Origin of the sequence: Pseudomonas sp. MWU15-20650 (assembly GCF_023242475.1) — a bacterium.
Lineage (GTDB): Bacteria > Pseudomonadota > Gammaproteobacteria > Pseudomonadales > Pseudomonadaceae > Aquipseudomonas.
Window position 1 is genome coordinate 1 of record NZ_JALJFG010000003.1, and the last position, 57,671, is coordinate 57,671.

Annotated in this window: 44 protein-coding genes (1 of these 44 running past the window's edge); 33 read left to right on the plus strand and 11 right to left on the minus strand. The window is 59.8% G+C overall.

All coding sequences use genetic code 11. The annotated features are described in order from the left end of the window. Window positions 1–893: 893 nt before the first annotated feature. The 12 genes from M5B43_RS03470 (at window position 894) to M5B43_RS03525 (ending at window position 17,286) form a co-directional block, all read left to right on the plus strand. Entirely contained in the window at window positions 894–2,210 is a 1,317-nt protein-coding gene (locus M5B43_RS03470) for a nucleotide sugar dehydrogenase (protein WP_248748796.1), read from the plus strand. Window positions 2,211–2,313: 103 nt separating this feature from the next. Continuing rightward, the gene (gene alg8 / locus M5B43_RS03475; protein WP_248748797.1) at window positions 2,314–3,783 is read left to right on the plus strand and encodes a mannuronan synthase; all 1,470 of its coding nucleotides are present in this window, start codon (window positions 2,314–2,316) and stop codon (window positions 3,781–3,783) included. A gap of 36 nt (window positions 3,784–3,819) precedes the next feature. Further along, window positions 3,820–4,986 (plus strand): alginate biosynthesis protein Alg44, encoded by a 1,167-nt coding sequence (locus tag M5B43_RS03480; protein ID WP_248748798.1) that lies wholly within the window; start codon window positions 3,820–3,822, stop codon window positions 4,984–4,986. A 132-nt stretch (window positions 4,987–5,118) separates the two neighbouring features. After that, window positions 5,119–6,498, plus strand: coding sequence for an alginate biosynthesis TPR repeat lipoprotein AlgK (gene algK, locus M5B43_RS03485; RefSeq protein ID WP_248749070.1), 1,380 nt, complete (start codon window positions 5,119–5,121; stop codon window positions 6,496–6,498). Further along, window positions 6,495–7,982 (plus strand): alginate export family protein, encoded by a 1,488-nt coding sequence (locus tag M5B43_RS03490; protein ID WP_248748799.1) that lies wholly within the window; start codon window positions 6,495–6,497, stop codon window positions 7,980–7,982. Before algK ends, M5B43_RS03490 begins: the two co-directional genes overlap by 4 nt. Beyond that, window positions 7,982–9,550 (plus strand): mannuronan 5-epimerase AlgG, encoded by a 1,569-nt coding sequence (gene algG, locus M5B43_RS03495; RefSeq protein WP_248748800.1) that lies wholly within the window; start codon window positions 7,982–7,984, stop codon window positions 9,548–9,550. The genes M5B43_RS03490 and algG overlap by 1 nt, the downstream gene beginning before the upstream one ends. An 11-nt stretch (window positions 9,551–9,561) precedes the next feature. Then, window positions 9,562–11,010: an alginate O-acetyltransferase gene (locus M5B43_RS03500; protein ID WP_248749071.1), complete on the plus strand. Its 1,449-nt coding sequence runs from the start codon at window positions 9,562–9,564 to the stop codon at window positions 11,008–11,010. An 8-nt stretch (window positions 11,011–11,018) separates the two neighbouring features. Further along, complete coding sequence (locus M5B43_RS03505) at window positions 11,019–12,128, plus strand: mannuronate-specific alginate lyase (RefSeq protein WP_248748801.1); 1,110 nt, start codon at window positions 11,019–11,021, stop codon at window positions 12,126–12,128. Between the two features lie 216 nt (window positions 12,129–12,344). Further along, the gene (locus M5B43_RS03510) at window positions 12,345–13,877 is read left to right on the plus strand and encodes an MBOAT family protein (protein WP_248748802.1); all 1,533 of its coding nucleotides are present in this window, start codon (window positions 12,345–12,347) and stop codon (window positions 13,875–13,877) included. 11 nt (window positions 13,878–13,888) lie between these two features. Next, window positions 13,889–15,061, plus strand: coding sequence for an alginate O-acetyltransferase (locus tag M5B43_RS03515; protein WP_248748803.1), 1,173 nt, complete (start codon window positions 13,889–13,891; stop codon window positions 15,059–15,061). A gap of 16 nt (window positions 15,062–15,077) precedes the next feature. Further along, entirely contained in the window at window positions 15,078–15,734 is a 657-nt protein-coding gene (locus M5B43_RS03520) for an alginate O-acetyltransferase AlgF (protein ID WP_248748804.1), read from the plus strand. 100 nt (window positions 15,735–15,834) lie between these two features. Beyond that, on the plus strand, window positions 15,835–17,286 hold the full coding sequence (locus M5B43_RS03525) for a mannose-1-phosphate guanylyltransferase/mannose-6-phosphate isomerase (protein ID WP_248748805.1): 1,452 nt from the start codon (window positions 15,835–15,837) through the stop codon (window positions 17,284–17,286). 102 nt (window positions 17,287–17,388) lie between these two features. On the opposite strand, the gene M5B43_RS03530 is transcribed toward M5B43_RS03525, so the two are convergent. The 3 genes from M5B43_RS03530 to M5B43_RS03540 form a co-directional block, all read right to left on the minus strand. Further along, on the minus strand, window positions 17,389–20,706 hold the full coding sequence (locus M5B43_RS03530) for a hypothetical protein (protein WP_248748806.1): 3,318 nt from the start codon (window positions 20,704–20,706) through the stop codon (window positions 17,389–17,391). Between the two features lie 510 nt (window positions 20,707–21,216). Then, complete coding sequence (locus M5B43_RS03535) at window positions 21,217–21,705, minus strand: hypothetical protein (protein ID WP_248748807.1); 489 nt, start codon at window positions 21,703–21,705, stop codon at window positions 21,217–21,219. Window positions 21,706–22,006: 301 nt separating this feature from the next. Then, entirely contained in the window at window positions 22,007–25,729 is a 3,723-nt protein-coding gene (locus M5B43_RS03540) for a DUF6543 domain-containing protein (protein ID WP_248748808.1), read from the minus strand. 444 nt (window positions 25,730–26,173) lie between these two features. Between M5B43_RS03540 and M5B43_RS03545 the strand changes: the two genes are divergently transcribed. The 4 genes from M5B43_RS03545 (at window position 26,174) to M5B43_RS03560 (ending at window position 29,501) form a co-directional block, all read left to right on the plus strand. Continuing rightward, a complete protein-coding gene (locus M5B43_RS03545; RefSeq protein ID WP_248748809.1) occupies window positions 26,174–26,638 on the plus strand; it encodes a multidrug transporter in 465 nt (154 codons plus the stop codon). Between the two features lie 14 nt (window positions 26,639–26,652). Then, complete coding sequence (locus M5B43_RS03550; RefSeq protein ID WP_248748810.1) at window positions 26,653–27,465, plus strand: SDR family oxidoreductase; 813 nt, start codon at window positions 26,653–26,655, stop codon at window positions 27,463–27,465. Window positions 27,466–27,556: 91 nt separating this feature from the next. Then, entirely contained in the window at window positions 27,557–28,888 is a 1,332-nt protein-coding gene (locus tag M5B43_RS03555; RefSeq protein ID WP_248748811.1) for an AAA family ATPase, read from the plus strand. Next, complete coding sequence (locus M5B43_RS03560; protein ID WP_248748812.1) at window positions 28,881–29,501, plus strand: retron system putative HNH endonuclease; 621 nt, start codon at window positions 28,881–28,883, stop codon at window positions 29,499–29,501. Before M5B43_RS03555 ends, M5B43_RS03560 begins: the two co-directional genes overlap by 8 nt. 2 nt (window positions 29,502–29,503) lie before the next feature. Here M5B43_RS03560 and M5B43_RS03565 read toward each other — a convergent pair whose 3' ends face one another. Then, the gene (locus M5B43_RS03565) at window positions 29,504–30,361 is read right to left on the minus strand and encodes a LysR family transcriptional regulator (protein ID WP_248748813.1); all 858 of its coding nucleotides are present in this window, start codon (window positions 30,359–30,361) and stop codon (window positions 29,504–29,506) included. A gap of 111 nt (window positions 30,362–30,472) precedes the next feature. Between M5B43_RS03565 and M5B43_RS03570 the strand changes: the two genes are divergently transcribed. The 4 genes from M5B43_RS03570 to M5B43_RS03585 all read left to right on the plus strand — a co-directional run bounded on the left by M5B43_RS03570 (window position 30,473) and on the right by M5B43_RS03585 (window position 33,531). Beyond that, window positions 30,473–31,660, plus strand: coding sequence for an MFS transporter (locus M5B43_RS03570; protein ID WP_248748814.1), 1,188 nt, complete (start codon window positions 30,473–30,475; stop codon window positions 31,658–31,660). Next, complete coding sequence (locus M5B43_RS03575) at window positions 31,653–32,054, plus strand: DUF4440 domain-containing protein (RefSeq protein ID WP_248748815.1); 402 nt, start codon at window positions 31,653–31,655, stop codon at window positions 32,052–32,054. The genes M5B43_RS03570 and M5B43_RS03575 overlap by 8 nt, the downstream gene beginning before the upstream one ends. Window positions 32,055–32,159: 105 nt before the next feature. Continuing rightward, window positions 32,160–33,086: an NAD synthetase gene (locus M5B43_RS03580; RefSeq protein WP_248748816.1), complete on the plus strand. Its 927-nt coding sequence runs from the start codon at window positions 32,160–32,162 to the stop codon at window positions 33,084–33,086. Further along, entirely contained in the window at window positions 33,076–33,531 is a 456-nt protein-coding gene (locus tag M5B43_RS03585) for a hypothetical protein (protein ID WP_248748817.1), read from the plus strand. Before M5B43_RS03580 ends, M5B43_RS03585 begins: the two co-directional genes overlap by 11 nt. Window positions 33,532–33,560: 29 nt before the next feature. Here the strand turns inward: M5B43_RS03585 and M5B43_RS03590 are convergent, their stop codons facing one another. The 4 genes from M5B43_RS03590 to M5B43_RS03605 are packed head-to-tail and all read right to left on the minus strand — an operon-like array spanning window position 33,561 to window position 38,321. Beyond that, window positions 33,561–34,421 carry an HlyD family secretion protein gene (locus tag M5B43_RS03590; protein ID WP_248748818.1) on the minus strand — a complete coding sequence of 287 codons (861 nt, stop codon included), beginning with the start codon at window positions 34,419–34,421 and terminating at the stop codon, window positions 33,561–33,563. A 10-nt stretch (window positions 34,422–34,431) separates the two neighbouring features. Beyond that, on the minus strand, window positions 34,432–34,632 hold the full coding sequence (locus M5B43_RS03595; protein WP_032886341.1) for a DUF1656 domain-containing protein: 201 nt from the start codon (window positions 34,630–34,632) through the stop codon (window positions 34,432–34,434). Beyond that, window positions 34,622–36,799: an FUSC family protein gene (locus M5B43_RS03600; protein ID WP_248748819.1), complete on the minus strand. Its 2,178-nt coding sequence runs from the start codon at window positions 36,797–36,799 to the stop codon at window positions 34,622–34,624. Before M5B43_RS03600 ends, M5B43_RS03595 begins: the two co-directional genes overlap by 11 nt. Window positions 36,800–36,809: 10 nt before the next feature. After that, window positions 36,810–38,321, minus strand: a complete 1,512-nt coding sequence (locus tag M5B43_RS03605; RefSeq protein WP_248748820.1) for an efflux transporter outer membrane subunit — start codon at window positions 38,319–38,321, stop codon at window positions 36,810–36,812. 228 nt (window positions 38,322–38,549) lie between these two features. On the opposite strand from M5B43_RS03605, the gene M5B43_RS03610 reads away from it, so the two are divergent. Both M5B43_RS03610 and M5B43_RS03615 read left to right on the plus strand, forming a co-directional pair. Next, on the plus strand, window positions 38,550–40,760 hold the full coding sequence (locus M5B43_RS03610) for a hypothetical protein (protein WP_248748821.1): 2,211 nt from the start codon (window positions 38,550–38,552) through the stop codon (window positions 40,758–40,760). Window positions 40,761–40,857: 97 nt separating this feature from the next. After that, complete coding sequence (locus tag M5B43_RS03615) at window positions 40,858–41,826, plus strand: LysR family transcriptional regulator (protein WP_248748822.1); 969 nt, start codon at window positions 40,858–40,860, stop codon at window positions 41,824–41,826. Between the two features lie 57 nt (window positions 41,827–41,883). Here the strand turns inward: M5B43_RS03615 and M5B43_RS03620 are convergent, their stop codons facing one another. Beyond that, window positions 41,884–42,279, minus strand: a complete 396-nt coding sequence (locus M5B43_RS03620; RefSeq protein WP_248748823.1) for a hypothetical protein — start codon at window positions 42,277–42,279, stop codon at window positions 41,884–41,886. Window positions 42,280–42,489: 210 nt separating this feature from the next. On the opposite strand from M5B43_RS03620, the gene M5B43_RS03625 reads away from it, so the two are divergent. From M5B43_RS03625 to M5B43_RS03640, 4 genes are all read left to right on the plus strand, one after another. Beyond that, window positions 42,490–43,464 (plus strand): D-glycerate dehydrogenase, encoded by a 975-nt coding sequence (locus M5B43_RS03625; RefSeq protein WP_248748824.1) that lies wholly within the window; start codon window positions 42,490–42,492, stop codon window positions 43,462–43,464. A 724-nt stretch (window positions 43,465–44,188) separates the two neighbouring features. Continuing rightward, complete coding sequence (locus M5B43_RS03630; protein ID WP_248748825.1) at window positions 44,189–45,091, plus strand: chemotaxis protein; 903 nt, start codon at window positions 44,189–44,191, stop codon at window positions 45,089–45,091. Window positions 45,092–45,094: 3 nt separating this feature from the next. Then, window positions 45,095–45,577, plus strand: coding sequence for a GNAT family N-acetyltransferase (locus M5B43_RS03635; protein WP_248748826.1), 483 nt, complete (start codon window positions 45,095–45,097; stop codon window positions 45,575–45,577). 107 nt (window positions 45,578–45,684) lie between these two features. Further along, the gene (locus tag M5B43_RS03640) at window positions 45,685–46,428 is read left to right on the plus strand and encodes a YkgJ family cysteine cluster protein (protein ID WP_248748827.1); all 744 of its coding nucleotides are present in this window, start codon (window positions 45,685–45,687) and stop codon (window positions 46,426–46,428) included. Window positions 46,429–46,513: 85 nt separating this feature from the next. Here M5B43_RS03640 and M5B43_RS03645 read toward each other — a convergent pair whose 3' ends face one another. After that, complete coding sequence (locus tag M5B43_RS03645) at window positions 46,514–47,296, minus strand: transporter substrate-binding domain-containing protein (protein WP_248748828.1); 783 nt, start codon at window positions 47,294–47,296, stop codon at window positions 46,514–46,516. A gap of 165 nt (window positions 47,297–47,461) precedes the next feature. After that, the gene (locus M5B43_RS03650; RefSeq protein WP_248748829.1) at window positions 47,462–47,695 is read right to left on the minus strand and encodes a hypothetical protein; all 234 of its coding nucleotides are present in this window, start codon (window positions 47,693–47,695) and stop codon (window positions 47,462–47,464) included. Between the two features lie 214 nt (window positions 47,696–47,909). Between M5B43_RS03650 and M5B43_RS03655 the strand changes: the two genes are divergently transcribed. The 7 genes from M5B43_RS03655 to M5B43_RS03685 all read left to right on the plus strand — a co-directional run. After that, complete coding sequence (locus tag M5B43_RS03655) at window positions 47,910–49,076, plus strand: efflux RND transporter periplasmic adaptor subunit (RefSeq protein ID WP_248748830.1); 1,167 nt, start codon at window positions 47,910–47,912, stop codon at window positions 49,074–49,076. Further along, a complete protein-coding gene (locus tag M5B43_RS03660) occupies window positions 49,073–52,168 on the plus strand; it encodes a multidrug efflux RND transporter permease subunit (protein ID WP_248748831.1) in 3,096 nt (1,031 codons plus the stop codon). The genes M5B43_RS03655 and M5B43_RS03660 overlap by 4 nt, the downstream gene beginning before the upstream one ends. Window positions 52,169–52,176: 8 nt before the next feature. Beyond that, window positions 52,177–52,869, plus strand: coding sequence for a heavy metal response regulator transcription factor (locus M5B43_RS03665; RefSeq protein WP_248748832.1), 693 nt, complete (start codon window positions 52,177–52,179; stop codon window positions 52,867–52,869). Beyond that, complete coding sequence (locus M5B43_RS03670) at window positions 52,859–54,223, plus strand: heavy metal sensor histidine kinase (protein WP_248748833.1); 1,365 nt, start codon at window positions 52,859–52,861, stop codon at window positions 54,221–54,223. Before M5B43_RS03665 ends, M5B43_RS03670 begins: the two co-directional genes overlap by 11 nt. 264 nt (window positions 54,224–54,487) lie before the next feature. Then, window positions 54,488–55,810, plus strand: a complete 1,323-nt coding sequence (locus M5B43_RS03675) for an OprD family porin (RefSeq protein WP_248748834.1) — start codon at window positions 54,488–54,490, stop codon at window positions 55,808–55,810. An 85-nt stretch (window positions 55,811–55,895) separates the two neighbouring features. Then, window positions 55,896–57,392, plus strand: coding sequence for a sensor domain-containing diguanylate cyclase (locus M5B43_RS03680; protein WP_248748835.1), 1,497 nt, complete (start codon window positions 55,896–55,898; stop codon window positions 57,390–57,392). A 63-nt stretch (window positions 57,393–57,455) separates the two neighbouring features. Further along, window positions 57,456–57,671 carry the beginning of a sensor domain-containing diguanylate cyclase gene (locus M5B43_RS03685; protein WP_248748836.1) on the plus strand. 1,281 nt of this gene lie beyond the right edge of the window, so 216 of the gene's 1,497 nt are visible here — the first part of the coding sequence; the start codon lies at window positions 57,456–57,458; its stop codon lies beyond the right edge, outside the window.

A 57,671-nucleotide genomic window follows, 5' to 3' on the forward strand; every position in this document is an offset into this window, starting at 1 on the left:
CGGTGCGACGATTCGACAAGCCCGCTCGCCACAGTGATAGTGACTGGCATTAGGGCTTGCCCCCGATGGTAGTGGATCAGTCAATCCTCCTGTGACTGCCACACCGCCATCGGGAGCAAGCCCCCACATTTTTTTGCTGCATTCCAACGGGGAAAATGCCATTTATTTGGCGTCAAATAACAAGCGGTAACATCTCTAACATTTCTTTCACTCGACATTTCCGATTTTTTTTCGTAGTGGCACCACTTTTTTCAAAAGGTAGTGGCACAAAACTATCCCCGCGCACCAACGCCCTATAACGACTCGCCCAAATAGCAAGTGCTATCAATATAGTACCAGTGCCATCTTTTCTATTATTTCGAAAAATTTCCAGAAACAGGATGAGCGGCTAGGAACTTCACCCGGATGCACTGCTCATACCACCGGTAACGAAATACTCTGTTCCTGTAAGAGATGACTTACCTAACGACCACAGGAAGTAATCAAGTTGTCATAAAGGCACTTTGATTCATTGGTCATATCATCAACTGATTTAACTGAGGATAGTGATAAGGACTCATTGCTACCCCCTACAGGCCAAGGCAGCGCTGACCTGAATGAGCCAGTGTGACAACCCAAGGCATTGATATACAAAGGCTTAAAGCCTGTATCAAGCGCCTGCGGCACTGGCGCCGGAGCCTTCCGCCTAGGGAGCCTGGCTGCATTTCAGGGCAAGCCCCAATAATAAGGCCACGTTGCGCACAACTTGAGTGCAATCGTTAGTCACTCGTTATTCAACATGCCTGCACGCGATAAGTCGGCGTCTATTCGCCCAACTTTCGCGGCATCAATGACGTTTGCAAACATGAACTCCGGCCATCTAATGGCATGATTTAAATATAGAGGTAATTGCGATGCGCATCAGCATATTTGGTTTGGGTTACGTTGGCGCAGTGTGTGCCGGTTGCCTGTCTGCCCGCGGCCACGAAGTGGTCGGCGTAGACATCTCCAAGGAAAAGATCGACCTGATCAATGCCGGCAAATCGCCGATTGTTGAGCCGGGTCTGGGCGAACTGTTGAGCCAAGGCATCGCAACCGGTCGCCTGCGCGGCACGACCAACTTCGCCGAGGCCATTCGCGATACTGACCTGTCGATGATTTGCGTCGGTACGCCGAGCAAGAAAAACGGTGACCTGGAACTCAACTACATCGAATCGGTATGCCGCGAGATCGGGTTCGTCCTGCGCGACAAGTCCACCCGCCACACCATCGTGGTACGCAGCACCGTGCTACCGGGCACGGTGGCCAATGTGGTGATCCCGATTCTCGAAGACTGCTCCGGCAAGAAAGCCGGTGTCGACTTCGGCGTCGCGGTCAACCCGGAGTTCCTGCGCGAATCCACCGCCATCGCCGACTACGACCTGCCACCGATGACCGTCATCGGTGAGTTCGACAAAGCCTCCGGCGATGTCCTGCAGTCGCTGTACGAGGAGCTCGACGCCCCGATCATCCGCAAGGACATCGCCGTTGCCGAGATGATCAAGTACACCTGCAACGTGTGGCACGCCACCAAGGTCACCTTCGCCAACGAGATCGGCAACATCGCCAAGGCCGTCGGCGTCGATGGTCGTGAAGTCATGGAGGTGGTGTGCCAGGACAAGACCCTCAACCTGTCCCAGTACTACATGCGCCCAGGCTTCGCCTTCGGTGGCTCATGCCTGCCCAAGGATGTGCGCGCCCTCACCTACCGTGCCGGTTCCCTGGACGTCGAAGCACCGTTGCTCAACTCACTGATGCGCAGCAACGAGTCCCAGGTGCAGAACGCCTTCGACATCGTCTCCAGCCACGACAAGCGCAAAGTCGCGTTGCTGGGCCTGAGCTTCAAGGCCGGCACCGACGACCTGCGTGAAAGCCCGCTGGTAGAGCTGGCGGAAATGCTGATCGGCAAAGGCTTCGACCTGAGCATCTACGACAGCAACGTCGAGTACGCCCGTGTGCACGGCGCGAACAAGGACTACATCGAAGGCAAGATCCCGCACGTGTCGTCCCTGCTCAACTCGGACTTCGATGCCGTGATCAACAGCTGCGACGTGATCATCCTCGGCAACCGTGACGAGAAGTTCCGTGCCCTGGCGCATAACGCCCCGCACGGCAAGCAAGTGATCGACCTGGTGGGCTTCATGTCCAAGGCCACCAGCGTGTCGGGCCGTACCGAAGGCATTTGTTGGTAAGGAGCAGCGGCTAGTTTCAAGCGGCAAGCGGCAAGTTAGAAGCGCGTGTTTTCGGCTTGTAGCTTGTGGCTTGCCGCCCGACTTCTCTGTGACGGACGCGAATATGCAACGGTTAAACCAAGCGACTGGCTGGCTACTATTTCTGGGGCTTTTAGCGCTTCTAGCTCTGGCTCTGCCAGCCAGCACCTTCGACTCGCAGTCGAAGAATTTTATTTTCCTGATTGGCGCCGTCGGTATCTGGCGCTACTCGATGGGGGCGACGCATTTCTTTCGCGGCATGCTGTTCCTGTACGTGGTCTACCCGCACCTGCGGCGCAAAGTGCGCAAGCTGGGCAAGGCGGCAGACCCGTCCCATGTGTTCCTGATGGTCACCAGTTTCCGTATCGATGCGCTGACCACGGCACAGGTCTACAGCTCGGTGATTCGTGAAGCCATCGAATGCGGCTTCCCGACCACCGTGGTGTGTTCGCTGGTGGAAATGTCCGATGAGCTGCTGGTGAAAAGCCTGTGGGAACGCCTGAACCCGCCGGATCACGTCACGCTCGACTTCGTGCGTATCGCCGGCACCGGCAAGCGCGACGGCCTGGCCTTCGGATTCCGCGCCATCTCCCGCCACCTGCCGGATGACCGTGCCGTGGTTGCCGTGATTGATGGCGACACGGTGTTGGCCGAAGGCGTGGTGCGCAAGACCGTGCCGTGGTTCCAACTGTTCGGCAATGTCGGCGGCCTGACCACCAACGAGTTCTGCGAAGTGCGCGGCGGCTACATCATGAGCGAATGGCACAAGCTGCGCTTCGCCCAGCGTCACATCAACATGTGCTCCATGGCCCTGTCCAAGCGCGTACTGACCATGACCGGGCGCATGTCAGTGTTCCGTGCCAGCGTGGTCACCGACCCGGGCTTTATCGCCGATGTGGAAAGCGACTCGCTGCAACACTGGCGCCTGGGCCGCTTCAAGTTCCTCACCGGTGATGACAAGTCCAGCTGGTTCAGCCTGATGCGCCTGGGCTACGACACCTTCTACGTGCCGGACGCCGCGATCAACACCGTGGAGCACCCACCGGAAAAGAGCTTCATCAAGGCCAGCCGCAAGCTGATGTTCCGCTGGTACGGCAACAACCTGCGCCAGAACTCCCGTGCGCTCGGCCTGGGTGTACAACGCCTGGGCCTGTTCACCAGCGTGGTGCTGTTCGACCAACGCGTGTCGATGTGGACTTCCCTGCTCGGTTTGACCGTAGCCGTGATCGCCACCTTCAAGTACGGCGGCGCGTTCATCCTCGCGTACCTGCTGTGGATCGGTATCACCCGCCTGATTTTGACCCTGCTGCTGTCGTGCTCGGGCCACAAAATCGGTCCGGCCTACCCGGTGATTCTCTATTACAACCAGATCATGGGCGCGCTGGTGAAGATCTACGTGTTCTTCCGCCTTGATCAACAGTCCTGGACCCGCCAGGACACCAAACTGACCCGCGATTTGGCCAGCTTTCAACGTTGGTTCAACACCTGGTCGTCTCGGACCATGACCTTCTCCGCCGGCAGCATTTTTGTCGCCGTGTTGCTGATGATGGTCTGACCCTGCCAAGCCTGAATTAACCTAGGAATTGCATCGATGAATAGCTCCGTAAACGCCAACGTTGTCCACGAATCCGAAGCCCAGCGCCAACATGCACGGGTCAAAATCCCGGCCAAGCTGCGCTTCTTCAACAGCGACCGTACACCGACTGAAGCGCGAGTCATCGACCTGTCCGCCGGCGGCCTGGCCTTCACCGCGACCCAGCCGCTCACCGTGGGCCAAGTGCACAAAGGCCGCCTGCAATTTGTGATCGATAACCTCGGCCTGGCCATGGACGTGGAGCTGCAGATTCGCTCCTACGACCGCCAGACCGGCCGCACCGGCTGCCAGTTCCAGAACCTCGATGCCCAGGATATTTCCACCCTGCGCCACCTGATCACCTCGCACTTGTCCGGCGACATCGTGACCATGGGCGACGTACTGGCGACCCTGCAACGCGACAATTTCACCAAGGCACGCAAGGTCAAGGACGGCGGCAGCGGCATGACGGCGTTCGGTCGCCTGCGAGCAGTGACGTTCAGCGCAGGCATCTTCATTGTCGGTCTTGTCGCGTTCGGCTTTGTCTTCAAGTCGCTGTACGGCATGTACTTCGTCAGCCACGCCCAGGCCGGCCTGGTCAGCGTACCCGGCATGAACGTGACCATGCCCCGCGACGGCACGGTGCAAAGCCTGCTCAAGGGTGATGCGGTTGCCGCCAAAGGCGCGCCACTGGCGACCTTCAGCACCAGCATGCTCGACGTACTCAAAGGCCATCTGGGCGAAGACCAACTGCAACCGGCCAAGGTCGAAGAACTGTTCGGCAAGCAAATGACCGGCACGCTGACCTCGCCGTGCGATTGCGTGGTGGCGCAGCAATTGGTCGCTGACGGCCAATACGCCAGCAAAGGCGATGTGATCTTCCAACTGGTGCCACGCGGCAGCCTGGCCAACGTAGAAGCACGCTTCACCTATCGCCAGTTCGCCGATGTACGCCCCGGCACGCCGGTGAGCTTCCAGGTGGCCGACGAAGAACAGATCCGCACCGGCACCATCGTCAGCAGCACCAGCTTGAACAGCGCCGACCTGTCCTCTGACATCCGTGTGCAAATCAAGCCCGACGCGCCACTGGACAGCACCTACGCCGGCCGCCCGGTGGAGGTCACCAGCGACCGTGGCCCGTCCCTGAACTGGCTGATCGATAAAGCCATGGCTCACGGCCTGTAAGCGGAGGACATGCCAGTGAACTCTATTTCAAGAACAACACAATCCCTGTGGGAGCGGGCTTGCTCGCGATGGGATCAGCGCGGTTTGCCTGATAGACCGAGTCGCCTGCATCGGGAGCAAGCCCCCTCCCACATGGGTACTGTGGCGTTGCTGGCTGTTGCGGTCAGTCTCGCCGGTTGCGCGGGCCTGCCCGACCAACGCCTGGCCAATGAAGCGCTCAAGCGTGGCGATACCGTCACCGCCCAGCAGAATTACCAGCAACTGGCAGACCTGGGCTACAGCGAGGCCCAGGTGGGCCTGGCCGATATCCAGGTAGGCAGCCGCGATCCGGCGCAAATCCAGCAAGCCGAAGCCACTTACCGCGCCGCGGCGGACACTTCGCCGCGCGCCCAGGCACGTCTCGGTCGCCTGCTGGTGGCCAAGCCCGGCGCCACCGAAGCCGAACACCATGAGGCCGAAAGCCTGCTGAAAAAAGCCTTTGCCAATGGCGAAGGCAACACCCTGATCCCGCTGGCGATGCTGTACCTGCAATACCCGCACAGTTTTCCTGACGTGAATGCCCAGCAGCAGATCAGCCAATGGCAGGCCGCCGGTTACCCGGAAGCCGGCCTGGCCCAGGTGCTGCTGTATCGCACCCAGGACACCTACGACCAGCACCTGGATGATGTGGAGCGCATCTGCAAGGCCGCGCTGCACACCACCGACATCTGCTATGTCGAGCTGGCCACGGTCTACCAGAAAAAAGCACAGCCAGAGAAGCAAGCCGAACTGCTCAAGCAGATGCAAGCAGGCTACAGCCGTGGCAGCGTCACTGCACAACGTGTCGACAGTGTGGCCCGCGTGCTCGGCGATGCCACCCTGGGCAAACCCGATGAAAAAACCGCCCAGGCCCTGCTGGAGAACATCGCCCCTGGTTACCCCGCCTCCTGGGTCAGCCTGGCGCAACTGCTCTACGACTTCCCCGAACTGGGCGACGTCGACCAGATGATGAAGTACCTGGACAACGGCCGCGCCGCCGACCAGCCGCGCGCCGAACTGCTCCTGGGCAAGCTCTACTACGAAGGCAAGTGGGTGCCGGCCGACGCCAAGGCCGCCCAAACCCACTTCGAAAAAGCCGTGGGCCGTGAAGTGGCCGCCGATTACTACCTCGGCCAGATCTACCGCCGTGGCTACCTGGGCAAGGTCTACTCGCAAAAAGCCCTCGACCATTTGCTGACCGCTGCGCGCAACGGCCAGAACAGCGCCGACTTCGCTATCGCTCAATTGTTTTCCCAAGGCAAGGGCACCCGGCCCGACCCCCTGAACGCTTATGTCTTCAGCCAGCTGGCCAAAGCCCAGGACACGCCTGAGGCCAATGAACTGGCCACGCAGCTCGAAGCCCCGCTGACACCAGAGCAACGCGCCGAAGGCCAACGCCGGGTGCAACAGGAACTGGCCACCCGCGGCACCCTGGCCCAGAGCACGCTGCAACTGCACGCCCTGCAAGAAGAAGACGGCGAGGAATCCCTATGAAGCTCAACCCATTCGTCAAGGCCGGCATTGGCCTGACCTGCGCCCTGCTGTGGTCGTGCCCGACCCTGGCCGCGCTGACCGAAGCCAAGAACTTCGGCCTGGAAGTGAAAATCACTGGCCAATCCGAGGACGACCGTGACCTGGGCACCAAGCCCGGCGGTGACGTCAACGGCATCGGCCTGGACCTGCGCCCGTGGGTCTATGGCGAAAGCGGCGCGTGGAGCGCCTACGCCATGGGCCAGGCGGTGACATCGAGCGACATCATTGAGACTGACACCCTGCAACAGTCCTCCGATGACGCCACCGAGCAGTCGAGCAACAATGACCGCAAGACCAAGAAGAACTACCTGGCCCTGCGCGAATTCTGGGTCGGCTACAGCGGCTTCACCCCCTACCCGGGCGAAATCCTCAAGTTCGGTCGCCAGCGCCTGCGCAATGACGACGGCCAATGGCGCGACACCAATATCGAAGCGCTGAACTGGACCTTCGACACCACCCTGCTCAAGGCCAATGTCGGCGCCGCCGAACGTTTCAGCGAATACCGCACCGACCTCAAGGAACTGTCGCCCAAGGACAAGGACCGCCAGCACTTCTACGCCGACGCGTCCTACCAATGGACGCCGGGGCAATGGATCGGCCTGCGCGGCCACCACACCCATGACGACGGCAAGCTCGACTACGCCGAACCGGGTGTCGCCAGCGACCCGTTGGACAAGCGCGAAAACGGCGACCTGACCTGGCTGGGCATCGAAGCCAACAGCGACGCCTATAACTGGCGCAACACCAACACCGTCAACTACTGGGCCAGCATCACCGGCATGCGCGGCGACCGCGACAAGGTCAACGCCCTGAACGCCGACGGCACGCGCCCCACCAGCGCCAAGCGCAGCGATGACCTGAGCGGCTGGGCCACCGACATCGGCGTGCGCCTGCGCCTGGACCCGCAGTGGCAAGTCGGCGCGGCCTATTCGCGCGCCAGTGCCGAGTACGAACAGAACGGCCTGCAAAGCAACCGTTCGAACTGGACCGGCACCCAGTCTCGCGTGCATCGCTTCGGTGAAGCGTTTCGCGGCGAAATGAACAACATGCAGTCCATGAGCCTGTTCGGTTCCTGGCAGCTGCGCGAGGACTACGACGCTAGCCTCGTGTACCACAAGTTCTGGCGCGTGGACGGCAACAAGCCGGTGGGCAGCAACGGTATCGACGCGGTACAGAACAACACCGATGACGTCACCGGCGCGATCCTCTCCAGCACCTCCCTGCCCCTTGAAGACGGCAAGAAAGACCTCGGCCAAGAGATGGACCTGGTGGTCACCAAGTACTTCAAGAAAGGCTTGCTGCCTGCGGCGCTGAGCCAGTCGATCGACGAGCCGTCGGCGCTGGTGCGTTTGCGTGCCGGCGTGTTCAAGCCCGGCGATGCCTATGGCAGCCAGGTCGACGCCTACATGCACCGCGCCTTTGTCGATGTGATTTGGCGATTCTGATGGGAGCCTGCGCAATGAATGCTCAAAGCCTGCTCGTCGCGGCCATGCTGCTGGCCAGCGCCACGGCCGTTGCCGATACGACGGCCAAGGCGCCGACCATCGCCAAGGAACTGCAACAGGCCAAGACCTACACCATTTCCAGCCCGCCCACCGCGCCGCTGGAAATGGCCAAGCCGGCCCTGCCGGATCTGACCGGCTACACCGCTGCGGCGATGGAAAAAAAGATCGTGCGCAGCCAACCGGGCAAAGTCAGCATCCGCCGCATGATGCAGGAAGACGCGCTCAAGGACTTTATCGGCGGCGATAACAAGATGGCCGAATGGGTGGTGCGCCAACATGGCATTCCCCAGGCGATCTTCGTCGACGACGGCTACATCAACCTCAAGGATCTGCTTGGCAAGGTGCCCAAGCAGTACCTCAGCGAAACGTCGCCGGGTGTATTCCTGGCCAAGTTGCCGATCGTGGTCGGACGCAAAGGCATCCTGGAAATCGACAAGAAGACCCAGGAACTGCGCCTTTCCCAGGAAGCCGGCTCGTTCCTGATCAACGACGGCCAGCTCTTCGTGCGTGACACCCAGATCACCGGCTGGAACGAAAAGACCAACGGCCCGGCGCTGTTCCAGTCACCCAAGGCGTTCCGCCCGTTCCTGCTGGCGTGGGGCGGCACCCAGACCTACGTCGCCAACAGCAAGATGGCCAGCTTCGGCTATGCCAACAGTAAGTCTTACGGGGTGAGTATTTCCCAGTACACGCCGAACATGGCCAAGGTGCTCAAGCGCCCTGAACCGACTGGCTGGATCATCGACTCCGAGTTCTCGGACATGTGGTACGGCTTCTACTGCTACGAGACCACAGGCTTCGTGCTCAAGGGCAATACCTACAAAGACAACATCGTCTACGGCATTGACCCGCACGACCGCTCCCACGGCCTGATCATCGCCGACAACACCGTCTACGGCACCAAGAAGAAGCACGGCATCATCATTTCCCGAGAGGTCAACGACAGCTTCATCTTCAATAACCGCAGCTACGACAACAAGCTCTCGGGCCTGGTGATTGACCGTAACAGCGTGAACAACCTGATTGCCAACAACGAGATCTACCGCAACCACACCGACGGCATCACCCTCTATGAGAGCGGCGACAACGTGCTGTGGGGCAACCAGGTGATCAGCAACCGCCGCCACGGCATCCGCGTGCGCAACAGCGTCAACATCAAGCTCTACGAAAACACCTCGATGGCCAACGGCCTGACGGGCGTGTACGGCCATATCAAGGACTTGACCGACACCGACCGCGACATCGCGCTCGACCCCTTCGACACCAAGGTCTCGCTGATCGTGGTCGGCGGTGAACTGGCCGGTAACGGCAGCGGGCCGCTGTCCATCGACTCGCCGTTGAGTGTCGAGCTGTATCGCGTGTCGATGCTGGCGCCGACCAAATCCAGCGGCATCAGCTTCGCCGGCGTGCTGGGCGATCGCCAGGAAGAAATTCTCGACCTGCTGGTACGCCAGCAGAAAGCCGTGCTGATCGACCCTGTCGAACGCCAGACCGAAATGCAGGACTGAGGATGACCCTTATGCACCCACACATGATCAAACTGCTGAGCCTTTCGGGTCTGACCCTCGGCCTGCTCGCGGCCAGCCAGGGCGTGCGCGCCGACGAGGTGAAGGCGCCAACCTACACGGCCGAACCGTGCTGCAGCCTGTGCCCGGCGGCGCATGACGCGAAGAACTACACCACGCGTTACCAGCAGAACTTCACCACCCTGGTACAAGCCCAGGGCGACTGGCTGTTCCGTACCCAGGAAGACTTGCGCACCGAATTCGACACCAGCCCGGCCGGCTACAAGCGCATGCAACAACTGCACGATGCGTTCAAGGCCAAGGGCGTGGAACTGGTGGTGGTCTACCAACCGACCCGTGGCCTGGTGAACCGCAACAAGCTCAACCCCGAGGAAAAAGCCACGTTCGATTTCGACAAGGCCCTGGGTAACTACAAGACCATGCTCGGCCGCTTCGCCAAGATGGGCTATGTGGTGCCGGACCTGTCGCCGTTGACCAATGAGCAACTGCCAGACGAATTGCCGGCCCACGATTTTTACTTCCGTGGCGACCAGCACTGGACGCCATACGGTGCCCAGCGCACGGCCAGGATCGTCGGCGCCAAAGTGCGTGCGATGCCTGAGTTTGCGGATATTCCCAAGCGCGAGTTCGAAACCAAACGCTCCGGGCGCATGGGCAAGACCGGCACCCTGCACAACATGGCCGGGCAACTGTGCGGCACCAGCTACGCGATCCAGTACATGGACCAGTTCACCACCGAACCCAAGGGCGAAGCCGGTGACGGCGACCTGTTCGGCGACTCGGGCAACCCACAGATCACGCTGGTGGGCACCAGCCACAGCGGCAAGAACTACAACTTTGCCGGCTTCCTCGAGCAGGAAATCGGTGCCGACATCCTCAACGTCGCCTTCCCCGGCGGTGGCCTCGAAGGTTCGATGATCCAGTACCTGGGCAGCGACGAATTCCAGAAGACGCCACCCAAGATCCTCATCTGGGAATTTTCGCCGCTGTATCGCCTCGACCAGGAAACCATCTACCGCCAGATGATGGCGCTGCTGGACAACGGTTGCGAAGGCAAGACCGCGCAGATGAGCGCCAGCACCACGTTGAAACCCGGCAAGAACGAATTGATGGTCAACCGTTCGAACAAAGACCTGCGCAACGCCAACCATCAGGTTGATATCCGCTTCGCCGATCCGTCGGTGAAAACCCTGCACGCCACCCTCTGGTACATGAACGGACGCCACGAGGACATCAAGATCGAGAAACCCGAAACATCCGAAACAGACGGGCGTTTCGCCTTTGAACTGCGCACCGATGAAGACTGGGCCTCGCAGAACTTGCTGGCCGTAGAAGTGCAGGGCCCCGAAGCGGGTACTGCTGCGCAGAAAGTCGAAGCGAAAATTTGCACACGCAACGTATTCCCAAGCGGCGGTCAAAAGACTGCCTCACTCGGGCAATGAGGTTACCTATGCAGAAGTTATTGATCCCTACATTACTGGGCCTGGCGATGTTCGCAGGTGCCGTCAACGCCGCCGCGCCGCTGCGCCCGCCCCAGGGCTACTTCGCACCGATCGAGGCGTTCAAGACCGGCGACTTCAAGAATGACTGCGACGCCATGCCGGCGCCGTACACCGGCTCGCTGCAGTTTCGCAGCAAGTACGAAGGTTCGGACAAGGCCCGCGCCACGCTGAACGTGCAGTCGGAAAAAGCCTTTCGAGACAGCACCGCCGACATCACCACACTGGAAAAAGACACCAGCAAGCGCGTGATGCAATTCATGCGCGACGGTCGCCCGGAGCAGCTGGAATGCACCCTGAACTGGTTGACGAGCTGGGCCAAGGCCGATGCGCTGATGTCAAAAGACTTCAACCATACCGGCAAGTCCATGCGCAAATGGGCGCTGGGCAGCATGGCCTCGGCCTATGTACGCCTGAAATTCTCCGACTCGCATCCGCTGGCCAACCACCAGCAGGAATCCCAAGTGATCGAAGCCTGGTTCAACAAACTGGCGGATCAGGTGGTGAGCGACTGGGACAACCTGCCGCTGGAAAAAACCAACAACCACTCGTACTGGGCGGCCTGGTCGGTGATGGCAACCGCCGTCGCCACCAACCGTCGCGACCTGTTTGACTGGGCCGTGAAGGAATACAAGGTCGGCGCCAACCAGATCGATGATCAGGGCTTCTTGCCCAACGAGTTGAAGCGCCAGCAACGCGCCCTGTCGTACCACAACTACGCCCTGCCACCGCTGTCGATGATCGCCAGCTTTGCCCTGGTCAACGGTGTGGACCTGCGCCAGGAAAACCACGGCGCGCTCAAGCGCCTGGGCGACAAGGTGCTGGCTGGCGTGAAGGATCCGCAGATCTTCGCACAGAAGAACGGCAAGGAGCAGGACATGAAGGACCTCAAGGAGGACATGAAATTCGCCTGGCTCGAGCCCTTCTGCACCCTCTACACCTGCTCCCCGGAGGTGCTTGAGCGCAAGCATGGCATGCAGCCGTTCAAGACCTTCCGCCTGGGTGGCGACCTGACCAAGGTCTACGACCCGGCGCACGAAAAAGGCAAAAAGGGTTCGTGAGTGAACTCGGTAAAAAATGTGGGAGGGGGCTTGCTCCCGATAGCGGTGTAACAGTCGCCATTTGTGTTGAATGACACACCGTAATCGGGAGCAAGCCCCCTCCCACACTTGAAGCCGGTTTCGACAGTGAAATTGCAATACAGCCGCCCCCGAAATCGCGGGGGGTTTGGGGGGGGCTCTGGCCCTTGACTGTTGGTTAAACATGGAGAGATCGGGATGGTTTTCTCGTCCAATGTGTTCCTGTTTCTGTTCTTGCCGATCTTTCTCGGCTTGTACTACTTGAGCGGGCAACGCTATCGCAATCTGCTGCTGCTGATTGCCAGCTACGTGTTCTACGCCTGGTGGCGGGTGGACTTCCTGGCGCTGTTCGCCGCCGTCACGCTATGGAACTACTGGATCGGCCTCAAGGTCGGTGCCGCCGGCGTGCGTACCCAGCCGGCACAGCGTTGGCTGCTGCTCGGCGTGGCGGTCGACCTGTGCATCCTCGGCTACTTCAAGTACGCCAACTTCGGCGTCGACAGCATCAACGTGATGATGAAGTCGGCGGGCCTGGAGCCGTTCATCCTCACCCACGTGCTGTTGCCGATCGGGATCTCGTTCTACATCTTCGAGTCCATCAGCTACATCATCGACGTGTACCGTGGCGACACCCCGGCGACCCGCAACCTGATCGACTTTGCGGCGTTCGTGGCGATCTTCCCGCACTTGATCGCAGGTCCCGTGTTGCGCTTTCGTGACCTGGCCGACCAGTTCAACAACCGCACTCACACCCTGGATAAATTCTCCGAGGGCTGCACGCGGTTCATGCAGGGCTTTATCAAGAAGGTGTTTATCGCCGACACCCTGGCGGTGGTGGCCGACCATTGCTTCGCCCTGCAAAACCCCACCACCGGCGATGCCTGGCTCGGCGCGCTGGCCTACACCGCGCAGTTGTACTTCGACTTCTCGGGCTACAGCGACATGGCCATCGGCCTGGGCTTGATGATGGGTTTCCGCTTCATGGAAAACTTCAAGCAGCCGTACATCAGCCAGTCGATCACCGAGTTCTGGCGGCGCTGGCACATCAGCCTGTCCACCTGGCTGCGTGACTACCTGTACATCACGTTGGGGGGCAACCGTAAAGGCACGCTGATCACCTACCGCAACCTGTTCCTGACCATGCTGCTCGGTGGCCTGTGGCACGGTGCGAACATCACCTACATCGTGTGGGGTGCCTGGCACGGCATGTGGCTGGCAATTGAAAAGGCCATTGGCCTGAACACCGCGCCACGCAGCTTCAACGTCGTGCGCTGGGCCTTCACTTTCCTGCTGGTGGTGATGGGCTGGGTGATCTTCCGCGCCGAGAACCTGCATGTTGCCGGGCGTATGTACGGTGCGATGTTCAGCTTTGGCCAGTGGTCGCTGTCGGAACTCAACCGCGCCAACCTCACCGGCCTGCAAGTGGCAACCCTGGTGGTGGCCTACGCAACCCTGGCGTTCTTCGGTCTGCGCGACTTCTACACCCACCGCCCTGCCGAGAAAAACAAACCGGCCGACCCAAGCCTGATCAAGGCGGTACCGGGCGACAACCCCGGCAGCATCCACGAGCCCGGTTTCAGCGTGGGCCGTGACGCCACCGTGCAACCGGCCTACTGGACCGCTGACTGGCCACGCTACGCCCTGCGCGCCGCGGTGCTGCTGCTGTTTGTGGCCTCGATCCTGAAACTGTCGGCGCAGAGTTTCTCGCCGTTCCTTTACTTCCAATTCTGAGGGAGCCGAGCATGACCCGTTCATTACGCGTCCTCTATATCGCGCTGTTCCTGGTGGTGCTGCTGGCCCTGGGCGCCTGGTCGCTGCGCAGCTTCATGGGCTTCAGTACCAATGCTGACGCCACCGTGCTTAACGGGCGCTGGACCAAGGCCGTCGAGACCCACTACGACGACGAATTCCCGATCAAGCGCATCGGCACCAACCTGTGGGCCGCGCTGGACTACAAGCTGTTCAATGAAGGCCGCCCTGGCGTGGTGCTCGGCCGCGATCACTGGTTGTACAGCGACGAGGAATTCAACCCCGCCGTCAACGAAGGCCAGAACCTGGAAGGCAACTACGCGCTGGTCGAAGGTGTGCGCCAGAAGCTCAAGGCCCAAGGCATTCAACTGGTGATGGCGATCGTGCCGGCCAAGGTGCGCCTGTACCCGGAGCATTTGGGTGAGGTGAAGCCAGCCAGCATCCACGCCAACCTGTATGAGGACTTCCACGCCCGCGTGGCGGCCGACAAGATCATCGCCCCCGACCTGCTTGGCCCGCTGCAACAGGCCAAGCTAGGCGGCACCCAAGTGTTCCTGCGCACCGACACCCACTGGACGCCGGACGGCGCTGAAATTGCCGCCAAGCAGCTGGCCAGGACGATTGCTGACAAAACGCCTTTGAGCGGCGAGCCACAACGCTTTGTCACCGAAGCCGAAAAGACCGAGCCCCACAAAGGCGACCTGCGCCTGTTCCTGCCGTTGGACCCGTTGTTTGAAAACCTGATGCCGCCTAAAGAGCCGCTGCAAAAGCGCGTCACGCACCTGGCCGAAACCAAAGGCGACGACGCGCTGTTCAGCGACAGCGAAACCCCGGTGGCATTGGTCGGCACCAGCTACAGCGCCAACCCCAACTGGAACTTCGTCGGCGCGCTCAAGCAAGCCTTGCACAGCGACGTGGTCAGCTACGCCGAAGACGGTCACGGCCCGATCCTGCCGATGCTCAGCTACCTCAAAAGCGACGACTTCAAAAACAACCCGCCCCAGGTGCTGATCTGGGAATTTCCTGAACGCTATCTGCCCGTGAATAACGAAATCGGTGATGCCGACCCAGCGTGGGTTGCGCAGCTTAAACAAGCCGGTTCGCGCCAACAGAACATGGCGATCAATACAACTAAATCCGAGACGCCCGACCGGGCGCAAAACTGAAAGAGAGGTAACTCATATGACTTTCACTACTACGCAGCGTCGTCTCGCCAAGACCCTGGCCCTGGCTGCCGGCCTGAGCGTTGTTTCGCTATCCGCCTTGGCCGGTGGCGACGCGGCGCTCTACGGCCCTGTCGCCCCCAAAGGCTCCAGCTTTGTACGGGTGTACAACGCCAGCAACCAGGAAGTCAGCGCCACCGTCGGCGCTACCAACCTCAGCGACGTAGCGCCGCTGGCCAGCAGTGACTTCAGCTTTATGCCAGGCGGCGACTACAGCGCCAAGGTCGGCAGCCAGACCGTGCCGGTCAAGCTTGCCGCCGACCACTACTACACCCTGGTCAACAGCGGCAGCGGCCAGCCGCAGTTGATCGAGGAACCACCGTTCAAGAACAAGCAGAAATCCCTGGTGCGCGTGCAGAACCTCAGCGACAAGGCCCTGACCCTGAAAACCGCCGACGGCAAGACCGACGTGGTCAAGGCGGTGGCCGCCAAGGGCCGTGGCGAGCGTGAGATCAACCCGGTGAAGGTGAGCCTGGCGTTGTATGACGGTGACAAGAAGATCGGCGATGTGAAGCCGGTTGCGTTGGAACGCGGTGAAGCGGCGGTGCTGTATGTCACAGGCTCAGGTTCGAGCCTGTCGCCAGTGTGGGTTAAACGCCCGGTATCGACCCGCTGATCGCGTGAGTAATGAGCGACAAGCTTCAAGCTGCAAGTGAAGAGCTGTTACTTGCAGCTTGTGGCTTGCAGCTTCCAACTATCTTTCAGGAGACACACCCATGATCCCAGTAATCCTTTCCGGTGGTAGCGGCTCACGTCTTTGGCCGCTTTCGCGTAAACAGTTCCCGAAACAATTCCTGGCCTTGACCGGCGAGCACACACTGTTCCAGCAAACCCTGGAGCGCCTGGTGTTCGAAGGCATGGACGCCCCCATCGTGGTCTGCAACAAAGACCACCGTTTCATCGTCAACGAGCAACTGAGCGCGCGTAAGCTCGAATGCCAGCGCATCCTCATGGAACCCTTTGGCCGCAACACTGCGCCGGCCGTGGCCTTGACCGCGATGATGCTGGTCAACGAAGGCCGCGATGAGCTGATGCTGGTGCTACCCGCCGACCATGTGATCGACGACCAGAAAGCCCTGCAACGCGCGCTGGCCCTGGCCACCGTGGCGGCCGAGCGTGGCGAGATGGTGCTGTTCGGCGTCCCGGCAACCCGCCCGGAAACCGGTTATGGCTACATCAAGTCCAGCAATGATTCGCTGCTGCCCGAAGGCGTGAGCCGCGTGCAACAGTTCGTGGAAAAACCCGATGAAAAACGCGCCATCGAGTTCGTCAAAAGCGGCGGCTACTTCTGGAACAGCGGCATGTTCCTGTTCCGCGCCAGCCGCTTCCTCGAAGAGCTGAAAAAGCACGACCCGGACATCTACGACACCTGCGTGCTGACCCTGGAACGCAGCGAACAGACGGCCGATACCGTGACCTTCGACGATGCCACCTTCGCCTGCTGCCCGGACAACTCCATCGACTACGCGGTGATGGAAAAAACCCAGCGTGCCTGCGTGGTGCCGCTGAGTGCCGGCTGGAGCGACGTGGGTTGCTGGGCCTCGCTGTGGGCGGTCAACGATAAAGACGCCGACGGTAACGTGAGCAAAGGCGACGTGGTGATCCAGGACAGCCGCAACTGCATGATCCACGGCAACGGCAAGCTGGTCTCGGTGATCGGCCTGGACAATATTGTGGTGGTGGAAACCAAGGACGCGATGATGATTGCCCACAAGGACAAGGTCCAGGGCGTCAAGCAGATGGTCTCGACCCTCAACGACCAGGGCCGCAGCGAAACCCAGAACCACTGCGAAGTCTATCGGCCTTGGGGCTCCTACGACTCGGTGGACATGGGCGGTCGGTTCCAGGTCAAGCACATCTCGGTCAAGCCGGGCGCGTGCCTGTCGCTGCAGATGCACCACCACCGCGCCGAACACTGGATTGTGGTCAGCGGCACCGCCGAAGTCACCTGTGACGAGAACGTGTTCCTGCTCTGCGAGAACCAGTCCACCTACATTCCGATTGCGTCGGTGCACCGCCTGCGTAACCCGGGCAAGATCCCGCTGGAGATCATCGAAGTGCAATCGGGCAGCTACCTGGGCGAAGACGATATCGAGCGGTTCGAAGATATCTACGGTCGCTCGACGCCGGTTGAACGAGGTGTTTCGGTGAAAACTATCGCGCAGTAAAACAGTCGTACAAGAAGCCCTCGTCCAGCCCACTGCGTCCCCTATCCGCAGAGGGTTGGGCGGGGGCGTTCTTGCACGTTACCTCACGGTTCCAAGCCGCACTCAGCCGAAGTAGTCGGGAAACTGATTCGGCCCCAAATACAGGAAATTCGACGATGTCAGCTTGATTTCCTTGTCCATCTTCAACTCGACAATCGAGCTGCCTGCAGTGACAGGGCCTAAATCCCTCGGTACTTGGTCAGTGCTGAATATCACCTTGTATTCGCCCCTGCCCGCATAGCGTTCGTTGCCTAAAAACAACAGAGTCTCAACGTTCTCACTGTTGAGTTGCTGCCCGGGAGGGTTAACGTACACACCGCCCTTTGACCCTGCACGGGTTTCATTGCGTGCCAAATCATTGATACCTTGGGCGCGCGCGATCGCTTCTGCGCCTTCCTTGCTGGTGTAGTGAATATAAACCGGCTGCCCATTGTGGAAGCCCGAATCCACTACCGCTTGCCAATTAGCGTGATTCTCCAACGGCCGACCTGCTACGGCAGGTGAAGGGATATTGCCTTTGCGGCCAGGGCTCTTTTGCGGCGCAATCCTGACCCCGTCCACGCCCGGAGTTTTTTTGACGCCACCGGCATTACCCGCTAATCGCCATTCGCCATTGCCGGTCGGTACCAGCATCATCACCTGATTGTGGTTAACCGGATCGACGACCCGAACAGGTTTGCCCCCGCCCTTGTAGTGCCGTTCGACCTGAAAGGCTTTACTCTCACCCGTGCCATCGGTGAAACGAACATAGAACTCATCACCGACTTGATACGTACCGTCTCCCCTTTTCGTGTGACCATTGAGAAAGTCCTCCGGCAGTGCGTGAGCGCTATAGTCGGGCAACTGACGGCCAGCGCCGACGGTATCGGATGCCACACCCGAAACCTTGGTAGGTGCGCCAACACTGGAGGATTGCTTCTGCAATATTTGCTTCAACTCCTTGTAACTGCTCTGCAACAGCGACTTGCCCCCCCTCGCCACCCCCTCTGCCAGGTCTCCCAGGCCATCGACGGGGTTCAAACCGCTGGCCACCGACCGCACAATACTGTCGGAGGCTTTGAACGCTCGCGTTCCAAGCTTCTCGCTCAACTTGCCCAAGGCCCTGCCCGCCTGGCCAACCCCTTTGGCGAAGGGCACGATAAAACCGAAAATATCCAGCGCAAAATCCAGGAGCGCCGCGCCGGTATTGCCCTTGACTGCGTTTTCGATCGCATTTTTGAATGGAATCAGCCCCATGACAAAATCATATCCGGCGTTGATGCTCGCCTCTTCCTTCTCCACCTCGGTCACGCCTTTGGCGCCTGCTTCCATGGCTTCGCGATCATGCAGCAGATGGCCTGCTACCACTTCGGCGATCCTGTCAAAACGAGGGTTGAGGTCTGTGACGGCTGTGGCCTGCTGGCCGGCTCGGGGTTCAGGCATGTTCGGTGCACGGATAGGAGCGGTCAGCAGCCCGTCGCTGTACTTCTCCGGCTGCGCCGGTGTGCCATTTTCATAGGCCGCATAATCGACCCAGACACCGACGCCCTTGGCCTGCGTCGTCTCGTAGGTCTGGGCATTGGCGACTCTGGGGGGTGGGTTGGGCAAATGCCTGGGCAAGTCATCACGTCGACGAGGAGCGCCTTGCAGGGGGAACATTTCGTAATAAACATGGCGGATATTTTTTGGGTCCTGATCACTGCCGTTCTTGTCTATCTTGGTCTGCACACGCATCAACAGTCCGTAACGCGCTTTGGCAGCTCGCGCCTGCTCCACAGACTCTGTTCCCTCAGCTTCAGCGGTGCTGGCTCTGCGTAAGGAAAAAAACTCGACCTGGCCCGACGCAATGGTTTGGCGATCTTCCAAGGGAAGCTGCGACAGTTGATGTTTGACGATCGTCGTCACCCCCTCCTTCAGGTTGCTGAAGTAACTATCAAATTGGGTTTTGAACTGCTGATTCACGTCAGGAAGCGGCTTGACCCTGGGGAAACGGTTACCCAGCTGGAAGTCGTACCGGTCTCCCCTGGGAATACGGTTCATTTTTCCAGCCATATGGATTTCTTCCAGCGAGTGTTCCTTGCTCTCGCTGGCATCGATATTGGCAATCCTTATGTTGCGCACATCGAATGAATACCGGGCCCCATAAGCCGCTTTCAGGTTTTCATTGGCGATAGCCCTGCGAGTCGGCATGGTCGCGGCCATCTGTTCCTGGGCCTTTTTCAACCCGCTGAGCTCCGTATTGAAGGCCTCGTGTACCGCCGCCACTTCTTGCGACGTATAGGCGCCATCGTCTTTTTGAACAAGCTTGTCCTGGGCGATTGCCCACTGAATCAACGCAGTGGTCTGGGCCTTGGCCTGGATAACGGCCCCGTCGCTCGTGATAGGGCCATGCTCGCCCAGACGCATGAATGTTTTGAAATCAGTGTGTGTCGCGAGACCCGGCGCCCAGAATTCTTGCTCCTGCACAACCGCCGAGAGCCTGGCAAAAGCTGCCGATTTCACCACCAGGTTGTCGGGCAAACCCGTGACGATGAAGACTGGCTCAGACCCCGCAAGCAACAGCCGAGCGGCGGCCGGCGCCAGCGCGGCCGGGACTTTGCCCTGATCCACCAGATGCTGTTCAAGACGCGACACTACCACCGACGGATGCACGTCCCGGTTGGCAGGCTGATAAAGGTCGTAACCGGCCACGACGCCACGTTTGCTGCCCGCCTGAGGATCGAGCTCCAGCACCATGGCCGCCATCACCCAATCGGGAACTTCGGTGGATAGTGACGCGTCATTGACAGCCATTTTCAGGGCTTGGCCCAACATACTGATCTCAGCACTGCCCATCATGCGCTCGAGGATCTGCGCCGCGTCGTTGCCTTGGACCGATGCGCCATATTTCTCAAAAAATGTGCTGAAGATGCCTTTTCCAGGCGATAACTTGGCCATTTCCGCTGCCGCGGTTTCGGCTACCTTCGTTCGTTGCTCGCGGCTCAATGTGGCTGGCTGGGACAACAGCCCCCAGTGATTGCCGTGTTCACCAGGCTCGGGCAAAGGTTCTTTGCATACGGCAATGAGGTTGGCCAGTTGCTCGGGGGTTTTGGGGACCAACAGCTGATTTTCCCGCAAAAACCAAGCGACCGAATCTTCATCGCCCGACTCAATGCCGTAATCTCGCGCAAACGTTGAATACTCATGAACGGAAAACTTCTGCGCTTCCAGCAACGTTGCAACATCCAGGCTCGGATCCTTGACGATGGCCGCTTGGACCGCCTGCAACGCGCTGACCAGGCGATAATTGTTCTGGGTGTTTCCGGTCCACTCTTTCCAATAACTGAGCGGCTGCCCGTCCATCAGCCCCCCGCCGTCAGCAGGAGGATTTTCCAGTTCGATACTGCGTCGAAGACGAGGCACGCCCCGCACGCCTGGAGGGGAGGAAGCCTGAGTGCCTTCCTGGGCCACCGCCACTGAAGGTGGCTCAACCGGCAAGGCAGAGAGCCTCGTATGCACCACAGGCGGTGGTAAAAAAGAGGGACTTAGCGGGCTGCTGATCATTGGATCTATCTCACACAAGAGGATTGGAACCGGGACTTGTCGAGGTATTCATTCCGACAGGTTCCAGTGCTTCTTGAGTGTCGATTCGTACAGAAAACGCGATAAAAACTTATTTAAGGTTATGTCCCAAAACAGCGTCGATCGCCTGCGCCGGGTCGCTCCGCCTACGCACTCCGGGCAAGATCCCATTGGAGATCATCGACGTGCAATCGGGCAGTGACCTAGGTGAAAACCACCGCGCGGTAAACAATCGTTAAAGAAGCCCCCAGCCAGCCGGCTGCGTCTCCTATCCGCAACCGGTTGGACGAGGGCTTTTTCATTCAGTCATAGTCCGAGGCCGAATGGGGTCGCCCAGAGCCGGCCGACCGACTACCGTTTCCCATCGGTTGGAAAACCTTTATAAAAACCGGCATAAGCGTTGGTACCGTCGGCACCTGAACCGCTACCACCGGCGCTGCCGTACTTGTTCTTGCCGACTTCTTCAGCGGTCCTGCCGAGCCAAACCAATCCCGCGCCCGCCAGCTTCGTTCCCATGCCTCCACTGCTGCCAAGCCTTTGTCCGGCGCCTTGCATCACAGCGCCACCCAGCACCAATCCAGCACCTTGGGCTTTTTCTTTATTTTCTCCATTGTAGAGCGCCCCACCCACATGCGAACTCAACTGATCAGTGACCGCTTGTTTGAACGCGCTCAGCAAATCAGTGCGTTGTTGAGGAAGGAGCGCCGGGGACAACAACGAATTGAGCTCTGTGTTGATCGCATTTTTAAGCGTCTCGGACAACAAGCTCTCACTCCCCTGCAAAGCTGCGGGAGCATTAAGGGGGGGGACTACAGATACATTGACACCTTGGATATTCATATTGCCTCACTCTAACGCGTATGAAGTTATACCTCCTGGTATCCAGATATTCCCTTCGCCACCTCTGTGGGGATGTTTCCTGAAACGGTTCCGCCACATATCGGAAAAGACATCGGGATGTGGTAGTCCAAAAGATGACCGTGTCGTATGAGTGAATACCATCGCGCAGTCACTCAACAGACCAAAGAAGCCCCGTCCAGCTGACTGCGTCTTCTATCCGCCGGGGGTTGGGTGGCAAGGGCCGAAACACAGCCGCCATCACTGGCCCTTACCCAATACCGGCACTGCCATGGGCTGATATTTAAATGGGCGTTTTCCCATGAGAAATAACGCGATCGACTAACTCAGCGTTAGGGCCACCCCGGTACTTCAAAGGAATTGAAAACGGCTCATCCACATAGAAAATATGCGGATTATCAGGGCTTTGGATAACATTTAACCCCGACGTATTGACTTCATAGTAGTGCGACATTTTATCCATCGCATTGCCATATTTACGCTTTCCAAAGATGGTTTCGGAAATCTGTCGGGTCGGCATATCTGCGGGTGCCAAGTCCGTAAAGTAGTGCCGGCCTCGCTTTCCGGGCAGAGGTCGACCGCTCAAATCTAAACTTGAAGGTGAAAGTCTCCTATCGGCCATGATTGCGGCATGCGGCTTGGCCCCGGTGTAGTGATAAAAAACATTCTTACCTTTTACCGGTGGCTCCATCAGCGCTTTTTCACCCGGAAAGCTTTCCGGCACTCTCGGTCGCTTATTGGTTACTTGGCCACTTGTCGCGTTATTCGTGCCGACGCTCCCTGAAGAGCTGACTTGGTCAAACGGACGCTTGCTCGGCCGTGATGTCCCCGTAGCAGTGGGAGCCCCGCCCGGCAATCGGCTCAAACGCCACTCACCGTTACCGGCAGACTCCAGAAATGCTTGAACCCTATAGAGCTTGGATGTCGTCAGTGGCGCCTGAGGATCCACGATAGCAACCCGCCCGTCACGTGCGTGGAAGGCCGAATCAATCTGATACACCTTGTTGACCCCGGTACTGTCGGTAAAGCGCACGTACCAATCATTGCCCACGTTATAGGTACCGTCTGGCCTCAGAGGGCGACCTTTGATGACGTCTTCCGACACGCTGAAGGTGCTCAGATTAAGGTTTGGACGCGCACCCGCCGTTGGTGCTCTGACGATGACTGGAGGGGCTGGCGGGACCACCGGGCTTTTAAACACCGGCCGCAACGGCACGGCACTCACATTGGGAATACCAGAGGCGGCCATCGTGAAATCCGAGTAGACCGCACGCAATGCGCCTGGGCTTTTGAGCAGCCGCGGCAAGATTCGGGCATTGGCGCGCAGGGCCGTCACGCCAGCCTTTCCTAAACGAACCCCCATGGAGATGCCTTTTCCGAGTACTGGCAACAAGTCGAGGAAGATGGAGGCCACCTCAATGCCGAACTGAACTTTGTTGATTCTCGATTGATACGCGACCTCTGCGCTGCTGACGCTTTGGTGGTCCGCGTGATCGATGAGTAACTTTACTTTCTGTTTGTACAGCTCATCCTGAAAGTTGCCATCGAAGGGTTTGAGTGTCACCGGAGCGCTCGTCAATTTGAGCACAGTGACGAGCGCATCCAGCGTGCGCAATGGGCTCTTCGTCGGATCGAATGCGCGCTCCTTGATCGCCTCGCCAGCGTTAACCACGTCGTTTTTATCGACCGGCGACGTTCTGCTCGCGGTGTAGAGCCTCCACTCCTTTTTCTCCATCAAGGCGTTCAGGGCGTTTATATCCGCCACTTCGCGAAAACACACGCCATCGGGCGCATTCGGCGTGCACAGCACCAGCGACGCGTCTGTGTCATTGCCAATCACCATCGCTCCCTGAACCGGCAACCCACGCTGGATAAGGGCATTGGTGATAATTTTTTTCCCATCCACCAGGGGCCGGTCAGCCGAGTCCGGGTAATCAAGAACAGCCGCCACCCACTGCGCCCCTCGTTTGGTGCTGGTGTCTTGGGTAGCATCTATGTTGTAGGTATTGGGGTTGAGTGCTGCGAGAAAAGCCTCTTTATCCAGCATGTCGCTCAGGTGGGTTTTCCATGCTTTGCGGACGTCGCCGGCAGCACCCGACGGGGCATCCGTGGCCAACGCCTGTTTAAGCAGCTCGGTATAGGCTCCTCCCACATCGGCAGTGTTGACCAACGCCTTGAGCTGGTCGGTATTCAGGACGACCGGCTTGCCATCGTCGCCCAACAGAGGGTTGCCGTGCGTATCGGTCAGCGGCAGCTCGAAGGTGAGCTGGGTGAAGTGGCCGTGCTGGACGGCTGGAAACTCACTGGGGTTTTTCAGCGCCAGATCAGTCAGCGATACCCGGTGGTGCTTGACGGTGAGCGTATGACTGCTGCTTTGCCCGCCAGTGTGAGGATTGGACCTGGTTTTCACCCGCACCATCAGCTTGTCCGCATCGACCTGTGCAGCGGGGAACTGCCGTTTGATCGCTTCGTTCATCCGGTCGCGGGAAAAGCTACCCAGAGAAGGAAGGGTTGCCAGCGATGACGCCAGCGCATTTGCACTGCGGGCCTCGGAGTATTCCAGGTAATCAAACAACGCTTCCTGGGCCGGGCTCAGGTTTTTCAGCCACTCGGGGGCCAGCTTGTCAGCCAGTTGTTCATCCCGCGCCGCCATGGCGTTGTCGCCACTGAGCAGGTACGACCAGTCAGCGGCATCATCCATGCGCTTGAGTGCTCCCGGCTCTGTCGATACCCGGGCGAGATTCGCAACGATTTCCTCCTGCTGACGCTTGAGCATCCAGGGGATGCCCTCGGCCAGCACATCCCCCGTCAAGGGGTCGGCGCTCAACATCACATCGTTGCCAGAGGGCGGTTCCGACTTGTTTTGTAACGACAACGGCAGCGTTTGCAACAGTAGGTCCGCGTCGGCGCCCCCCTCATCAAGGCGCGCTGCAATCGCCTGGCGCGCCTGGGCTGGCGTCGCGAACTGCTCGAACCCCTCACCCGGGGTGTACAGCACGACCGGCCCATTCGTCTCATCGAGTGCCAAAGTCCGGCCTTTCGTCCAGACGGGGGGCGTGGCCCCGGAACCGTCGGTGCTGGTGATTAGGAAGCAGCCCGCCATCAAGGCTCCCCGCTCGCTACCGTCATCAACGGTAAGCGGGTAGACACCAGGGCGTGCGCCATTGGGGAAGGCCGCTTCCCGTTCAGCCAACGTAGGGTATTGCAGTGCTGCGTCGATCAACCGCTTGCTCGCCGCGCTCAAGGTTCCATCGCTCACGCGCAATGCCGCCAGCGTCGACAGTTGTTGCTTGTGCAAGGTCAACAACTGGTCTTGAGGGGCCTGCAGAACCTGAGGGTCTTTCAACGTCGGGCGGGGGGTTGTCCAGAAGGTCTGGAGGGCAATCGGAAACTGCGTGACGATGCGCTGGGCAATCGTATCCAGGGTCAACTGTGGCGTGACGAGGGTGCTCGGGCTGGTGTCGGTGGCACGGGTAAAAATGCCGGACGGTTCAACGTCGCCTGCGTTGGGCTGCTTGTCAGGATTGGCCAGCAAGTTCGCCACCTTCCTGTTCAAGGCGTCCAGCACCGGCTCGGACGACAGTGTTTTGATAGAGCCATCGTCCTGCTCGACCCAGCGCTTGAAGACCAGGTCTTTTGGCTTCAGGGTCGACATGTACGGAAACATTTGCTCCACTTGCTGACGCAGGAAGTCCTGGAAGCTCGGTTGCTCACCGTGCAAACGCTGCATGTCGCGGGACTGAAGGGCGTGTTGGGTGACAAACGCCTCCTGATTGGTAACCTTGAATTGCTGCATGAGCCGTGGGTATTCCAACCCGACCGGGGGTATGCCGGCCGAGGTGGGCAGAGGAATACCGTCCGGTGCGTAGGTCAATACCGACGGCAGGTGCACGGGCTTTTGCGGGGGGGTGTCAACGGCAATATCGGTTTGGGTGGCCAATGCGTTTGGGGCAACAACGCTTTGTGGGGGAGAAAGGTGGGTCGAGTTTTCGGTCGCTGCAAACATTAAATAAACCTTACATAGAAGAGTTGAACGTCGCCGCTACCTCCCTGTAGGTCGTCAGATAAGTGGACGTTCAATGCGCTCCGGTTCCTGCCAGGAATGTAAGCTCAAGTAGCAGATCGCTGTGAGCTCTGCTGAAAATGCATGACCAAGTACCAGGGCACTGTACGGTCCTATTGATTGAAGTGAAAAACACCTGCCTGAATCGGCAGCGATGTGTCGTTGAAGGTCACACGGCTTGAAGCTGTGGGAGCTTGGCTGTCTTTGAAGGCGACGGCCAAGTTATGGTCATCAAGACAGTTGCTCCCATCTTTGATTTGTGAACACATTCAAATGTGGGAGGGGGCTTGCTCCCGATGAGGCCCGCACGGCCACCACAGCACTCAAGGTAACCAATCCCACCTACGCTTAAGTTAGGATGCTCGTTCCCCATTCGAGGTGGCCTTCATGTTCTTCGGCGTTCTCCTGATCATTACCTGGCTGATCCTGCTGCTGCGTTATCCGGCCAAGGCGCTGCCGGTTTCGCTTGCTGCCGCCGTCGGCCTGGGCTTCGTGGCGATCTGGGTGGTGTGGCTGGATAACCGCGAAGCCTCGCAGCTGGCCCGCCTGGAACTGCGCATCAGCTATGCGCCGCAAGACTGCCAGGCCGACCGGCCGTTGAAGCTGACCTTGAAGAACACCAACGACGTGCCCCTGACCGAACTGCGCTGGCGCGTGGCGGCCTACGCGCCGGGCGACACGGTCAACCTGGCCGACAACGTCTACGCCGCCCCTCGCTATCGCGGCCCCGGCGAACTGCAGGCGGGGGAAACCTGGGAAGATTGCTTGCCCACCCCCCCGCTGCGTCCCGGCTATCGCCCACAAACCCTGGAATTTCGTGCCGAGCACCTGCAAGGCAGCTTCTCGGACTGACAAAGGATGGATCCATGCCCAACGTACTCATCACCGGTTGCTCCAGCGGCATCGGCCGTGCCCTCGCCGACGCCTTCAAAGCTGCCGGCTTTACGGTATGGGCCAGCGCCCGCCGCGCAGAAGATGTCGCCCACTTATCGGCCGCCGGTTTCAACGCCGTGCAACTGGACGTCAACGATAACGCCGCCTTGCAGCGCTTGGCCGACCAGTGGGGCGAGCTGGATGTGCTGGTCAACAACGCCGGCTACGGCGCCATGGGCCCGTTGCTCGACGGCGGCACCGAGGCGATGCAGCGGCAATTCGAGACCAACGTGTTTTCCATCGTCGGCGTCACCCAGGCGCTGTTTCCCGCCTTGCGCCGCAGCCAGGGCCTGGTGGTGAATATCGGCAGCGTTTCCGGTGTGCTGGTCACCCCGTTCGCCGGCGCCTACTGCGCGTCCAAAGCCGCTGTGCATGCGTTGAGCGACGCCCTGCGCATGGAGCTGGCGCCATTTGGTGTGCGGGTGATGGAAGTGCAGCCCGGTGCGATCAATACAAGCTTTGCGAAAAACGCCGGGGCCCAGGCCGAATTGCTGATCAACGAAAAGTCACCGTGGTGGCCGCTGCGCGAAGGCATTCGTGCTCGCAGCCAAGCGTCCCAGGACAAGCCAACCCCAGCCAGTGAATTTGCTGCAGACGTGCTCAAGGCGGTGCAGCAAGCGCAACCGCCGCGCCTGTTGCGCTCGGGCAACGGCAGCCGGGCGCTACCGTTGATGGCGGCGCTGTTGCCCAAGGGGTTGTTGGAGAGGGTATTGAAGAAACGTTTTGGGTTGGGTGGTGTGTTGTAAGCAAGCATGAAGCCTACCTGCCAAAACCCCGGATGAGTGCCATAATCGCCGCCTGCCTCTTGAAACTGACTGACCCCACAAGGGTAATGCGATGGAAATCAGAAAAATTCGACTGAACAATGTCGGTCGTTTTACCGACTTGGAAGTCGCCTTTGCGCCGACTGAAAAGCATGCGTCGAAGGTGACGGTGTTTGTGGGGAACAATGGGGCGGGGAAAACAACAATTCTCAGGTCACTGGCCACCTCCCTTAGCTGGTTGGTTGCAAGAATTCGATCAGAAAGCGGCAGCGGCAGCCCAATAGAAGAAAGCGCCTTACATAACGGTTCAAACGTTGCGTCAATCTCTATTGAGGCTGAAGAGCTGTTTGTCGACTTCCATTGGTCATTGGCAAAGTCCAGGCGGGGGCGGAAAACAAAGGTCGCTAGCGAACTCGCCGATACGTCGGCCCTAGCTAATGTTTATAGGGACAATTTAACGCATGACGAAAACGCGTCTGTTCCCCTCATTGCTTACTATCCAGTCGAACGTTCAGTACTTGAAATTCCCCTGAAAATAAAAACCCGGCACAGCTTTAGCCAATTGGACGGCTACGACAACTCGTTAAACCGGGGTGTCGACTTTCGCCGCTTCTTCGAATGGTTCCGGGAGCGAGAGGATAGCGAAAACGAAACCGGTATTTCAGCCAGCGCATTAGCAGAAGTGCAAAAAATTATTGGCACGCCAGAAAGCCAACTATGGAAATTCCTGGAGCAAGCACACGCCTCATCTCGTGATCGACAGTTAACAGCCGTCCGTTCCGCCGTAGGAGCGTTCATGCCTGGGTTCACTAACCTGCGTGTCCAGCGTCGACCACATTTGCACATGGCAATCGATAAATGCGGCCAAACGTTAGATGTCTCCCAATTATCACAAGGCGAAAAGTCCATGATGGCCTTGGTTGGCGATATAGCTCGTCGTCTTGCCATGATGAATCCCTCCCTGGAAAACCCGCTACATGGCTACGGCGTCGTACTCGTCGACGAAGTAGATCTTCACCTCCACCCCAAGTGGCAACGCCGTCTCATTCGCCAACTCACCGACACCTTCCCCAACTGCCAGCTCATACTCACAACTCATTCCCCATTGGTGATCAGCGATACCAAGGACGTCCTGTGCTACGTCCTCGACGACGGCGAACTGGAGGAGCACGACGGTCTCTACGGCCTCGATGCCAATCAGGTACTGCTCAACGTTATGGACACCGATGTACGCAACAGTGAAGTTCAGTTTCGGCTGGATCGCTTGTTGGAATTGCTGCAAGACAAAAAGCTGAAAGAGGCCAAGGTCCTGTTCGAAGAACTTTCCGTCGATTTGCCCCCAGGTCATATCGAACTCACCAAGGCCGCCTTACTGATTCGCAAACTGGAGTTGCGCAGTGCGTAAAATCACCAAAGGAGATGAGCCGGCAGCGCTGACGCAATGGAAACGTGCAAATCCAAAGGGGCGCTACCCAGATCTGACGCGTGAACCCAGTCAATCCGTTCGTCAAGCATGTGTCGAAGAGCAACATGGACTGTGCGCTTACTGCTGCCACGAAATAACAGCGGACAACGCTCGCAACGAGCACGTCCAAGCACAAAAACTCGCGCCGAATCGTACCGTGGACTTTTCTAACATCGTCGCTAGCTGCGATAGATCCAAGCAATGCGACAAAGCCCACGGCCATCAATTATTGCCACTCACACCGTTGATGGATGAATGCGAAACTGAACTGAAATTTTACGTTTCGGGACGGGTGGAGGGGCTGACACCAAGGGCAGCGACGGCCATCAAGGTGCTGAACCTGGGCGACAGCCACGAAAGCAACCGAGCACTGATTAATGCCCGAAAAACTCTCGTGGAAGCGCTTCTGTATGAAGGTGGTGTAGAACTCAAAGTAGAAAATACCGAACTGCTGATTCTATTAATGGACGAGTTAAGCGTTCCAGACGCCAGCAACCGACTAAGACCTTTCGCGCCTGTCCTCGTAAACGTGATCCGCCAGCTAACCACCTGACGTTACCCCTTCATGAAATCAATAAACGCCCGCACCTTCAGCGGCAAATGCCGCGTGTCCGGATACATCGCGTAAACCCCTTGTGGGGCGAAGTGATGGTCCGCCAATAACCGCACCAACCGCCCCGCGTCCAGATCATCCTGCACCAACCATTGCGGCAACACCGCCACGCCATGGCCGCGACGTGCAAAGGCTTGAAGCACGGCGGCACTGTCGGCCACCAGCGCGGTAGGGCCGGGGCGGTATTGATGTTCGCCACCGGCCGGGTCGGTCAGGCTCAGTTCCGCCAAACGACCATGACCCAACTGGGGCAACTGCTCCAATTCATCCAGCGTGCGTGCCCCGGCCAAGGTCGGTGCGGCCACGGCGAAGACCTCAAACGTCGACAACCGCACCGCACGATGGTTGGAGTCCAGCAGGCGCCCCAACCGGATTGCCACGTCAAAACGCTCCGAGATCAAATCGGCATGGGTGGAGGATGTGGATAAGTGAATATTCAGGTCCGGATGCAAGCGGCGAAAGGCTTCTACCGCTGGGGCGACCACTGCCAGCGCGTATTCCACGGTGGTGGTGAGGCGCAACGTGCCTTTGAGCTGGGCATGCTCGGAGCGGGCCTCTTCTACCGCCAGGCGGGCCTCTTCGAGCATACGCGTGCAGCGCAGGTAGAAGCGCTCGCCCGCATCGGTGAGCGCCAGTTGGCGGGTATTGCGCGTCAGCAGGGTCACACCCAGCTCCGCTTCAAGGCGCTTGAGGTTGAAGCTGACCACGGCGCGGGTCTGGCCCAGTAGATCCGCCGCAGCGGTGAGCGAGCCGGCCTCGACCACGGCTTTGAAGGTGTCGAATCGATCCAGGCTGACCATGGGCCACGCCCTCCTTTGTCAAAATATTTTTGACAAACTAACAGGCAAAACGGCGTATCCCAAACACATCATCGCGCCTACCCTGCGCGCTTCACTCCCAGGATCACGTTCATGACCTACCGCTCGAAAGTCGCCTGGATCTTTTTACTGGGCTTTGCCCTGGACCTGGTGAACATGTTCGTCGCCACCGTCGCCTACCCGGATATCGCCCGCGAATTGCACGCCTCGGTCACGCAACTGGCGTGGATCAGCAATGCCTACATGCTCGGGCTGACCCTGATCATTCCCTTGAGTGTGTGGCTGGCGGCACTCATGGGCGAACGCACGCTGATCGCAACGAGCCTGCTGCTGTTTGCCGGGGCCTCGGTGATGGTGGGCCAGGCTGGCTCCATCGACGCGTTGATTGGCTGGCGTGCGTTGCAAGGGCTCGGCGGCGGTTTGTTGATTCCGGTGGGGCAAGCCATGGCGTACCGGCATTTTCCAGCCGCCGAGCGCAGCCAGTTGACGGCGCGGGTGATGTCGGTGGCGTTGCTGGTGCCGGCGTTGTCCCCGGCATTGGGCGGGGTGATTGTCGACAGCCTGTCCTGGTGCTGGATTTTCTACGCCAACCTGCCATTGGCCTTGATGACCCTGCTGCTGACGCTGCTGTGGATAAAACCCGACGCACCTACCAGCACACGCCCGCCCCTGGACCTGGGCAGTATATTCAAACAGGCCGCCAGCCCGATGTTGCGCGTGGCGATGTGGGTCTACCTGTGTATACCCGGCGTATTTATCGGCACCAGCCTGATCGCCATTCTCTACGCACGCGGCCTGGGGTATGACGCCACCCAAACCGGCGCACTCATGTTGCCGTGGGCGTTGGCCTCGGCAGTGGCGATTTACCTGAGCAAGAAACTTTTCAATCGCTGCGGCCCCAAACCCTTGTTGCTGGCGGGTATGGCGTTGCAATGCGGCGGTATCCTGTTGCTCAACGAGCCTGCCCTGATCATAGCGGCCTACGTCTTGATGGGCCTGGGTGGCAGCCTGTGCAGCAGCACCGCGCAGACCCTGGCCTTTCTCGATATCCCCGCCGACCGCATGGGCCATGCCAGCGCCTTGTGGAACATCAACCGCCAAGTGAGTTTCTGCGTGGGCGCCGCCGTGCTCAGTGCAGTGCTGTCGGCCTTGGATTCCTTCTCCATAACCTTCACGATGGCGGCAGTCTTGACACTGCTACCGCTTTTCGCAGTGCTGCGCCTGGATGCATCCAGGGTACACACGCTGCTTCACCCTTCCAGCGAGCCCAACCATGATTGATTACAGTGATTTTTTTGAAGAAGTGGTCCAGACCCATGTCGAGATCGAACAATGGTTTGCCGGCGTTGCGCCTGAAGGCACGCTGGAAAGCCTGCTGGCGCGGTTCTCACCTGAGTTCAGCATGATCGCACCCGCCACGGGTGCGCGGGTCAACACGGCCGGGGTCAATGCGTTGTTCACTCGCCTGGGTGGAATGCGCCCCGGGTTGAAAATCACCTTGAGTGAAATGGCCGGGATTGACCGGCATGCACGCGGCGCCACGGTGACTTATCGCGAGCATCAGGTGGATGCCAGCGGCACCCAGACCGACCGCCGTGCCACGGTGGTGTTCGAGAAACAGGCCAGTGGCGCGCTGCTGTGGCGTCACTTGCATGAAACTTATGTAGCGCCATGAAATAACCGTTCGGCCAGACCCTACAGAAAACAGCGAACGGCCTGACATCATTACGAGGAAGCTATCCTCAGGCTCTCTCACCTCTGTCTAATCACAGGTGAAAGGATGCCAAGCGCTTTCCTGCGAAGCGGTGTGCCGGATGCGCACACCACGACTCGCCAGCGGCTAATCAGTCTGATGGACCTGCCCAAACTCTATAGAACCATTGACGCTGACCCGGCCATCGTTGGGGCCGGCGTAGTGCATATCGGCAGTGATTATCAGGTGACGGTACTTCGTGAGTTTGTACCGCTGTGCAGTATCAAGCCGAAGCGGGTGATTCTGCGAGAAGTGACAGGCCCGATTATGACTGCTGATGAGTACGCGCATTGGGTGGCAAACTCACCACGCGAGTCGCAGATATGGCGCGAAGCCGCGGGAATGGCCGTAGCATGCGGTGGGGCGGTGATTGGGATTATTGTTGCCAAGGCAGGCATCGCGTCAGCGCCGCTCAGCGCAGGTTCCAGCCTTGCAGTTACTTACATTGCTTATACAGCTGCAGCCGCCAGTGCTTTGCAATGTGGCAACGGCCTATGGCGAACCTACAAAGAACTAACCAATCCGTCTGACAACGATTATTACGATAGCCATAGTTGGTATCAGGCAATGACCGTAGCCTTGGACGGCATTTCGCTGGTGGGTGCGGGCAGCACGACGTTTGTTACGGTAAAGACCGTCATGACGATCAAAAATACGACAGGCCGCAACCTGACCGACATCTTGAGGCGCATGAGCCGCCAGGAACGTGCAAAGCTGACAAACGAAGTACTGCGCCTGCAGAACCCTCGTCATCCTCGCGAAATGATTCGGTTAAAGCAGCTGGCCGGAACACTCCCCAAACGCTTCAACAATACCCGGATACGCCAAGACCTTCTCACTCAACTCTCCGATCAGGTAGGTGCCGCTCTGGCGATTACGGGCAGCGGCCTGTCCGGGAATATCAACCCTATCCTTATCGGCATTTATGAAGAGTTCAACAGCCATGAACAATGACATCGATACCCTGCAGGCCCCCCGAACGTTAAGTCGTTACACCCGACGTTTTGCATTCACGGTGGGTATGGAGGTATCAATGAACTTAGTCAGCATTTCAGGCAACCTGTCACATAGCCTGTCGTATTACGCCCGAATAAATTATCTCCCTGGCGAATATGCGGTCGTGGCGGGCATGGCTCTGCTACTGGCAATGTGCATTGGCCTGGCCTTAGTGGCGGCAGGGTTTCGTTCGGGGCCTCCATTGCTTGTAGGCGTCGCGGCCCTGAACGCCTTGCTTTCGGCAGACTACTTGGGAAACAACCCAGTGACTATGTTTGCAGTATTTCCATTGTTTCAATCGCTGTTCTGCCTGCTGATCCTCAATACAAGAAACCACCGCCGCTTCGTCGGCATGCTGCGGGTCAAGCGTCGACGGAAAATCAGAGCCAACACACAAACCTGAGGCGGTGCCCAATCCGCCCCTCCCACATTTCAGTTTTGTGTTGGGTTGACGATCACGGTGCAGGTAATCCCGGCCGCCAACAACACGCCGTCCGGCACTTCATCAATGTGAATCCGCACCGGCACACGCTGGGCCAGGCGCACCCAGTTGAAGGTCGGGTTCACATCCGCAATCAGTTCGCGGCTTTCAGGGTTGTCGCGGTCATAGATGCCGCGCGAGATGCTTTCCACATGGCCCTTGAGCGTTTCGCCGCTCATCAATTGCATGTCGGCTTTGTCGCCGACCTTGACGTGAGGCAGTTTGGTTTCTTCAAAGAAGCCATAGACCCAGAACGAGTTCATATCCACCACCGCCATTTTCGCCTCGCCGATGCGCGCGTAGTCACCGCGATGCACGTTGAGGTTGGTGACGTAGCCGTCCACTGCGGCCACGACCTGGGTGCGCTTGAGGTTAAGTTCTGCGGCTTCCAGTTGCGCCAGCGCATGCTGGTAATCGGCCAGGGCCGAGTCAGCGATGTTGCTGGCGTCATCGCGGTTTTCCTTGGAGATCACCAGAGCGTCGAGGTCGGCACGGCGGTGGGCGTTGACCTTGCGCATTTCCCAGGTGGCCTTGCGCGACGCAACCAATGATTGCGCCTGCTTGACCGCAATGCGGTAGTGCTCGGGGTCGATCTGCATCAGCAGGTCGCCCTTCTTCACCAACTGGTTGTCACGCACCGGCACGTCGACCACTTCGCCGGTGACGTCGGCCGCCACGTTGATGATGTCGGCGCGCACACGACCGTCGCGGGTCCATGGTGTTTCCATGTAATGCACCCACAGCGTGCGGCCAATCCAGATCGCCAAAGCCAGTACCAGCAAGGTCGCGAGCAGGCTGAAAAACTTTTTCATCGGGGCATTCTCAACGGTAGACGGTCAGCGCCAGGGCGCCGAACAGACAAACGAACAGGCTCAGGCGCAGCAACGCCGGGTGCCAGAAAAAACGGTACAGGTCGAACCCGGCCAGGAAGCGGTCCAGCGCCCAGGCCAGCCCGGCTGCAATCAGAAACATCAGGGTCATGGTCGGCATATAGAGGCCGTGGAAGGCGATTTCACGAGGCATGCGGGGCTCCTTTGAGGGCCGCCAGTGGCGATTGCGGATCCAGCAACGAGGTGCGGATAAAGTGCAGGTAGCTCTTCACCCGGCGTAGCGCCGAGGTATCGAAGTGCGGGGCGAAGGGTTCGTCGGTGGCCTGCACGCGGCTGATCGCGTGGTCGACGGCGATCAGGCCGCGCTCCAGGTTACTGGCGCTGGGTTGCAGGAACAGCCGCACCAACGAACGGCCCATCACGCGGATCGCTTGGCGCCAGGGCTGAGACTCGGCATACGCCGGGTGCACCGGCAGGATCGCCTGTTCCTTGCGCAGCTCGATGATCGCGTGGCCGACCTCCAGCACCACGAACATCCAGCGCAGCAAGTCGCGTTGCACCTGCGGCTGGCCGACGGCAAGCCCGTAAGCCTGGTGCAGCAGGTCGCGGGTGCGGCTTTCAAAACTCGACGCCAGGCCCTTGAGCTTGCCGCTGATCGCATACACCACTTGCTCACGCAGGTCCTGCTCCAGGCGGCGCCACAACCAGCGGCTGTTGGGCGGCAGGATGATCGCCCCCGCCGCCGCGCACACCAGCATGCCAATGACCATGGCGATGTAGTCGTTGATAAAGGTGTAGGGGTTGTAGACCGTGAGGTTGTCCGGCACCGAGCCGGTGCTGAAAAAAATCAGCAGCCCCACACCCACCCCGGCGTACTGCGGGCGTGAGGCGAGGAAAGAGCCGAAAATGATCACCGGCGCGAGCATCACACACAGCAAAGGAAAGCCGTCGATCCAGGGAAATACGAAAAACATTTCGACGAAGCCGACCAACGCGCCGATCAGAGTGCCGCAGGCCATCTGGAACGCCATGCGTTTTGGGTTGGGCGTGGCGGCGGACAGGCCGACGGTGGCAGCGGCGATCAAGGTCATGGTTGCGCCGCTCGGCCAGGCGGTGGCCACCCAGTAACTGCCGAGCACGATCAGGATAAATGACGCGCGAATCCCGGAAGCGGCACAGGCCAGCCAGTTGGTCTTCGGCGTGTAGGCTTCGTCCCAGTCTTCCCGCACATGGTTATGGTCGGCCAGCGAGGCATGGGTTTGCGCGTAGTTGTGCAGGTCATCGACAAAGCGGTAAAGCAGCTCGTAGGCGGTGTGGAAATCCAACTGTTCGGCTTCCGTGGGGACGCCTTCCTGGAAGAGAGCCCGCAGGCTACGCACCTTGGCGGGCAACGCCTCTTTATAGGCGCTCAGTTGGTTGACCAGGCGCGCAGCATCAGGGCTGGTGAGGGCGCGGCCAGAGAACCCATCCAGCACTTCGGCAAGGTCTTGCAGACCGGGCTTGATGGCCGCGACGACGTGGTCCGCCGCGTCCGTGCGCAGGCGTTCAAGCAACTGGTGCAGCGCGTTGAAACGCGTGGTGATGCTCATGAATTCGCTGTTCAGACGACTGAGCCGGCCGTTGCGCCGGCGCATGTGCGGGTCTTCAAACACAGTGAGGCTGCGCAGCCCTTCCAGGCCCACGGCTTCGGCAATAAAGCGCACGTTGCTGGCCTCGAAACCTTCACGCTGGCTGCGCCCGCGCAAGCCATCGGTGACGAACAACGCAAACACGCCAAAACGCTGGTACAAAGCGTTGCGCATGGCGGCGCTGGCGGTTTGCGGCAGGATCGCGGCGCTGACCAGCGTGGAGCAGAGAATCCCCAGGGAGATTTCCAACACCCGCCACACCGCCGCCATAAAGGCGCCGTCCGGGTGGGCCAGTGCCGGCAAGCCGACCATGGCGGCAGTGTAGCCGGCGAGCACGAACCCATAGGCACGGAAGTTGCGGTTGCGCGTCGCGCCGGCGGTGCACATGCCGACCCAGATCGCCAGGGCACCGAGGAACAGCTCGGTGTTCTGTGCAAACAATGCGATCAGCAGCACCATCACCGCCGACCCCGCCAAGGTGCCGAGAAAGCGGTAGAAACTCTTGGCGAACACTTGACCGCTCTGCGGCTGCATCACGATAAATACCGTGATCATCGCGGTGCGCGGCTGCGGCAGTTCCAGGCGCATGGCCAGCCACAGCGTGAGAAACGCGGCGATCAGCACCTTGAAGATATACACCCAGGTCACGCCATCGCTACGTGCCCAGTCAAAGAAACCACGGCGCCACTCAAGGGAATGCAGCCAGCGCAGCGGTGCAGGCAAGGGAGTCATTAAATCCTACTCAGTGATCAAACACGGCAAGCGCCGCCGGGGTCTTGCTTGGGCGTGTCTTGATGTCTTGGGGCACATCACTGCCGGCACCGAGGCCGCCGCCCAAGGCTGTCACCAGTTCGGCGTGGGCGCTCAGGCGCGCCGCCTGCACCTGTTGTTCGACCTGTTGCTGGCGCAACAGCAAGGTCTGGGCATTCAGCACATTGAGATAGTCGGTAAGGCCGCGCTGGTAGGCGATCATCGCGATGTCATAGGTCTTCTGCGCCGAGGCCACCGACTGCGCGGCAAAGGCCGACTGCTTGTCCATGGATTCGCGGCGGATCAATTGGTCGCTGATGCTCTTGAGCGCGTTGACCAGAGTCTGGTTGTACTGGGCGACGGCGATGTCATAGCCGGCGCTGGCTTGGCCCAATTGGGAGCGCAGGCGACCACCGTCAAAGATCGGCAAGGTGATCGCCGGGCCGACGTTGTAGTTGAACTTCTGGCCGCTGAGAAACGTCAGCAGCCCGCCGCCTGTGGCCATGTAGCCGAGGCTGCCGACCAGGTCGACGTTAGGGTAGAAACCGGCGTGCGCCACATCCACTCCGCGTGCCTGTGCGGCGACCTGCCAACGGCTGGCAACCACATCCGGGCGCTGGCCGAGCAACTGCGCCGGTAGGCTCGACGGCAATTTCAACGGGGCCGCAAGGGACAGGCTCGGGCGCTTTAATTGTGCGCCCTCCCCCGGACCTTTACCGGCCAATGCCGCCAGCTGGTTGCGGCTCAGGGCGATTTCTTCGTCCAGGGCATCCAACTGGCGATGGGTCTCCGGCAGGGGCGTTTCGGCCTGGCTGACGTCGAAATGCGTGCCGATCCCTGCGTCCAGGCGTTTGTTCGCCAGGTCGAGAATCTGTTGTTGCTGGGCCAATGTGGCGGCGACGATGTCGCGGTCGGCGTAATGCAACGACAACTGGATATAGGCGCGGACCACGTTGTTCTGCAATTCGAGCTGGGCCTGGCGTGCTTCGGCGACGCTCATATGGGCCAGGTCGACGGCCCGTTCAGTGGTGTTGCTTTCGCGGCCCCACAGGTCAAGTGCATAGCTCAGGCCCAGGGACGAATTGTTGTCCCAGGTGTTGGCGCCACTCAGCTCGCCCGGACCGTAGAACTGATCCTTGGGCCAGTTATGGCGCTTGAGGGTGGTGTCACTGTTGATCTGCAACGACTCGGCCGACTCGGCAACCCCTGCCATGGCCCGCGCTTCACGCACCCGCGCGGCGGCCATGGCCAGGCTTGGGCTGTTTTGGGTCGCGAGGTCGACCCAGCGGTTGAGCTGCGGGTCGCCGTAGGCTTGCCACCATTGGGCGGTGGGCCAGTGTGCGTCCCGTACGGCGTTTTGGATCGTCTCAAAGGTGGCCAGGTTATTGGCGTTGAGGGCATGGCCTTGGGGAGCGATCCCTCCGGTTCCGATGCAGCCGCTGATTGCTAACGATAAAGCCCAAACACTGAGAGCCTTCAGCTCTCTGCTGATGCGACGCGGCACGGCAAGCGAATTCCTGAGGTGGTTGACGCGGGGAAGGTGGCGCAATTCTAGGGGGCGCGATGGGGAACGATAAGCTGGCATTCCTGTGAATCTTTGTTACCGTTCAGGCGATAATCCGGTGCCGAGCCACGGTTGTTCAGACTTTTATCCAGGCGCTTGAGCACTCTCCCTACAGCGCATTGTGTTGCCAGAAAACAAAATAGTGAGCCTTCCTCCCAGGAGCGCCCCATGTTTTCAGTCCCCAGCGTACGCGCGCCCATCGCTCCGCCGTCATCTGCCGCACAAGAGAGCGCTAGTGCGCTGCACAGACAGTTGCACATCACGTCTGAGCCTCTGCGCCCCGGCATGCTTCCCCTGCAACGGGATGTGCGCAGTGTCGTCGACTACGTGCTGGAAAAGCTGGTAGCGCTTGCGGGCGACCCTCAGCGACAACGGAAGCTGGAAGCGCTTCACCACACACTGTCCAATAGCGAGCAAAGACTGGAGGTATCGGCGCAAGAGTTGCCGCTGCTTTACGCATTTTTCAGGAAAGCCCAACACCAGCTGGAGCAAAATCTCGATCGCAAAAAACCGGACATCGAGACCGACTATATGCTGTGCCGCGTCCTGAAATGGCAGTTTCGCGCGGCCGTCAGCGAGGGCAAACACCTGCACCTGACGCGCAAACTGTTGGCCGCGCTTGCCTATGTTGTCGCCGGCGGCAAACGTATCAACCACCGCCACCTTGGTTACAACTTTGCGCTGGAGCAGACACGACAGCTCAGTGCAGGGCCGTACTTGGCCGCCGACTCGCTCTTGGAGATCAGTGCCGATCAGCGCGTCAAGAGCACACGGATCATTGCAGGGCAGGGTCGGGTGAAATCAACATTCTCGGAACTGGGGGCGTCCCAGTCTCAGAACCAAATCGGCCTTGGCTATGTATCGTCTCGCGAGTACGCGAGCCCGGAGCACTACGCCGACACCCGCAGCCACTCTGTGCGTACCGCCTTGAGCGAGAGTATCAGTCACACCGCCCTTAACCTGCCCAGTATCGTCAGTGTCCATCGTCACCTGTCCAAGCACCGTGATTACGCAGCGCGAAGCCAGCCGTATGCCAGGGAAGCATTGGCCAGCGTCGGCCTCGTCGACGTTGAATTACCCCGCTGTTCAAACCTGCGGGCAGCGCTCATCAGCGAAAGAGGCACCACACTGAATGTGCAGAACAAAGTGGCGCTCGACTTTTTCAACTTCCTGAACGTAAACACCACGATGGCGCTGACCCTGCATCGTGGCCAGCGCAAAAAAAAACTGGACATTCTCGGCTTGCACCACGCCGCGCCGAACATCGCCCAGCAACAACTGGCCCTGCTCGAACACTACGCTGGCGACCCTGTAACGCTGTTGAATGATATGAAAAACCACGTGGCGTCCAGCAGCCGGCAATTCGTCCAACGGATCAGTACATCGGTGCTGAGCGATTCCCGCCACGTGAGCGCCCTAAAAGCCCGCGCATTGCTGGAGCGCTATGTACTGCTCAAGACACAATCGTCCATGGATCCCGAGCTGGATAACCAGATACGCGCACTGATTGATCAGCACCCTGCGCACCTTCGGCCCGAAGCCTTGAAGATCTACAAGTTGACAACCCCGGTCCAAACGCTGGGCGGATCGGCTGGCGTCATGGCCTCGTCGCTGGCCAGGACCAGCGCTGGGATCACGATTGAGTTCAGCCACCGCAAGCTCGATGACCCGCACCTGAGCGGTGACTACCTGACGATCGACATCGCCCCGTTCAAGTCCCCGGACGTAGTGAAAGAAGCCCTGCGCCGGCTACTCTCGAGCATTGGCGAGCAGACGTTCGACTGGGAAGACCTGATCCACTCGATCAGCCAGTCACTGCTGGATCCCGTCACACCCACATCCACCCAGATACAGGCCAAAATAAAGCACGGCCAACCGGTGGTATTGCTGACCCGTCATACCGTCAACAAGGACCGCAACCTGGCGCTTCCGGACCGGGTTGAACAGTACAGCGGGGTTAATGCGCAGTCGCTGCGCACCCGACAAACCTTACACGAGGAACAATTGGGCAGCGAGTCACTGGATCACCTATTGCCCATTGCCCGCCGTTACCTGCATACCCCCGAAGAGCAGCAGGGTTGGGATAAGCAGGGTTGGGATAGTTACGTGGAGCAACATGCCGAAGACCTTCAGGCATTGCTCGATACACTCGGCCGGCAAACGCACGGCACGGTCCTGAGCGCCGAGCTCGATGCGCTCAAGTGTCTCAGTCCGGCACTGACCCTGGCGGGTGAAACCCTGGCACAACAGGCGCGCATCGCTCTTGAAGCCCCTACCCGTGAAAACCGCGCCACCGCACAGGAGGCATTGAATCACCTGTTTCGGGAATACCTGCCGCACTATGAGGCGAAAATCAGCGAAGCCTGGACCTTGTCCTGAGCCTTCGTCGTCGGTATCAAAGGAGCACCGCGCCCAGCGGATACACACCTGTGCGCAACTTCATGTCACAATTTGGCATCTCCCTTGAGAACACTCCATGGACACTTTGCAAAACATGCGCGCTTTCAGTTGCGTGGCCGAAGCCGGCAGCTTCACTGCCGCCGCCGTGCAACTGGACACCACTACGGCCAACGTCTCGCGCGCGGTCTCCAACCTTGAGGCCCACCTGCAAACCCGCTTGCTCAACCGCACCACCCGACGCATTGCGCTCACTGAAGCCGGTAAACGCTACCTGCTGCGCTGTGAGCAGATCCTCGCTTACGTCGAGGAAGCCGAGGCTGAAGCCAGCGACGCCCATGCGCGCCCCGCCGGGCAGTTGAAAGTGCACACCATGACCGGCATCGGCCAGCATTTCGTCATTGATGCGATTGCCCGCTACCGCCGTACCCACCCCGACGTGACCTTCGACCTGACCCTGGCCAACCGCGTGCCGGACCTGCTCGACGAGGGTTACGACGTGTCCATCGTGCTGGCCAGCGAACTGCCGGATTCGGGGTTCGTGTCCCAACGCCTGGGCATCACCTACAGCATCGCCTGTGCCTCGCCGGATTACGTCAAGGCCAAAGGCTGCGCACAACGCCCCCAGGACTTGCTCAACCATGCTTGCCTGCGCCTGGTCAGCCCAGTGATCCAACTGGACAAATGGACCTTCAACGGCCCCGAAGGCCAGGAGAGCGTGGCGATCAACACCTCGCCGTTCCTGGTCAACTCAGCCGATGCGATGAAAACCGCGATCACCAGCGGCATGGGCGTCGGCTTGCTGCCGGTGTACGCCGCCATTGAGGGCCTGCGTAACGGCACACTGGTACGGGTGATGCCAACGTACCGTTCCCAGGAGCTGAACCTGTACGCCATCTACCCATCGCGCCAATACCTGGATGCGAAGATCAAGACCTGGGTGGAATACCTGCGCGGTTCGTTGCCGGAGATTCTGGCGGCGCACCAGGCGGAGTTGGTGGCGTATGAGTTGAGCGGTGGCTTGGGTGGTGCTCGCTTGAGTAATTGAGCCGCGCATGCGGTGACCTGTTTTTGAGCAGGTCACCGCGCGCCTTGATAGAAGGCATCACCGGACCGTAAAGGTCGTCCAGTTAGAGGTTTCTTTGTCGTCGATGAAATAAAGACAAAGCCCAAGCTCGTTTTTATGCAATTTTTCAATATTTTCCTTGGGAACCGTAACAACATAAGGTTTCACCTCGCTCACCGTAACGGTCTCGCTGCTATAGTCGCCATCCGAAGGCGTATTGCTGAACAGGTGCAAAACGAACTTCTGACCCACCTGCATAGTGTCGTAATCCACCCCAACCTTCAGCCCGGTCTCAGGTACGTGGTCGACGTGCAACTCACCATTGACGATCAATTCAATCGTGGGTGCCTTCGGCAAAGCCTCGTCAGGCTCGCTGCGTGTTTTACCAGCGGCTACCAAATCCCTGATTCGCTTTATCTCATCGTCGATATTCATAAGAGCGATCTCCTATCTAAGAAGGCATTAACACCGGCCTTGAAAAACAAGAATAGGCGCTCACGCATTGACCGAACAGCCCGTACTTTTCACAGTTGACAGGTATTCAAACCAATGAAACAACAGTGCGTGCGATTAAAACCCTGCAAAACTTTTATCGGGAATGTTAGCGTGCTCAGCATTCTTCAGTAGTCGATGAGCCCGCCTGCAATGAAAAAGACTGTCTTGGCCTTCAGCCGTATCACCCCGCCCATGATCGAACGCCTGCAACAGGATTTCGAGGTGATCGCGCCCAACCCCAAGCTAGGTGACATCAATGCTCAGTTCAATGAAGCCCTGCCCCATGCCCATGGCTTGATCGGCGTGGGCCGCAAGCTGGGCCGCGAGCAGCTTGAAAGCGCGAGCAAGCTGGAGGTGGTGTCCAGCGTGTCGGTGGGTTACGACAACTACGACGTGCCGTACTTCAACGAGCGCGGGATCCTGCTCACCAACACCCCTGATGTACTCACCGAAAGCACCGCCGACCTGGCTTTCGCCCTGCTGATGAGCAGCGCGCGGCGCGTGGCCGAGCTGGATGCCTGGACCAAGGCCGGGCAGTGGAAAGCCAGCGTGGGCGCGCCATTGTTTGGCTGCGATGTGCACGGCAAGACCCTGGGCATCGTCGGCATGGGCAATATCGGCGCGGCCGTGGCCCGGCGTGGGCGCCTGGGCTTCAATATGCCGATCCTTTACAGCGGCAATAACCGCAAGACCGCGCTGGAGCAGGAACTGGGCGCGCAGTTTCGCAGCCTGGAGCAGTTGCTGGCCGAGGCGGATTTCGTCTGCCTGGTGGTGCCGTTGAGCGACAAGACCCGTCACCTGATCAGCACCCGGGAGCTGGGGTTGATGAAGTCCAGCGCGATCCTGATCAATATCTCCCGAGGGCCAGTGGTGGATGAGCCGGCGCTGGTCGAAGCCCTGCAAACCCAGCGCATTCGTGGTGCCGGGCTGGATGTGTATGAAAAGGAACCGCTGGCTGAATCGCCGTTGTTCCAGCTGAGCAATGCGGTGACCCTGCCGCATATTGGTTCGGCCACCGGTGAAACCCGAGAAGCCATGGCCAACCGCGCCGTGGACAACCTGCGCAGCGCCCTGTTGGGCCAACGCCCGCAGGATCTGGTGAACCCACAGGCCTGGAAGGGCTGATACTGGACTTAATGTGGGAGCTGGCTTGCCTGCGATAGCCATAGGTATCTACACAACTTTTTAGTTGTAGCCGTCAACGGTAACCATGATGCGAAGCGAGTCGCTCTTGATCTTGCTCTGCTTTTGATCTCAGGCGCCCCGTTAAACCACGCTGGCCGGAATTCGACAGTGATTTGGGGGGTAAACCGGCAGGGATGCCGGTTTAGCCGCCCCGCGCCATGGATGGCGCGTGGCGGCGGCCCCCCAAATCACTGGCGGATTACGGGCACACCGAGCCTAGGCGAGGTGCCGAGTGGTGGGGCAAGAGCGTTTTGCTTACTTTGCCGCTTTTGCAAAGTGAGCCGCCGTCAGGGCGGAACCCTAAGTGGCCGTTACCGCAGGAATGGATATGTACTCGGTATAACAGTGTCGGCTGTCATGCCGCCTTCGCGAGCAAGCCCGCTCCCACAGTGGGATCGTGGGGTGTCAGGTAGAGATGCGTCGGCTGTCAGGCCGTCACGGGAGCAAGCTCCCTCGCCACAGGTCCAGCGTCGCCCCAAAGTTGTGTAGATACCTATGCTGCGATAGCGGTACATCTGTCACTCAATAGCTGACTGACAGATTGCTATCGCAGGCAAGCCAGCTCCCACATAAACAGTGCCCGACACAAAATCCGGTTAAAGCCCAGCCCTGCCAAGTCGATAACTCTCTATAGACCGTCATCCCTGATCCACAGAAGGTTTTTATGTCCACCACCAAAGCCCGCGCAGATTCACTCTCGCTTCTGCTCTTTACCTTGCGCAGCGGCAAGCTGATGGCGATCAACCTGCTGAAAGTCAGTGAAATCATCCCCTGCCCGCCGTTGACCCGTTTGCCGGAGTCCCACCCTCACGTCAAAGGCATCGCCACCTTGCGCGGCGCTTCGCTGTCGGTGATCGACCTGAGCCGCGCCCTGGGGGAAATGCCATTGCAAGACCCGGACGGCGGCTGCCTGATCGTCACCGATGTCAGCCGCTCCAAGCAGGGCCTGCATGTGCAGGCGGTGAGCAAGATCGTGCATTGCCTGACCACCGATATCCGCCCGCCGCCCTACGGCTCCGGCGGCAACCGCGCGTTTATCACCGGAGTCACCCAGGTGGAAGGTGGCCTGGTGCAGGTGTTGGATATCGAGAAAGTCATCCACGGTATCGCTCCGGCACCGATTGAAGCGGCACCGACCGACTTGACCATGGAAGAAGCCGAAGTGCTGGGCAATGCACGCATTCTGGTGGTGGATGACAGCCAGGTGGCGTTGCAACAGTCGGTGCACACGCTGCGCAACCTCGGCCTGACCTGCCACACCGCCCGCAGCGCCAAGGAAGCCATCGACGTGTTGCTGGAGCTGCAAGGCACCGCCGAACAGATCAACGTGGTGGTGTCGGACATTGAGATGTCCGAAATGGACGGCTACGCCCTCACCCGGACCCTGCGCGAAACGCCGGACTTCCAGGACCTGTACGTGCTGCTGCATACCTCCCTGGACAGCGCGATGAACAGCGAAAAAGCGCGCCTGGCCGGAGCCGATGCGGTACTGACCAAATTTTCTTCGCCCGAACTGACCAAATGCCTGGTGGTCGCCGCTCAAACCGTGGCGCAAAAAGGCATATAAACAGTGGCCGAGTATTTCCAGCTGCTGCGGCGCGACCTCACGGGCAGCCTGCCCGCCCCGCAGTGGCCGGACGATATGCGGCTGAATCACTACCGTGATGAACTCGCTCCGGCGATTCATGCAGTGTTGCGCATGACCCAGGATCAAGGCGCAGGCAGCGTCGCCAGCCTGGAGGCATGGCGCCGGCAGTTCGTGACCGATGCCGAGTTCGACCCCACGTTGTGCCTGGTGGCCAGTAACGGCGAAGGCATTCTCGGCGTGTCCCAATGCTGGACCAGCGCCTTTATCAAGCACCTCTGTGTCCATCCCTGCGCTCAGGGCCAGGGGTTGGGCCGTGCCTTGTTGCTGCAAACGTTCCAGATGTTCAAGCAGCGCGGCGAACCCTATGTGGACCTCAAGGTGCTGGAGAGCAACCTGCGCGCCCGGCAACTTTACGAGAGTGCCGGCATGGTGTTTGTGCTGCGCGATGTAGTCAGCGACGACTGACAGGCGCTGGCGCATAACTTGCTTCCAGAGAGCCTGAACGGCGGATAGAGGTCAAAACCCGCCGCCGTCCAGAGAGCCCTCTGACCTTGCCTGGTGACAGATCCTCCATGAACACACATTTTTCCTGTGTCGGTTGCGGCAAATGCTGCTCCGACCATCACGTACCCCTGACCCTCGACGAAGCCCGACAATGGGCGATGGACGGCGGCAATGTCATCATTCTCGTCGAAGGTTTCCTGGCCAACGGCCTGGGTTTACCCCTGCAACAGCGCGAACATGCCGAGCGCCGTTCGGTGGTGGTGCCCAGCGGCAATACCCAGGCGTTTGTGGCAATCACCTTTGCCGCCTACAACGCCGGGCGCTGCCGGAATCTTGACGAAGACAACCGCTGCCGCATCTACGAGCGGCGGCCGCTGGTGTGTCGGATCTACCCGATGGAGATCAACCCGCATATTCCGTTGAACCCGAGTGCCAAGGATTGCCCGCCGCAATCGTGGGAACAAGGGCCGGCGCTGATCGTCGGAGGTGAGTTGATGGACCGGGAACTGGCGGAACTGATTCGCCGCTCACGCCAGGCCGACCGCGACGATGTGCAAACCAAGGAAGCCGTGTGCGCCTTGCTCGGTATCCGTACGGCAGCGCTCAAGGGGGACGGGTTTACCGCGTACCTCCCGGAGATGACGACCTTTGCCCAAGCCATTGAGCAAGCCATTGGTCAGCCGTCCGAGGCCAATGAATGGGTGTTTCATGTGTCCGGGATGGACATCGCCGAGCAGGTGCTGGACGCCGGGGCGCAGATTGCCACCGAAGTGCCGGCCAACTATGCGTTTATCTCGTTGCGCGCCGCCTGACTGCGGAGTCGGCAGGGCGTCGACTCCAAGCGCACTCATAGGGCAACGAGTGATCCAGCGCATGTTCCGCGCAACGCGTTAGCCCTCATGGATTGGAAGCCGGCACGTCGAGACGGTAAGGCTGGAGGATGCGCTGGTACTCGCCGTTTTGCTTGAGTTGTTCAAGTGCCTGGTTGAGCTCATTACGCAACGCTGTGTCGGGTTTGCGCACGGCAATCGCCACGCTGTCACCCAACAGATCGGACGACACGACCGGGCCGAGAAAATCGAAATCCAGGCCCTCAGCCGTGTCGAGCAGTGCCTCACGGATTTCCATGGCACCTTGCAAGGTCGCATCGATCTCGCCCTCGACCAGGCTGCGAACCAGTTGGTCATTGAGCCAGAAACTCTTGATGACCACGCCCGCTGGCGCCCATCGCGCCAGGGCAAAGGCTTCACGATTACTACTCACCAGTACCCCCACACGCTTACGCTTGAGCGACCGCCGGTCCGGGGTCAGGCCCGACGCTTTACGGGCCACCAGGCGAGTTGTGATCGGGTAAAGGTCATCGGTGAAGTTCACCCGCTGACGCCGGCTCGAGGTCGGCGCCATCCCCATGATCGCGTCGAACCGCCTGGCTTCAAGGGCAGAGAAGTTTTCGACAACCACCTGATCGACCCACGTGCAGTGTGCGTTGAGTTGCTCGCACAGCGCGTTACCCAGCTCGATGTTCAGACCTACCAGTTGCCCTTGCGGGTTACGGCTTTGAAAAGGAGGGAAATGCGCGGCAATGGCGAAGCGGATTTCGCGCCGCGGAGGATCGTCGGCGGCGGCAGCGTCCGCCGACAGCAACAGGGCAAGCGCTGCACAAATGTGTATCAGGGCCACGGGAATGTCCTTTTCCGGAAAGGGCTGCCTCACTGCACCCCGCTGAACATCCATTGGAGTGGCGCAAATGCTGTGCAAGCTTTCAAGAAACGGTCGCGGACCTACAAGCAGAAATGTCTACGCGCGCCGTAGGCAATAGCCTATAAGGCGCACGAAGCTTTAGTCTCAGCGTTTACCCATCGACCGACGCGTGCCCGGTGGCGCCATGCCCGGCGTCTTGGTGTGGCCGTTCTTGGCGCCACCCTTATACCAAGGCTGGCTGGCATGCTTGGCCCCAGCCAGTTCACCCGGTTTGAAGGGGAACTTGAACGCCGGAATCTCGGCTTTTTCAACGCCGTCGGCGTTGGCCGAATCGACGAGGTCGGCCGCTTCGACAGGGGGTTGGGTCGGGGAAGTCATGGATGCTCCGGGGCGTGCAAAAAATGAGGCGGGGCCGGCTTGCGGGCCACACTGGCGCGCAGTATACCTGCGGCCCTCGGATCTTTAACTATTGTCGTACGAATGGTCTGAGCTTAACTGACAGCGCTGTCAGATAGCGGTCACTCTGCTGACCCGGTCGACGGGCTATAACGGTTCCATCACTCTTCCGATCCTTTGCCCTGGCGCCTCACCTATGCAAATTAAACGAACCACGGCCCTGATAGTGGGCGTCCTCTTGGTGCTGGCCCTTGCAGCCTGGGCATTGACCCGGCCGGCCAAGACCCGACTGGCAGCGCCAACCGCTATTGCGGTACGTGTGGTGAGTGTGGTGCAACGGGACGTTCCTCGGTTTGTCGCCGGTATTGGCTCGGTATTGTCGTTGCACAGCGTGGTGATTCGCCCGCAGGTCGACGGCATCCTCACCAAACTGCTGGTCAAGGAAGGCCAATGGGTGAAAGCCGGCGACCTGCTGGCGACTATTGATGACCGCTCGATCCGCGCCAGCCTCGATCAGGCCAAGGCGCAACTGGGAGAAAACCAGGCACAGCTGCAAGTGGCACTGGTCAACCTCAAGCGCTACAAGGAACTGAGCATTGACGACGGCGTGTCGAAGCAGACCTATGACCAGCAACAGGCGCTGGTCAACCAGCTCAAGGCCACCGCGCAAGGTAATCTGGCGGCAATAGATTCCGCCCAGGTGCAACTCTCCTACACCCAGATCCGCTCTCCCGTCAGCGGTCGCGTCGGCATTCGCAGCGTGGATGAAGGTAATTTCTTGCGTATGAGTGACACTCAGGGGTTGTTCTCGGTCACCCAGATCGACCCGATTGCCGTTGAGTTCTCCCTGCCGCAACAGATGCTGCCCATTCTGCAAGGTTTGATCGCCGCACCGACCCAGGCCAGCGTCGATGCCTATCTGGGCGCCGACACCGATGGCCAGACCGGCGAGCTGCTGGGCGAAGGCCACTTGAGTTTGATCGACAACCAGATCAGCTCGACCACCGGCACCCTGCGTGCCAAGGCCGAGTTCCAGAACGCCTCGCAGAAGCTATGGCCGGGGCAACTGGTGACCATCAAGATCCAGACGGCCCTCGACAAGAACGCCCTGGTGGTGCCGCCCACGGTGGTACAGCGTGGCCTCGACTCGCACTTCGTGTACCGGGTGAGCGGTGACAAAGTGGACGTGGTACCCGTGCAAGTCACCTACCAGGACAGCGAGATCAACATCATCAAGGGCGTGCAGGCCGGGGATGTGCTGGTCAGCGACGGGCAGTCGCGCCTCAAGGCCGGTGCCCAGGTGGACGTGCTCAAGGAGCCGCCCCAAGTGATTCAGACCACAGACACCAAGGTGCAACCATGAGCGGCAGCCGTTCGCCCTCGGCCTGGTGCGTCGATCACCCGGTTGCCACCTTGCTGCTGACGTTCGCCTTGGTGCTATTGGGGCTGATCGCCTTCCCGCGCCTGGCCGTCGCGCCCCTGCCGGAAGCGGAATTCCCGACGATCCAGGTGACAGCCACCCTCCCCGGCGCCAGCCCCGATACCATGGCGTCGTCGGTGGCCACACCGCTGGAGGTGCAATTCAGTGCCATCCCCGGCATGACGCAAATGACCTCCAGCAGCGCCTTGGGCTCCACCCTCCTGACCCTGCAATTCACCCTGAACAAAAGCATCGACACCGCCGCGCAAGAAGTTCAGGCCGCGATCAACACCGCATCCGGCAAGCTGCCCAGCGATATGCCAAGCCTGCCGACCTGGAAGAAGGTGAACCCGGCGGACAGCCCGGTGCTGATCCTCAGTGTCAGCTCCGATAGCATGCCCAGCACCGAGTTGAGCGACTATGTGGAAACCCTGCTGGCACGCCAGATCAGCCAGATTGACGGCGTCGGCCAGATCAACATCACCGGCCAGCAACGCCCGGCGATTCGCGTGCAGGCATCACCCGACAAGCTCGCGGCCGTTGGCCTGACCCTCGCTGACATCCGCCTGACCATCCAGCAGTCAAGTTTGAACCTGGCCAAGGGCGCGATCTATGGCGAGAACAGCGTGTCGACCCTGTCGACCAACGACCAACTTTTTCATCCGGATGAATACGGCCAACTGATCGTTTCCTACAAAAACGGTGCACCGGTTCAACTGCGGGATATCGCCAAGGTCATCAACGGTTCGGAAAACGCCTACGTCCAAGCCTGGTCCGGCGATACGCCTGGGGTCAACCTGGTGATTTCACGCCAGCCCGGCGCCAACATTGTCGAGACCGTCGACCGTATTCAAGCGGAACTGCCGCGCCTGGAAGGCATGTTGCCAGCCTCGGTGCAGGTCAGTGTGCTGACCGACCGCACCAAGACCATCCGCGCCTCATTGCATGAAGTGGAAGTGACGCTGTTGATCGCCATCCTGCTGGTGGTCGCGGTGATGGCGCTGTTCCTGCGCCAACTGTCGGCCACTTTGATTGTGTCGAGCGTGCTCGGTGTGTCGCTGGTGGCCAGTTTCGCCCTGATGTATGTGATGGGGTTCAGCCTGAACAACCTGACCCTGGTGGCGATCGTCATTGCCGTCGGCTTTGTGGTGGATGATGCGATTGTGGTGGTGGAGAACATTCACCGTCACCTGGAAGCCGGCCTGGATAAACGCGAAGCGGCAATCAAAGGCTCCGGCGAAATTGGTTTTACCGTCGTGTCCATCAGCTTCTCGCTGGTGGCGGCGTTTATTCCGCTGCTGTTCATGGGCGGCGTGGTTGGGCGACTGTTCAAGGAATTTGCCCTGACGGCCACGTCGACCATCCTGATTTCGGTGGTGGTCTCGCTGACCTTGGCGCCGACATTGGCGGCCTTGTTCATGCGCGCACCGACCCATCGAGCCCACGACAAACCGACCTTCAGCGAACGCCTGCTGGCCGGCTACGCGCGCAACCTGCGCCGTGCGCTGGCCCACCAACGCAGCATGGCCGCCATCTTCGTGGTGACCCTGGCCCTGGCGGTGGTCGGCTACGTGTTTATCCCCAAGGGGTTCTTCCCGGTCCAAGACACCGGCTTTGTGCTGGGCACCAGCGAAGCCGCGGCCGATGTGTCGTACCCGGACATGGTCGCCAAACACAAGGCCCTGGCCGAGATCGTCAAGGCCGACCCGGCCGTAGAAGCCTTCTCTCATTCGGTCGGCGTCACCGGCAGCAACCAGACCATCGCCAACGGCCGCTTCTGGATCGCCTTGAAAGACCGCAGTGATCGCGATGTGTCTGCCAGCCAGTTCATCGACCGCATCCGCCCGAAACTGGCCAAGGTGCCGGGTATCGTGCTGTACCTGCGCGCCGGCCAAGACATCAACTTGAGTTCCGGCCCCAGCCGCGCCCAGTACCAATATGTACTCAAGAGCAACGACGGCCCGACGCTCAACACCTGGACCCAACGCCTCACCGAAAAACTGCGCGCCAACCCGGCGTTTCGCGACCTGTCCAATGACCTGCAACTGGGCGGCAGCATCACCCACATCAGCATCGATCGCCAAGCCGCCGCACGTTTTGGCCTGACGGCCACCGACGTCGATCAGGCGCTGTACGACGCGTTCGGCCAGCGCCAGATCAACGAGTTCCAGACCGAAACCAACCAATACCAAGTCGTGCTGGAACTGGACAGCCGGCAGCGCGGCAAAGCCGAAAGCCTGAACTACTTTTACCTGCGCTCGCCGCTGACCAACGAGATGGTGCCGCTGTCGGCACTGGCCAAGGTCGACCCACCCACCGTTGGGCCATTGTCCATCAGCCACGACGGCATGTTCCCCGCCGCCAACCTGTCGTTCAACCTGGCGCCCGGCGTGGCGCTGGGCGATGCGGTGATCATGCTCAACCAGGCCAAGAACGAAATTGGCATGCCGGCGACCCTGATCGGTACCTTCCAGGGCGCGGCCCAGGCGTTCCAGAGCTCGCTGGCCAGTCAACCCTGGCTGATCCTCGCGGCACTGGTGGCGGTCTACATTATCCTGGGTGTGCTGTATGAGAGTTTCGTGCACCCGCTGACGATCATTTCCACCTTGCCGTCAGCGGGCCTGGGCGCGCTGATCATGCTGTGGCTGCTGGGCCAGGACTTTTCGATCATGGCCTTGATCGGCCTGGTGCTGCTGATCGGCATTGTGAAGAAAAACGGCATCCTGATGATCGACTTCGCCCTGGAAGCCCAACGGGTACGTGGGCTGCCACCGCAAGAGGCGATCTATGAAGCGTGCGTCACACGGTTCCGGCCGATCATCATGACCACCCTCGCCGCGCTACTGGGTGCGGTGCCGTTGATGCTGGGCTCCGGCCCGGGCGCGGAACTGCGCCAGCCGTTGGGGATCGCGGTGGTCGGCGGCTTGCTGGTCAGCCAGGCGCTGACGCTGTTCACCACACCGGTCATATACTTGTACCTTGAAAAGTTTTTCCACAGGCCCAAACCAGCGCTTGAGCTGGCGACCACACACTGAGGCCGGTCATGCGCGTCCTGATTATCGAAGATGAAGAAAAAACCGCGGACTACCTGCACCGTGGCCTGACGGAGCAAGGCTACACCGTCGACGTGGCGCGCGAAGGCGTCGAGGGGCTGCACCTGGCGCTGGAGAACGATTACGCCGTGATCGTGCTCGACGTCATGCTGCCCGGCCTCGATGGCTTTGGCGTATTGCGTGCGTTACGTGCACGCAAACAGACGCCGGTGATCATGCTGACGGCCCGTGAGCGCGTGGAAGATCGCATTCGCGGCCTGCGCGAAGGTGCCGACGACTATCTGGGCAAACCCTTTTCCTTCCTGGAACTGGTGGCGCGCCTGCAAGCGTTGACCCGTCGCAGTGGTGGCCACGAACCGGTGCAGGTCACCATCGCCGACTTGTGGATCGACCTGATCAGCCGCAAGGCCAGCCGCAACGGCGTGCGCCTGGACCTGACCGCCAAGGAGTTCTCGCTGCTCAGCGTATTGGCACGGCGCCAGGGTGAAATCCTGTCCAAGACCTCGATTGCCGAGATGGTCTGGGACATCAATTTCGACAGCGATGCGAACGTCGTCGAAGTGGCGATCAAGCGTCTGCGCGCCAAGCTCGACGGGCCATTCGAACAAAAGCTGCTGCACACCATTCGTGGCATGGGCTATGTGCTGGAGAACCGCATGCAGGAGAACCAAAGTGGCGGCTAACTCCATCGCGCTGCGCCTGAGCGGCATGTTCACCCTGGTGGCGCTGCTGATCTTCGTGTTGATCGGTGGCGCGCTGTACCAGCAGGTCGATCGGGGCTTGGGGTTGTTGCCGGGCGCGGAGCTGGATGCGCGATACAGCGTGCTGGAGTCGTCGGTAAACCGCTTCGGCACGCCTGACCACTGGGCGAAAATCACCGCTAAATTGAAGTTGCTCGGCGAAGAGGACAAACGCATCCGCTTCTGGGTCGTGAGCGGTGACCCGACCTATGAATACGGCAACCCCGATGCACAGATCCGTGCCTTCGCCGAGGGGCCGACCGGTAAGCGCGACTTGCGCCTGCCAGGGCATGAATACCCGTTCAAGGTGTTGCTGAGCCAGTTTCCGGCCAAAGAACAACGCCCGCCGCTGCGCTTTATGATTGCCATCGACACCGAGAATTTCCGGGCTACCCAGCACCAACTGCTGATGGCCTTGATCGGCCTGGCGTTTGTCGGTGTGGTGCTGGCTGCGCTGCTGGGGTTCTGGGTGTCGCGCATCGGCCTCAAGCCGTTGGAAAAGCTCTCGGATGAAGCGCAAAAACTCGCGCCGCCAAAGCTCTCCGGGCGCTTGCACCTGTCGCCCTTGCCGCCGGAGCTGAGCCAGTTCGTCAATTCGTTCAACGCCACCCTCGACCGCGTCGAACACGCCTACTCGCGCCTGGAGTCGTTCAACGCCGACGTCGCCCACGAGCTGCGCTCGCCACTGACCAACCTGATTGGCCAGACCCAAGTGGCGCTGACCCGTGGGCGTTCGGCCGAGCATTATTTCGAGGTGCTGCAATCCAACCTGGAAGAGCTGGAGCGGTTGCGTTCCATCATCAACGACATGCTGTTCCTCGCCAGTGCCGACCAGGGCAGCAAGGCCACCAAGCTGATCGAAAGCTCCCTGGCCAAAGAGGTGGCAACCACCCTCGACTACCTGGATTTCATCCTCGAAGACGCCCAGGTCAAGGTGCAGGTACGCGGTGACGCCGTGGTGCAGATCGAAAAAGCCCACCTGCGTCGCGCACTGATCAACCTGTTGAGTAATGCCGTGCAGCACACGGCGCCTGGGCAGACCATCGACGTGAACATTGAGGTCCAGGCGCACCAGGTGGCGATTGGGGTGACCAACCCCGGTGCCGAAATTGCCAGCGAGCACCTGCCACGGCTGTTCGAACGCTTCTATCGTGTGGACGCGTCGCGCAGCAACAGCGGGGCGAACCACGGGTTGGGGCTGGCCATCGTCAAGGCGATTGCGCTGATGCACGGCGGGGATGTGTTTGTACGCAGCGACGGGGTCGGCAATACCTTCGGTATCACCCTGCCCGTCTAGCTGACTGTTGCGATTTGGGCAACAGTCATTATCTTGTTACACTCTGTATCGCACCGCTCACCTGCGTTACTTTGACGCACCGATGAGCGCAACGGCAAAGGCAGCTGACCCGCTCACCCGAATTTCCCTCGACTTTTTTCCAGGGCTCTACACTGGGAATCTGTCTTAAAGCCGCTGACTTCAGCGGCTTTTTTTTGCCGTAAAAAAGGCCAGGCATACCCCCACGACATTGGCCGTTTCCGATTGACCAAAGGAGCTCCACCGGTGAAAACCTCGCTGACGTTCACCCCGTTATTCCTCGCTGTTGCCGCAACGATCGCCCCCCTCGCCCATGCGGCAGACAACCCCTCCGCCGACGGTTTCATCGAAGGCTCAAGCCTTAAGATCAACACCCGCAACTACTACATGAACCGTGACCGCCGCGACACTCACACCGATGACAGCAAGGAATGGGGCCAGGGCTTTATCGGTATCTTCGAATCCGGCTACACCCCGGGTACCGTCGGTTTCGGCCTGGATCTGAATGCCATGCTCGGCCTCAAGCTCGACGGCGGTGGCGGCACCGACGGCTCCAGCATCCTGCCTGTGGGCTCCGGCAACGGCAAAGCTCCCGGTTCGTTTTCGACCGCCGGCGGTACCTTGAAAATGCGCGCCTTTAATACCGAACTGAAGGCCGGCGACCTGTTCCTCAACAACCCGGTGATCGCCGGTGGCATGACCCGCATGTTGCCGCAGACCTTCCGTGGCGTCAGCCTGACCAACCACAGCATCGACGGCTGGATGTTCGAAGGTGGCCAGGCCAGCTTCACCAAGCTCTATAACCAGAGCGGCCACCGCCGCATCGGCACCAGCTACGGCACGTTACCGGCGAACGCCGACAGCCAGCACCTGGACTGGGCCGGCGTGTCATTCAGTGGCGTTCCCGACCTGACCAGCAACTTGTACGCCTCCGAACTCAAGGATGTGTGGCATCAGTATTACTACGACCTGGACTACACCTACGCCCTGAACGACCTGGTCAGCCTGAACCCCGGCCTGCACTACTACCACACCGAAGACACCGGGCAGTCGTTGCTGGGGAACATCGACAACAACACCTACAGCCTGCATTTCACCGTGGGCGTGGGCCATCACAGCGTGACTGCCGCCTACCAGCGGGTCAACGGCAACACGCCGTTCGACTACATCACCCAAGGCGACAGCATTTACCTGGATAACTCCCAGCAGTACTCGGACTTCAACGGCCCCAACGAGCGCTCATGGAAACTCAAGTACGCCTATGATTTTGCGGGCCTCGGTTTGCCCGGCCTGACATCTGCCCTCTCGTATATCAGCGGCAAGACCGACCTGACCAAAGTCGACCCGAACAGCCGCGGCTATGCCACGTGGTACAGCGCCGACGGCAAGGATGCCAAGCACTGGGAACGGGATATCGACCTCAAATATGTGGTGCAAGGCGGCAAGGCCAAAGACCTGGCCGTGCGCCTGCAATGGGCGACCAACCGCGGTGGCAATGGCTACTCGGCGGTGGACCGGGATGTGGATGAGTACCGGGTGATCGTGGATTACCCGATCAACGTGTTCTAACGACCCCATCTTTATTCTGCCCCCATGATTTAATTTTCATCGCGTAGAACTAAACTGCCAGCATCTCCCTGCTGAAGTCTGCGCGATGAGTCAACCCCGCATTCGTACCGCCCCCGCACGCCCTGAGCGTCTGCTGATGATGGGCAGTGGCCTCACCGTCACGCTGATCGTGATTATCGTTGCCGTATTGCTGAGCCGCGAACACGCCAGCACCCTGCAAGCGGCCAAGCGCGCGACCACCAACATCACCCAACTGATCAACGCGGATGTGTTGCGCAATGCAGAGCTCTATGACTTGGCGCTGAAGGGGTTGATTGCGGCCACTGCGCGCATGGACTTGAACCAGGCATCCCCGGAAATCCGGCACATGGTGCAGTTTGACCAATCCACTGCGGCGCCTTTCAAAGGTGAAGTGCTGTTACTGGATGCCGGGGGCGCCGTGGTTGCCGACTCCTCGACGCTATGGCCCACGCCGCGCAATTTCGCCAACCGGGATTACTTCCAGGCCCATCAACAAAATAGCCAGGCCGGTCTGTTTATCAGCCGTCCGTTCAAGATCCGCTGCAATTGCGATCAAGTGTGGCGTATCGCATTCAGTCGCAGGGTGACCGGGCCTGACGGTGAATTTGCCGGCGTCGCCGTGGCGACAATGCGCCTGGCGTATTTCGACCAGTTGTTCAACCGCCTCACCATCGGCAATGGCAGCAGCGTCAACCTGCTGAACACCCAAGGCATTCTCCTGGCCCAGCAGCCGTTGCTGGAGCGCGACATGATCGACAAGGACTTGAGCGACCGACCCAATTTCAAACGTATCCTTCGCGAAGGCGAAGGCAGCTTCCAAGCGATCTCCGCGCTGAGCGGCAAAGAACGTTTGTATACGTTTACCAATGTGGGCGAACTACCGCTGATTGTGGTGGTGGCCCTGGCCAGCGAAGACGTGTTTGCCCCCTGGAAGCGCGCCGCGCTTCTGACCAGTGGCGCTACTGGCGTTCTTTGCATTGGCCTGCTATGGCTGACCTGGATGCTGCGCCGGGAACTGCGCCGTCGCTATCGCGCCGAACAGGTATTGTCGGAACTGGCAGCCACCGACGCCCTGACCGGCCTGGCCAACCGCCGCACCCTGGATCAGCGCCTGCGCCTGGAATGGGACCGGGCCCAACGCTCATCCGAGCCGCTGACCCTGCTGATGATCGATGTGGACCACTTCAAAGCCTTCAACGACAACCACGGCCATCCCGCGGGTGACGAGGCCTTGCGCACGGTGGCTCAGGTCATCGGCGGGAACGTCCGTCGCCCCGCCGACCTGGCGGCGCGCTATGGCGGCGAAGAGTTTGCCGTGGTGTTGCCCCATACTGACGTCAAGGGCGCCTGGGTGATTGCCGAGCATATACGCAGCAGTGTTGAACATTTGCCCCGTGTGGAGGGCGCGCAGGGGCCGATCACCGTGAGTATCGGCATGAGCACCTGGGACAAGCACAGTCGCCTATCGCTGGAAACGCTGCAGCTGCGGGCGGACCAGGCGCTGTATGAGGCCAAGCACAGCGGACGAAACAGGGTTGCAGAGGCCGCCCCCAAGACTTGACCGGCCCCCGCAACGCCCTACAACAACTACGCTATTGCCATTCTCAAAGCAGAAGTAAAGCTGATGAGCCCGAGCCTCTCTCTCCCTACCCGTCGCCCGGAGCGCTTGCTGATCCTGGGTAGTTGCCTCACGGTCGTTGTGATTGTGGGAGTCGTTACTGCCCTGCTGATTCGTGAGCACGCCAATACGCTGCAGACAGCCAAACGCACGGCCAACAACATCACCCAGCTGATTGACGCCGATGTACTGCGTAACGTCGAGCTGTACGACATGGCCCTC

Excerpts from the sequence above, each read along its gene's own strand:
- M5B43_RS03470 (WP_248748796.1), top strand. The coding sequence starts at position 894 with ATGCGCATCAGCATATTTGGTTTGGGTTACGTTGGCGCAGTGTGTGCC.
- alg8 (WP_248748797.1), top strand. The coding sequence starts at position 2,314 with ATGCAACGGTTAAACCAAGCGACTGGCTGGCTACTATTTCTGGGGCTT.
- M5B43_RS03480 (WP_248748798.1), top strand. The coding sequence starts at position 3,820 with ATGAATAGCTCCGTAAACGCCAACGTTGTCCACGAATCCGAAGCCCAG.
- algK (WP_248749070.1), top strand. The coding sequence starts at position 5,119 with ATGGGTACTGTGGCGTTGCTGGCTGTTGCGGTCAGTCTCGCCGGTTGC.
- M5B43_RS03490 (WP_248748799.1), top strand. The coding sequence starts at position 6,495 with ATGAAGCTCAACCCATTCGTCAAGGCCGGCATTGGCCTGACCTGCGCC.
- algG (WP_248748800.1), top strand. The coding sequence starts at position 7,982 with ATGGGAGCCTGCGCAATGAATGCTCAAAGCCTGCTCGTCGCGGCCATG.
- M5B43_RS03500 (WP_248749071.1), top strand. The coding sequence starts at position 9,562 with ATGCACCCACACATGATCAAACTGCTGAGCCTTTCGGGTCTGACCCTC.
- M5B43_RS03505 (WP_248748801.1), top strand. The coding sequence starts at position 11,019 with ATGCAGAAGTTATTGATCCCTACATTACTGGGCCTGGCGATGTTCGCA.
- M5B43_RS03510 (WP_248748802.1), top strand. The coding sequence starts at position 12,345 with ATGGTTTTCTCGTCCAATGTGTTCCTGTTTCTGTTCTTGCCGATCTTT.
- M5B43_RS03515 (WP_248748803.1), top strand. The coding sequence starts at position 13,889 with ATGACCCGTTCATTACGCGTCCTCTATATCGCGCTGTTCCTGGTGGTG.
- M5B43_RS03520 (WP_248748804.1), top strand. The coding sequence starts at position 15,078 with ATGACTTTCACTACTACGCAGCGTCGTCTCGCCAAGACCCTGGCCCTG.
- M5B43_RS03525 (WP_248748805.1), top strand. The coding sequence starts at position 15,835 with ATGATCCCAGTAATCCTTTCCGGTGGTAGCGGCTCACGTCTTTGGCCG.
- M5B43_RS03535 (WP_248748807.1), bottom strand. The coding sequence starts at position 21,705 with ATGAATATCCAAGGTGTCAATGTATCTGTAGTCCCCCCCCTTAATGCT.
- M5B43_RS03540 (WP_248748808.1), bottom strand. The coding sequence starts at position 25,729 with ATGTTTGCAGCGACCGAAAACTCGACCCACCTTTCTCCCCCACAAAGC.
- M5B43_RS03545 (WP_248748809.1), top strand. The coding sequence starts at position 26,174 with ATGTTCTTCGGCGTTCTCCTGATCATTACCTGGCTGATCCTGCTGCTG.
- M5B43_RS03550 (WP_248748810.1), top strand. The coding sequence starts at position 26,653 with ATGCCCAACGTACTCATCACCGGTTGCTCCAGCGGCATCGGCCGTGCC.
- M5B43_RS03555 (WP_248748811.1), top strand. The coding sequence starts at position 27,557 with ATGGAAATCAGAAAAATTCGACTGAACAATGTCGGTCGTTTTACCGAC.
- M5B43_RS03565 (WP_248748813.1), bottom strand. The coding sequence starts at position 30,361 with ATGGTCAGCCTGGATCGATTCGACACCTTCAAAGCCGTGGTCGAGGCC.
- M5B43_RS03570 (WP_248748814.1), top strand. The coding sequence starts at position 30,473 with ATGACCTACCGCTCGAAAGTCGCCTGGATCTTTTTACTGGGCTTTGCC.
- M5B43_RS03575 (WP_248748815.1), top strand. The coding sequence starts at position 31,653 with ATGATTGATTACAGTGATTTTTTTGAAGAAGTGGTCCAGACCCATGTC.
- M5B43_RS03580 (WP_248748816.1), top strand. The coding sequence starts at position 32,160 with ATGCCAAGCGCTTTCCTGCGAAGCGGTGTGCCGGATGCGCACACCACG.
- M5B43_RS03585 (WP_248748817.1), top strand. The coding sequence starts at position 33,076 with ATGAACAATGACATCGATACCCTGCAGGCCCCCCGAACGTTAAGTCGT.
- M5B43_RS03590 (WP_248748818.1), bottom strand. The coding sequence starts at position 34,421 with ATGAAAAAGTTTTTCAGCCTGCTCGCGACCTTGCTGGTACTGGCTTTG.
- M5B43_RS03595 (WP_032886341.1), bottom strand. The coding sequence starts at position 34,632 with ATGCCTCGTGAAATCGCCTTCCACGGCCTCTATATGCCGACCATGACC.
- M5B43_RS03600 (WP_248748819.1), bottom strand. The coding sequence starts at position 36,799 with ATGACTCCCTTGCCTGCACCGCTGCGCTGGCTGCATTCCCTTGAGTGG.
- M5B43_RS03610 (WP_248748821.1), top strand. The coding sequence starts at position 38,550 with ATGTTTTCAGTCCCCAGCGTACGCGCGCCCATCGCTCCGCCGTCATCT.
- M5B43_RS03615 (WP_248748822.1), top strand. The coding sequence starts at position 40,858 with ATGGACACTTTGCAAAACATGCGCGCTTTCAGTTGCGTGGCCGAAGCC.
- M5B43_RS03620 (WP_248748823.1), bottom strand. The coding sequence starts at position 42,279 with ATGAATATCGACGATGAGATAAAGCGAATCAGGGATTTGGTAGCCGCT.
- M5B43_RS03625 (WP_248748824.1), top strand. The coding sequence starts at position 42,490 with ATGAAAAAGACTGTCTTGGCCTTCAGCCGTATCACCCCGCCCATGATC.
- M5B43_RS03630 (WP_248748825.1), top strand. The coding sequence starts at position 44,189 with ATGTCCACCACCAAAGCCCGCGCAGATTCACTCTCGCTTCTGCTCTTT.
- M5B43_RS03640 (WP_248748827.1), top strand. The coding sequence starts at position 45,685 with ATGAACACACATTTTTCCTGTGTCGGTTGCGGCAAATGCTGCTCCGAC.
- M5B43_RS03650 (WP_248748829.1), bottom strand. The coding sequence starts at position 47,695 with ATGACTTCCCCGACCCAACCCCCTGTCGAAGCGGCCGACCTCGTCGAT.
- M5B43_RS03655 (WP_248748830.1), top strand. The coding sequence starts at position 47,910 with ATGCAAATTAAACGAACCACGGCCCTGATAGTGGGCGTCCTCTTGGTG.
- M5B43_RS03660 (WP_248748831.1), top strand. The coding sequence starts at position 49,073 with ATGAGCGGCAGCCGTTCGCCCTCGGCCTGGTGCGTCGATCACCCGGTT.
- M5B43_RS03665 (WP_248748832.1), top strand. The coding sequence starts at position 52,177 with ATGCGCGTCCTGATTATCGAAGATGAAGAAAAAACCGCGGACTACCTG.
- M5B43_RS03680 (WP_248748835.1), top strand. The coding sequence starts at position 55,896 with ATGAGTCAACCCCGCATTCGTACCGCCCCCGCACGCCCTGAGCGTCTG.